Annotated in this window: 52 protein-coding genes (1 of these 52 cut by a window edge); 28 read left to right on the forward strand and 24 right to left on the reverse strand. The window is 43.9% G+C overall.

Annotation, left to right across the window (positions count from 1 at the left end; all coding sequences use genetic code 11):
- Window positions 1-416 precede the first annotated feature (416 nt).
- The gene (locus tag PLE34_RS01900) at window positions 417-632 is read left to right on the forward strand and encodes a hypothetical protein (protein WP_324553661.1); all 216 of its coding nucleotides are present in this window, start codon (window positions 417-419) and stop codon (window positions 630-632) included.
- A gap of 19 nt (window positions 633-651) precedes the next feature.
- Here the strand turns inward: PLE34_RS01900 and wecB are convergent, their stop codons facing one another.
- Both wecB and nusG read right to left on the reverse strand, forming a co-directional pair.
- Window positions 652-1752, reverse strand: coding sequence for a non-hydrolyzing UDP-N-acetylglucosamine 2-epimerase (gene wecB, locus PLE34_RS01905; RefSeq protein ID WP_324553663.1), 1101 nt, complete (start codon window positions 1750-1752; stop codon window positions 652-654).
- Window positions 1753-1875: 123 nt separating this feature from the next.
- Window positions 1876-2382: a transcription termination/antitermination protein NusG gene (nusG, locus tag PLE34_RS01910; protein WP_324553665.1), complete on the reverse strand. Its 507-nt coding sequence runs from the start codon at window positions 2380-2382 to the stop codon at window positions 1876-1878.
- Between the two features lie 669 nt (window positions 2383-3051).
- Between nusG and PLE34_RS01915 the strand changes: the two genes are divergently transcribed.
- Together PLE34_RS01915 and PLE34_RS01920 are read left to right on the forward strand one after the other, a co-directional pair.
- Window positions 3052-3285 (forward strand): hypothetical protein, encoded by a 234-nt coding sequence (locus PLE34_RS01915; RefSeq protein ID WP_324553667.1) that lies wholly within the window; start codon window positions 3052-3054, stop codon window positions 3283-3285.
- Between the two features lie 241 nt (window positions 3286-3526).
- Window positions 3527-4303 carry an enoyl-CoA hydratase/isomerase family protein gene (locus PLE34_RS01920; protein WP_324553669.1) on the forward strand — a complete coding sequence of 259 codons (777 nt, stop codon included), beginning with the start codon at window positions 3527-3529 and terminating at the stop codon, window positions 4301-4303.
- On the opposite strand, the gene PLE34_RS01925 is transcribed toward PLE34_RS01920, so the two are convergent.
- On the reverse strand, window positions 4290-4694 hold the full coding sequence (locus tag PLE34_RS01925) for a phytoene desaturase family protein (protein WP_324553671.1): 405 nt from the start codon (window positions 4692-4694) through the stop codon (window positions 4290-4292). The two genes, PLE34_RS01920 and PLE34_RS01925, sit on opposite strands and share 14 nt — an antisense overlap.
- A gap of 49 nt (window positions 4695-4743) precedes the next feature.
- Here PLE34_RS01925 and fumC point away from each other — a divergent pair, with 49 nt between their 5' ends.
- Window positions 4744-6150: a class II fumarate hydratase gene (gene fumC / locus PLE34_RS01930; protein ID WP_324553673.1), complete on the forward strand. Its 1407-nt coding sequence runs from the start codon at window positions 4744-4746 to the stop codon at window positions 6148-6150.
- A gap of 687 nt (window positions 6151-6837) precedes the next feature.
- Here fumC and PLE34_RS01935 read toward each other — a convergent pair.
- Window positions 6838-7698, reverse strand: a complete 861-nt coding sequence (locus PLE34_RS01935) for a hypothetical protein (RefSeq protein ID WP_324553675.1) — start codon at window positions 7696-7698, stop codon at window positions 6838-6840.
- Between the two features lie 24 nt (window positions 7699-7722).
- A complete protein-coding gene (locus PLE34_RS01940) occupies window positions 7723-8400 on the reverse strand; it encodes a lipoprotein signal peptidase (protein ID WP_324553677.1) in 678 nt (225 codons plus the stop codon).
- 199 nt (window positions 8401-8599) lie between these two features.
- Between PLE34_RS01940 and PLE34_RS01945 the strand changes: the two genes are divergently transcribed.
- The 3 genes from PLE34_RS01945 to PLE34_RS01955 all read left to right on the forward strand — a co-directional run bounded on the left by PLE34_RS01945 (window position 8600) and on the right by PLE34_RS01955 (window position 11472).
- The gene (locus PLE34_RS01945) at window positions 8600-8944 is read left to right on the forward strand and encodes a hypothetical protein (protein WP_324553679.1); all 345 of its coding nucleotides are present in this window, start codon (window positions 8600-8602) and stop codon (window positions 8942-8944) included.
- A gap of 241 nt (window positions 8945-9185) precedes the next feature.
- Window positions 9186-10784: a SulP family inorganic anion transporter gene (locus PLE34_RS01950; RefSeq protein WP_324553681.1), complete on the forward strand. Its 1599-nt coding sequence runs from the start codon at window positions 9186-9188 to the stop codon at window positions 10782-10784.
- A 49-nt stretch (window positions 10785-10833) separates the two neighbouring features.
- Entirely contained in the window at window positions 10834-11472 is a 639-nt protein-coding gene (locus tag PLE34_RS01955; protein WP_324553683.1) for a carbonic anhydrase, read from the forward strand.
- A 428-nt stretch (window positions 11473-11900) separates the two neighbouring features.
- Here the strand turns inward: PLE34_RS01955 and PLE34_RS01960 are convergent, their stop codons facing one another.
- From PLE34_RS01960 to uvrA, 4 genes are all read right to left on the reverse strand, one after another.
- Window positions 11901-13361, reverse strand: a complete 1461-nt coding sequence (locus PLE34_RS01960; protein ID WP_324553685.1) for a M20/M25/M40 family metallo-hydrolase — start codon at window positions 13359-13361, stop codon at window positions 11901-11903.
- 52 nt (window positions 13362-13413) lie between these two features.
- Window positions 13414-14610, reverse strand: coding sequence for an ABC transporter substrate-binding protein (locus PLE34_RS01965; protein WP_324553687.1), 1197 nt, complete (start codon window positions 14608-14610; stop codon window positions 13414-13416).
- Between the two features lie 25 nt (window positions 14611-14635).
- Window positions 14636-16171, reverse strand: a complete 1536-nt coding sequence (guaA, locus tag PLE34_RS01970) for a glutamine-hydrolyzing GMP synthase (RefSeq protein WP_324553689.1) — start codon at window positions 16169-16171, stop codon at window positions 14636-14638.
- A 210-nt stretch (window positions 16172-16381) separates the two neighbouring features.
- Window positions 16382-19219 carry an excinuclease ABC subunit UvrA gene (gene uvrA / locus PLE34_RS01975; RefSeq protein WP_324553691.1) on the reverse strand — a complete coding sequence of 946 codons (2838 nt, stop codon included), beginning with the start codon at window positions 19217-19219 and terminating at the stop codon, window positions 16382-16384.
- A 319-nt stretch (window positions 19220-19538) separates the two neighbouring features.
- Here uvrA and PLE34_RS01980 point away from each other — a divergent pair, with 319 nt between their 5' ends.
- Window positions 19539-20120 carry an RNA polymerase sigma factor gene (locus PLE34_RS01980; RefSeq protein WP_324553693.1) on the forward strand — a complete coding sequence of 194 codons (582 nt, stop codon included), beginning with the start codon at window positions 19539-19541 and terminating at the stop codon, window positions 20118-20120.
- A 90-nt stretch (window positions 20121-20210) separates the two neighbouring features.
- Here the strand turns inward: PLE34_RS01980 and PLE34_RS01985 are convergent, their stop codons facing one another.
- Together PLE34_RS01985 and purQ are read right to left on the reverse strand one after the other, a co-directional pair.
- On the reverse strand, window positions 20211-20672 hold the full coding sequence (locus tag PLE34_RS01985; protein ID WP_324553695.1) for a protein-disulfide reductase DsbD domain-containing protein: 462 nt from the start codon (window positions 20670-20672) through the stop codon (window positions 20211-20213).
- Between the two features lie 71 nt (window positions 20673-20743).
- Window positions 20744-21424, reverse strand: a complete 681-nt coding sequence (purQ, locus tag PLE34_RS01990; protein WP_324553697.1) for a phosphoribosylformylglycinamidine synthase subunit PurQ — start codon at window positions 21422-21424, stop codon at window positions 20744-20746.
- 226 nt (window positions 21425-21650) lie between these two features.
- On the opposite strand from purQ, the gene murQ reads away from it, so the two are divergent.
- The 6 genes from murQ to PLE34_RS02020 all read left to right on the forward strand — a co-directional run bounded on the left by murQ (window position 21651) and on the right by PLE34_RS02020 (window position 31099).
- The gene (gene murQ, locus PLE34_RS01995) at window positions 21651-22457 is read left to right on the forward strand and encodes an N-acetylmuramic acid 6-phosphate etherase (RefSeq protein ID WP_324553699.1); all 807 of its coding nucleotides are present in this window, start codon (window positions 21651-21653) and stop codon (window positions 22455-22457) included.
- Window positions 22458-22763: 306 nt separating this feature from the next.
- Window positions 22764-26192, forward strand: coding sequence for a SusC/RagA family TonB-linked outer membrane protein (locus PLE34_RS02000; protein WP_324553701.1), 3429 nt, complete (start codon window positions 22764-22766; stop codon window positions 26190-26192).
- 11 nt (window positions 26193-26203) lie between these two features.
- Entirely contained in the window at window positions 26204-28039 is a 1836-nt protein-coding gene (locus PLE34_RS02005) for a RagB/SusD family nutrient uptake outer membrane protein (RefSeq protein ID WP_324553703.1), read from the forward strand.
- Between the two features lie 165 nt (window positions 28040-28204).
- Entirely contained in the window at window positions 28205-29152 is a 948-nt protein-coding gene (locus PLE34_RS02010; RefSeq protein WP_324553705.1) for an ROK family protein, read from the forward strand.
- Window positions 29153-30313 carry an MFS transporter gene (locus tag PLE34_RS02015; RefSeq protein WP_324553707.1) on the forward strand — a complete coding sequence of 387 codons (1161 nt, stop codon included), beginning with the start codon at window positions 29153-29155 and terminating at the stop codon, window positions 30311-30313.
- Window positions 30314-30337: 24 nt separating this feature from the next.
- On the forward strand, window positions 30338-31099 hold the full coding sequence (locus PLE34_RS02020; protein WP_324553709.1) for a sugar isomerase domain-containing protein: 762 nt from the start codon (window positions 30338-30340) through the stop codon (window positions 31097-31099).
- Window positions 31100-31234: 135 nt separating this feature from the next.
- On the opposite strand, the gene PLE34_RS02025 is transcribed toward PLE34_RS02020, so the two are convergent.
- From PLE34_RS02025 to PLE34_RS02035, 3 genes are all read right to left on the reverse strand, one after another.
- A complete protein-coding gene (locus tag PLE34_RS02025; protein ID WP_324553711.1) occupies window positions 31235-32683 on the reverse strand; it encodes a Gfo/Idh/MocA family protein in 1449 nt (482 codons plus the stop codon).
- Between the two features lie 107 nt (window positions 32684-32790).
- Window positions 32791-33786, reverse strand: a complete 996-nt coding sequence (locus PLE34_RS02030) for a hypothetical protein (protein WP_324553713.1) — start codon at window positions 33784-33786, stop codon at window positions 32791-32793.
- 12 nt (window positions 33787-33798) lie between these two features.
- Window positions 33799-35328: a hypothetical protein gene (locus tag PLE34_RS02035; RefSeq protein WP_324553715.1), complete on the reverse strand. Its 1530-nt coding sequence runs from the start codon at window positions 35326-35328 to the stop codon at window positions 33799-33801.
- A gap of 231 nt (window positions 35329-35559) precedes the next feature.
- On the opposite strand from PLE34_RS02035, the gene PLE34_RS02040 reads away from it, so the two are divergent.
- The 3 genes from PLE34_RS02040 to PLE34_RS02050 all read left to right on the forward strand — a co-directional run bounded on the left by PLE34_RS02040 (window position 35560) and on the right by PLE34_RS02050 (window position 39637).
- Window positions 35560-37521 (forward strand): KUP/HAK/KT family potassium transporter, encoded by a 1962-nt coding sequence (locus tag PLE34_RS02040; protein ID WP_324553811.1) that lies wholly within the window; start codon window positions 35560-35562, stop codon window positions 37519-37521.
- Window positions 37522-37909: 388 nt separating this feature from the next.
- Entirely contained in the window at window positions 37910-38698 is a 789-nt protein-coding gene (locus PLE34_RS02045) for an alpha/beta hydrolase (RefSeq protein ID WP_324553717.1), read from the forward strand.
- Between the two features lie 105 nt (window positions 38699-38803).
- Window positions 38804-39637 carry an alpha/beta hydrolase gene (locus PLE34_RS02050; protein WP_324553719.1) on the forward strand — a complete coding sequence of 278 codons (834 nt, stop codon included), beginning with the start codon at window positions 38804-38806 and terminating at the stop codon, window positions 39635-39637.
- 13 nt (window positions 39638-39650) lie between these two features.
- On the opposite strand, the gene PLE34_RS02055 is transcribed toward PLE34_RS02050, so the two are convergent.
- Together PLE34_RS02055 and PLE34_RS02060 are read right to left on the reverse strand one after the other, a co-directional pair.
- Complete coding sequence (locus tag PLE34_RS02055) at window positions 39651-40586, reverse strand: hydrogen peroxide-inducible genes activator (RefSeq protein WP_324553721.1); 936 nt, start codon at window positions 40584-40586, stop codon at window positions 39651-39653.
- 313 nt (window positions 40587-40899) lie between these two features.
- Window positions 40900-41112 carry a hypothetical protein gene (locus tag PLE34_RS02060; RefSeq protein ID WP_324553723.1) on the reverse strand — a complete coding sequence of 71 codons (213 nt, stop codon included), beginning with the start codon at window positions 41110-41112 and terminating at the stop codon, window positions 40900-40902.
- Between the two features lie 157 nt (window positions 41113-41269).
- Here PLE34_RS02060 and kbl point away from each other — a divergent pair, with 157 nt between their 5' ends.
- From kbl to PLE34_RS02080, 4 genes are all read left to right on the forward strand, one after another.
- Window positions 41270-42475: a glycine C-acetyltransferase gene (kbl, locus tag PLE34_RS02065; RefSeq protein WP_324553725.1), complete on the forward strand. Its 1206-nt coding sequence runs from the start codon at window positions 41270-41272 to the stop codon at window positions 42473-42475.
- Window positions 42476-42527: 52 nt separating this feature from the next.
- Window positions 42528-43346 carry a class D beta-lactamase gene (blaOXA, locus tag PLE34_RS02070; RefSeq protein WP_324553727.1) on the forward strand — a complete coding sequence of 273 codons (819 nt, stop codon included), beginning with the start codon at window positions 42528-42530 and terminating at the stop codon, window positions 43344-43346.
- Window positions 43347-43518: 172 nt separating this feature from the next.
- The gene (locus PLE34_RS02075; RefSeq protein ID WP_324553729.1) at window positions 43519-44514 is read left to right on the forward strand and encodes a VWA domain-containing protein; all 996 of its coding nucleotides are present in this window, start codon (window positions 43519-43521) and stop codon (window positions 44512-44514) included.
- 1 nt (window position 44515) lies between these two features.
- A complete protein-coding gene (locus PLE34_RS02080) occupies window positions 44516-45130 on the forward strand; it encodes a tetratricopeptide repeat protein (protein ID WP_324553731.1) in 615 nt (204 codons plus the stop codon).
- A gap of 42 nt (window positions 45131-45172) precedes the next feature.
- Here PLE34_RS02080 and PLE34_RS02085 read toward each other — a convergent pair whose 3' ends face one another.
- From PLE34_RS02085 to PLE34_RS02095, 3 genes are all read right to left on the reverse strand, one after another.
- Window positions 45173-46105, reverse strand: a complete 933-nt coding sequence (locus PLE34_RS02085) for an EamA family transporter (RefSeq protein ID WP_324553733.1) — start codon at window positions 46103-46105, stop codon at window positions 45173-45175.
- A gap of 171 nt (window positions 46106-46276) precedes the next feature.
- Window positions 46277-47089, reverse strand: coding sequence for a hypothetical protein (locus PLE34_RS02090; RefSeq protein WP_324553735.1), 813 nt, complete (start codon window positions 47087-47089; stop codon window positions 46277-46279).
- Window positions 47090-47426: 337 nt separating this feature from the next.
- Window positions 47427-48137: a DsbA family protein gene (locus tag PLE34_RS02095; protein WP_324553737.1), complete on the reverse strand. Its 711-nt coding sequence runs from the start codon at window positions 48135-48137 to the stop codon at window positions 47427-47429.
- Window positions 48138-48321: 184 nt separating this feature from the next.
- Between PLE34_RS02095 and rbp the strand changes: the two genes are divergently transcribed.
- Window positions 48322-48651, forward strand: coding sequence for an RNA-binding regulator (rbp, locus tag PLE34_RS02100; protein ID WP_324553738.1), 330 nt, complete (start codon window positions 48322-48324; stop codon window positions 48649-48651).
- Window positions 48652-48751: 100 nt separating this feature from the next.
- On the opposite strand, the gene PLE34_RS02105 is transcribed toward rbp, so the two are convergent.
- From PLE34_RS02105 to PLE34_RS02115, 3 genes are all read right to left on the reverse strand, one after another.
- The gene (locus PLE34_RS02105; protein WP_324553740.1) at window positions 48752-50083 is read right to left on the reverse strand and encodes a Gfo/Idh/MocA family protein; all 1332 of its coding nucleotides are present in this window, start codon (window positions 50081-50083) and stop codon (window positions 48752-48754) included.
- A gap of 43 nt (window positions 50084-50126) precedes the next feature.
- A complete protein-coding gene (locus tag PLE34_RS02110; RefSeq protein WP_324553742.1) occupies window positions 50127-50981 on the reverse strand; it encodes a sugar phosphate isomerase/epimerase family protein in 855 nt (284 codons plus the stop codon).
- A gap of 89 nt (window positions 50982-51070) precedes the next feature.
- A complete protein-coding gene (locus tag PLE34_RS02115; protein WP_324553744.1) occupies window positions 51071-51463 on the reverse strand; it encodes a MerC domain-containing protein in 393 nt (130 codons plus the stop codon).
- A gap of 165 nt (window positions 51464-51628) precedes the next feature.
- Here PLE34_RS02115 and PLE34_RS02120 point away from each other — a divergent pair, with 165 nt between their 5' ends.
- The 5 genes from PLE34_RS02120 to PLE34_RS02140 all read left to right on the forward strand — a co-directional run bounded on the left by PLE34_RS02120 (window position 51629) and on the right by PLE34_RS02140 (window position 54740).
- On the forward strand, window positions 51629-52252 hold the full coding sequence (locus tag PLE34_RS02120) for an SCO family protein (protein ID WP_324553746.1): 624 nt from the start codon (window positions 51629-51631) through the stop codon (window positions 52250-52252).
- Between the two features lie 58 nt (window positions 52253-52310).
- A complete protein-coding gene (locus tag PLE34_RS02125) occupies window positions 52311-52727 on the forward strand; it encodes a Fur family transcriptional regulator (RefSeq protein WP_324553748.1) in 417 nt (138 codons plus the stop codon).
- A 17-nt stretch (window positions 52728-52744) separates the two neighbouring features.
- Entirely contained in the window at window positions 52745-53767 is a 1023-nt protein-coding gene (ruvB, locus tag PLE34_RS02130; protein ID WP_324553751.1) for a Holliday junction branch migration DNA helicase RuvB, read from the forward strand.
- Window positions 53768-53945: 178 nt separating this feature from the next.
- A complete protein-coding gene (locus PLE34_RS02135) occupies window positions 53946-54383 on the forward strand; it encodes a response regulator (RefSeq protein ID WP_324553753.1) in 438 nt (145 codons plus the stop codon).
- 63 nt (window positions 54384-54446) lie between these two features.
- On the forward strand, window positions 54447-54740 hold the full coding sequence (locus tag PLE34_RS02140; protein ID WP_324553755.1) for a hypothetical protein: 294 nt from the start codon (window positions 54447-54449) through the stop codon (window positions 54738-54740).
- A gap of 36 nt (window positions 54741-54776) precedes the next feature.
- Here PLE34_RS02140 and PLE34_RS02145 read toward each other — a convergent pair whose 3' ends face one another.
- Both PLE34_RS02145 and rpoN read right to left on the reverse strand, forming a co-directional pair.
- A complete protein-coding gene (locus PLE34_RS02145; RefSeq protein ID WP_324553757.1) occupies window positions 54777-55436 on the reverse strand; it encodes a hypothetical protein in 660 nt (219 codons plus the stop codon).
- Window positions 55433-56917, reverse strand: a complete 1485-nt coding sequence (gene rpoN / locus PLE34_RS02150; protein ID WP_324553759.1) for an RNA polymerase factor sigma-54 — start codon at window positions 56915-56917, stop codon at window positions 55433-55435. The genes PLE34_RS02145 and rpoN overlap by 4 nt, the downstream gene beginning before the upstream one ends.
- A gap of 545 nt (window positions 56918-57462) precedes the next feature.
- Between rpoN and PLE34_RS02155 the strand changes: the two genes are divergently transcribed.
- A protein-coding gene (locus tag PLE34_RS02155; protein ID WP_324553761.1) for a response regulator crosses the window boundary here: on the forward strand, window positions 57463-57671 show its 5' end (the start). Its footprint extends 562 nt past the window's final position; 209 of the gene's 771 nt are visible here — the first part of the coding sequence; the start codon lies at window positions 57463-57465; the stop codon falls past the right edge of the window.

Here is a 57671-nt window from a genome sequence, read left to right on the forward strand (position 1 = left end):
ACTGCTCCGCTTCGCTACATGGGGCTTGCTTCGGCGTGGATAGCTGTTCTAACTTCCGTCATCCGTTCACGCCTCGCAAAGGCGGCCTATTTTATAAACGTCATTGCGAGACCCAAAACTAATTTAATGATGCATACTATATTTAAGGGGCGAAGCAATCCCCTGATCCGGAGGCTGATAATTTTTATAAATTAGGACTACTGCTCCGCTTCGCTTCAATGGCTTGTCTACCGCATGTAGGCGGCTCTACCTGCCGGCAGACAGGCTTCGGCGTGGATAGTTATTCAAAGTTCTGGCATTCGTTTACGCCAAAGACGGGCCTTTTATTATATCCTGCTCACTAACCCATTGCTCAGCCGGTATTTTTCGCCGGATTCGGGGCAACTGGCAAGGCCGGCTTCATTAAAAAGCAGCTTATGCCCATATGCGCTCATCCACCCGGTTTGCCGGGCGGGATTACCGGTTACCAGCGCGTAAGGCAAAACAGCGCGGATAACTACAGCGCCTACACCTACAAAAGCATATGGGCCAATTTCATTTCCGCAAGCAATGGTGGCGATGGCGCCAATAGTGACCCCTTTTCTTACTATGGTCTGGCGGTACTGATCCTTCCGGGGTATAGCGCTTCTTAATGCATGCGGCTTTATGCGTTTATAGGATGTCTGCCAATATTTTTACAATGCGGCCTGATGAGTTTCCATCCCACAAACAAGGTATTTCACCGGTTTTGTACTGCCCGTTGCGGATGGTGGTTATAAACCCTGCAATGCTTGCCGCATCAAAGGGCACCAGGGTGTTGGTGCCTGAAGTGCAGGTAACCGGCCGTTCCGTATTGGGGCGCAGCGTTAAGCAGGGCTTTTGAATAAAAGTGGTTTCCTCCTGTATACCACCGCTGTCTGTTATTACAAACCCGGCGGAAGCAATAAGCTTTTGAAATGAAAAATAATCTAAAGGAGGAGTGGTGATAATATTTTTATTGGCGGTGAACAGGTCTATTAATCCAAAATCAGACAGGTTTTTCAGCGTTCGCGGATGAATGGGAAACACCAGCTTATAATGCCCGGTTATATTTTCTATAATGGAAAGCAGCTGGGTTAAGCCGGCCTTATTATCCACGGTAGCCGGCCGGTGCATGGTCATGAGGGCAAAAGGCTGTTCTGTAATGCCCAGTTCACCGGTTATGGTGCATTGATCTATTTTGTTTTTGAAGGCCACCAGGGTATCAATCATAGTATTGCCCACAAAAAATATGTTGTCTTTTGGTTTGCCTTCTTTAGCCAGGTTATCCATCCCGCTTTGTTCCGTAACAAAAAAGTAATCGCTGATCTCGTCTGTGAGGATTCTGTTGATTTCTTCGGGCATCGTTCTGTCGAAGCTTCTGAGTCCACTTTCCAAATGGGCAACCGGGATGTTTAATTTATAGCCCGCAAGCGCAGCTGCCAGCGTAGAATTTACATCTCCTACCACCATCAGCAGGTTGGGAACGCCGTTTTCCCCAACTAACTTTTCGAGGCGGAGCATAATTTCCGCTGTCTGGCTGTTGGGAGAACCGGGGGGGATGTTCAGGAAATAGTCGGGAACAAGCTCAAACTGGTCAAAAAACACATCTGCCATTTTCGCATCATAATGCTGGCCCGTATGTATAATTTTGATCTGAATATTTTTATATGCTTCGGCTGCTTTTTTAAACTGGGTAACTTTTATAAAATTGGGGCGGGTTCCTACTACAATGTATACCTGTTTTACAGTCATTTTAAAGGGTTAATGTGGTTTTGGTTTTGAAGGATTAAAGTTTGAGATTGCATTTCGCTTCGGATCTCAGACTTCTATAACCGCAGTTTGTTACGCGATGAGAGTAATGTATGCTTTGCCTTTTTATATCGGCCTTATTTCATTACTGCTCAGTTTGGCTGTCAGCCTGAAGCCAAGACTTTCTAATACTACCTGCACTTTGTTTTTATCTGACCGGATCACAATGCCCTCCTTATCCATAAGTACGCCGCTCATGATTTTTACCCGCTGGTTGGGGGTAAATACCACGGATTCAACCTCAACATGCTCATATTCATTCAGGAACCGCCTGATGGTATGGATCTCATCCTCTTTTATAATGGCGGGTTTGCCGTTCCAGTACACAAAGTTCACCACCCCGCTAACCATTCTTACTTTTGTCATTTCATTTTCTTCCACCTGCACAAAAACATACGATTTAAACAGGGGCTCATGCACAATTTTGTAGCGGTCGCTCCACTTTTTTCTTACCTTATTCAAAGGGCAGTACGCCGTTATTTCCTGTTCCTGTAACAGGGCATATACCTTTTTTTCCCACCTGGGCCTGGTATATACGGCGTACCATTTTTTATTTTTAGTGTTGTTGTTCATGATTAGTTAATGGTGGAAAAGACAAGACTGATAGGTATGGTTATTGTTTTTGATTTATCGTTGCCGGGCGAAGAGGTATCAGGTGAGTTTATGGTTTTTAGTTTGTGGCTGCATTTGTCTTCGGATTTAGAACTTTCTGCTTCGGACCTGAACGTTGTTACGAGACCTTAAACTGACCTGAATGATGCGTAATATTTTTTAAAGGGCCTCCCCATTTCCCATAGCTTCGCCACCTCAGTCACAAATTCATTTTTTGTAACCGGCAAATGGGTTCCTGTTCATAGCCGCCACCTGAGCATATATCGTACCGGATTGAATGCCGTACGCGAAACCGGGTGCGCCGTTGGATCGGTGCAGGAACTTCAACAGATTCAGTGGCTTATGCAAAGCCTCCTGAAAATTTCTTTCCGCAAATATAGATGTAAAAAGTAATTCGGGTATCAGGTATCAGGTGTGAGCACAGGTGAGAACTGCTAACGATGGGATGAATGTTGCGCGGTGAGACAATTCCCGGATTTCAGATTTGAATATTCCATTCGAATTTTATCAGCCATGGCAGACAGGCCTGCATGCCGTCTGTCCGTTAGGCCGGGCTGGCAGCTTCCTGCATTTTCTTTAACATCTTAGTATGGGTAAGAAATGAGAAAAATATTAACTTCGTTCCCTGTAATGAAATATATTTTATACATACTTCTTGGTTATGTGCTTTACCGTTTTATTACGGGCTTTTTGTTTCCTGTTTTCAGAACGGGTAAACAAATAAAAAAGCAGTTCGATGAAATGCAGCAGCGCATGCAGGATAATAATATGCAACAGCCGTCTGCCGGCTCGCCTTCCCCGCAGCAACAGTCTGCCCGCAAATCACCCGTAGGAGAATACATAGATTTTGAAGAAGTGAAGTAGTGCTATGTCAAACGTGAAGGGTGAGCGGTGTGAATGGTGAGCAGTGAATGCACTATTAACTATTGTCAGTTCACTTCCTTCCACCTTTGTTTTCTCCCTTTTCACGATAATATACAGACATGATTTGCCTGACTTTACAGTAGTTTCCCGGTAGTATATTTTGCTGATACCTGATACCGCATTGCCAATAAAGCATCCTACCTTTACCTGCCTAAAATTGATAGACCGTTAAATAAATTTTATGCAAACGTTATCCCTGTCTTTTCACAACCATACACTTATCATCACCATCAACCGCCCCGACAAGCTGAATGCGCTCAACAAAACAGTGATACAAGAGTTGAGTGGGGCAATGGACGACGTATACAATAATGCGGAAATAAGATCTGTGATCATTACCGGTAGCGGCCCCAAAGCTTTTGTTGCGGGGGCAGATATTAGTGAATTTGCCGCGCTTGATACCAAAGGGGGAAAAGTAATGGCCGAAAAAGGCCAAATACAGGTGTTTAATAAAATAGAACATTGTTCCAAACCGGTTATAGCTGCCGTAAATGGTTTTGCATTAGGCGGCGGCTGTGAGCTGGCTATGGCTTGTCATTTCCGCATTGCCAGCGATAATGCCAAATTCGGCCAGCCCGAAGTTAACCTGGGGTTGATCCCGGGCTATGGAGGTACCCAGCGGCTAACACAACTCATCGGTAAAGGAAGGGCTATGGAATTACTGATGACCGGTAGTATGATTGACGCCGGCACTGCCCTGCAATATGGATTGGTGAATTATGTGGTTCCGCAGGAAGATCTGATGAATAAAACCTTATCGGTCGCCGAACTTATCAATACCAAAGCGCCATTGGCAGTAGCAGGATGCATAAAAGCGGCCAACGCCGTTTTTGATGAACACAAAAATGGCTACGAACTGGAAATAAATATTTTCGGGGAGCTGTTTGATACCGCCGATGCGAAAGAAGGCGCTGCCGCTTTCCTCGAAAAAAGGCAGCCGGTATTTAAGGGGCTTTAATATTGAATATATCTTTTAATGCACGTCTTGCCGCATGATAGCCACACATGCCATGTACCCCTCCGCCCGGTGGGGTAGAAGACGAGCAGATGTACATACCTTTTGCTGAAGTGCGGTAAGGCGAAAGACGCAATGCAGGCCGGGTAAACAACTGACCAATATCTTTTACAGAGCCATTGGGCACATGGCAATAGGCCCATGCGGTATGCTTTCCTTCCGGCGCCCTGGAAGGATCGAATAAACTTTGTTGGGCTAACAATACAAAAGGCTTACCGGGATGATTGCCAATAATTTCCGGGAATGATTTTCCAGGGTATGATACCACTAAAATAACGCAGCCCTGCCAATAAACCCGTAAACCTGTAATTTTGCAGCGTTCGGAAGAACGCATCCGCTTCGTAACTGATTTTATAATTTCCCTAAAATAGCAGCATACTACTATGGATTACAGGATAGAAAAAGACACAATGGGAGAAGTAAAAGTTCCCGCTCATGCGTACTATGGCGCACAAACACAAAGAAGCATTGATAATTTCAAGATCGCCCGGGATATTAACCGCATGCCGAAGGAAATCATTACTGCATTCGCGTATCTTAAAAAAGCGGCGGCTGTTACCAACTTTGAAGCAGGGATTCTGCCACAGGAAAAAGCAATGCTTATCGGTAAGGTGTGTGACGAAATATTAGCCGGCAAATTAGATGAATATTTCCCCCTGGTGGTATGGCAAACCGGCAGTGGCACGCAAAGTAATATGAATGTTAACGAGGTAATTGCCTACCGCGGGCATGTATTGAATGGCGGCAAGCTGGATAACAGGGAAAAGTTTTTACATCCTAATGATGATGTCAACAAATCACAGTCAAGCAACGATACCTTTCCAACCGCAATGCATATTGCAGCATATAAGATCCTTGCAGAGCTTACCATTCCGGGAATACAAAAGCTGAGAGATACGCTGGCAGCTAAAAGCAAAGCGTTTATGCAGGTGGTAAAAATAGGACGCACACATTTTATGGATGCCACCCCATTAACCCTTGGACAGGAGTTCAGCGGTTATGTGTCGCAATTAGATCATGGGCTAAAAGCCATTAAAAACACCTTACCTCATTTAAGTGAACTTGCCCTGGGCGGTACCGCAGTGGGTACAGGGATCAATACGCCAAAAGACTATGCCGGAAACGTAGCCCAACATATTGCGGCTTTAACCGGACTGCCTTTTATAACTGCGGAAAATAAGTTTGAAGCATTGGCCGCGCATGACGCAATCGTAGAATCGCACGGCGCTTTAAAAACAATTGCGGTGAGCCTGATGAAAATAGCGAATGATATCCGTATGCTTTCTTCAGGGCCACGGAGCGGGATAGGCGAAATTTTCATCCCCGATAATGAGCCGGGTTCCTCCATTATGCCCGGTAAGGTTAACCCTACCCAATGCGAAGCTTTAACCATGATAGCGGCACAGGTAATGGGCAATGATGTGGCCATTAATATTGGCGGAGCAACGGGGCATTTTGAATTAAATGTTTTTAAGCCGGTTATGATCTATAATTTTTTACACAGCGCCAGGCTGATCGGCGACGGATGTGTAAGCTTTAATGACCGGTGCGCCACAGGCATTGAACCCATTGAAGCGAATATAAAAGCGCATGTAAACAATTCCCTGATGCTGGTAACGGCATTAAACACAAAAATCGGTTATTATAAAGCCGCCGAAATTGCTCAAAAAGCGCATAAGGAAGGCACTACCTTAAAAGCCATGGCGGTTAAGCTGGGGTATGTTACACCCGAACAATTTGATGAATGGGTACAACCCGCTAACATGGTGGGGGAAATCAACCAGGGATAGGCAGAAGTTTGGAATGGATTGTGAAGCTATAGCAGTTACATGGCGCAGGTTACAAGTTTTGCTGAAAGCTGATAGCTTTCCGCTATAGCAAGAAGGCATCTCACCACACGGGAGATGCCTTTTGCTTAAACCAACTACAACATGAGAAAAAAGACGGTGCTAAATATTTTTTGAAACAGTTAGTATTTCTAAAACGGACATTAGATAAGATTAGTATTTACACCCGGAAATAATACATGCAAATTATAATTGCATGGTATGCCGTTATTGTATTTGAAGCGGTAATTCAACAGAAAAATTAAATTACCATTTGATAAACTCTGCCGCCGGCAGTAGAAATTACCTGCAAGATTAACATAATGAAGCATTTAACCAGGCTGAATTTTTTTTATTAAAATGCAAGAAAAAAACAGCAAAAATATTTTGATCTGTGCTCCGTTTAAGTATCTCAGGTATGACAATCACAAACGGATTTATATTCTTATTCCCTAACCCATCATCACCTGCAGGATTTTGTAAAACCTGCGCCTTAATTGTACCCTATGGCTGTGCTAATTCCACGGCCGCTTAATCCATACCCATAACAAAGCCTGCCGATTGATTTCACAACCTGGCGGCAACTTTGTAACAAAAAAGCCCTCCTGTTCAGGAGGGTTTTTTTGTAAAAGTACAATCCGGTAATCCTTATTATTTACATTGATATTCAAACTTTGTGAGTCCGTCTACTAAAGGTAAGCCGTCTACAATATCGCCCGAAGCATATAATTCAGTAACATAATCGTCAGAAGAAAATTTATAATTTTTATATTCCGTATTGTAGGCCTGTATTTCATTGCCATCGGCATCATATATCTTAACTGCGATTTTTTCCAGGAGATTTTTTGACTTCTTCCCCATATTTACTGAAAATATGTAAAGTGCCAGTTCATGCGCATCGGGAAAAAAGTATAAAAAATTTTTCACCGTTTTAGCATCATTATAGCTGAGCTCCGCGCTTAATGCCAATCTTTTGTCGCCGGTAGCCTCATTTACTTCCAACCCAACAAGGTTGCCATTTATCCAGTCATATTTGTATGTAAAAAATGGAACGTCAGGACTGTATGCGGGCAGAAACCATTGCTTGCTGTGCAACTGTCCGTCTGCATCGTATGCATACGTATACTTATAGCGTTCAGAGCTTGTATCCAGCGGGTTTTCCAGGGTATGAAACTCCTTTACCCGCCCGGAACCATCCAGTACAAAAAATTCGTTTTTATTAACCCTCATGGTGTCATTGCTATAGGTAAAATCTGCATGATAGCTTACTGTTCCGGAAGTGCTGTCATACCATTCTGTTTTATGGGCAAGGTTATTAACACCGGTGGTAATATGAAAGGAACCGTATCCCCGGCCTGAAGCCGAATCGTAGGGTGTAACCGTAACAATAGAACAATCATTACCCAGGGGGGGAGGGCCGCCGGTTGCATTTTCGTGACTAAACTCTTTTTTGCAGGATGTAAAAAGAGCGCAAAGCACCACAATGGAGCATACTAATTGGAGTATCCGCATATCAATTATTCAGCGTACAGGTATTTACGATACCTGCACTTCATCATTTACGGTAGTGTTGGTCTCTACCGTTGGGTGCTGCTCCTTCTTTTTCTGCTCAAAAAAGCGTTTCTGAAATAACAGGATCGTTATAACGCCAATGGAAATGGAAGCATCGGCAATATTAAAAACGGGTCTGAAGAACTCAAAGTCTTCTCCTCCCCAAAAAGGCACCCATTGCGGGAAATGCGCATCGGTAATAATGGGAAAATATAACATGTCTACTACCCGTCCATGTAAGAAGCCGGCATAGCCTTTTTCAGGAAAAATTGCCGATACATACGGATTAAATATATCCCCGCTGTTCTCAAATATCAGTCCGTAAAACATGCTGTCTATCAGGTTGCCAATGGCGCCGGCATAAATTAAGGTTGCGCAAATGATAAAACCCTTGTGATAGCCTTCTTTAATGATATGCCGGATATAATAAGTACCGAATACCACGGCAAAAAGTCTGAATAAAGTAAGAATAATCTTGCCCCATTCTCCCCCCAGTTTCCAGCCATAAGCCATGCCTTCGTTTTCAATAAAATGGAGCCGGAACCATGAACCGAGAATGAGTTTCTCCTCACCGAGGTAAAAATTGGTTTTTATCCAAATCTTAAAACCCTGATCAATAATAAGTATTGCTAATGTGAGAAAAATAACAGATTTGAATTTCACTATCTACAGTTTAAGCGCAAACCTACAGGAAAAAGCTGATTTTCCGACACTTCAAACCATCCCACCAGGGCTAACTATCCCTGCAATAAAACGGCTCTCCTAAAACAAAACAGATTTATACCACACTATGATACCAAACCGTTAACATTTTTTAAATATTAGTATAGTTTTAATCATTTCAATTATCTTTGACGGGTACATGCCAGCAAACAAAACATATAAGATAAAGCATCATATATCGGCGGTTCTTATGATCTTTACGCTATTGTGGCTTACCGTGAGTGCTCCGCTTATCCTGGACTTTCAGCAACAGCTAAACAGCAAATCATCCGGCGTTGTTAATCAAACAGCAGAAGAAAATACAAATCCATTTTCCGGCCTCAATGAAGAAAAATGCAGTTCGAATACTTTTTCAGAATATTTACATGAAGCATTAACGCTTTCTGAATTCAATACGCCCGGTCTTGAACACAGCAACCACGCTGGTTCGGTTATATATATCGCTTATTACGGAGAACTGATCTCCCCTCCTCCGGAAGCATAATCTCCTTATTTCATTTCTACCATTCTATAACCATTACAGCTTGTCTTTAACTGCCGCATTATTGTATAATGCAAGCCATTAAATGATAAGCACGCTGGTTTTATTTTGTTGTATTAATCCCGGGCTTAACCCGGCGCCAACTCATGTTGTGCAGGTGGGATACCTGCACTTAAAACAAAACTATTTGTTGCAGAGCGGGGAAAACCCTGCTCCGATTTCTGTTATTTAATTGTTATAAATTATGAAAGATCATTTTACAAGATATGTAAGAAGCATTCCGGGTGATTTTGGTGCTTCCATCGTAGTGTTTTTAGTGGCCTTGCCGCTTTGCCTCGGAATTGCCTTAGGCTCCAATGCCCCACTATTCAGTGGCATTATTGCGGGTATAGTTGGCGGCATTATTATAGGTACGCTCAGCGGTTCGCAGTTAAGTGTGAGTGGTCCTGCAGCCGGACTTACAGCTATTGTGGCCGGAGCCATTGTGATGCTTCCTTCATTTGAAGCATTTCTGCTGTCGGTAGTTATTTGCGGTGTTTTTCAATTAATATTGGGGTATGCCAAATCCGGCGTTATAGGAGATTATATTCCTAAAAGCGTGATAAAAGGTATGCTGGCGGCTATCGGAATTATTCTAATTCTGAAGCAGATACCGCATCTTATCGGATACAACCGGGATTTTGAAGGCGATCAGGCTTTTTTACAGCCTAACGGTGAAAATACCTTTACGGGAATCTGGCATTCGCTGAATGCTATAACACCCGTGGCCATATTCATTGGCGTAGTTTGCCTGGCGTTCCAGTTTTTGTGGGGCACACTGGTAGCAAAAAAAGGCGGCTGGATGAAGCTGATTCCCGCTCCATTGCTGGTAGTATTGCTGGGCGTAGGTATTAATGAGTTTATAAAGTGGCAAAGCGTGGCGTATACTCTCGGGCAGGAACAAATGGTTAATATTCCTGTTGCTGCTTCGGCGAAGGAGTTTTTCTCTTTTTTTACTTTCCCCGACTGGGGTAATATATCCAACAAGCAGGTATGGATCTCCGGAGTTACGCTGGCTTTGATAGCCAGTCTTGAAACGTTGCTGGGTATAGAAGCTACAGACAATCTTGATCCACAAAAAAGAATAACGCCTGCCAACAGGGAATTAAAGGCACAGGGCGTGGGTAATATCGTATCCGGACTGATAGGCGGTTTACCGTTAACCAGCGTTATTGTTCGTTCTTCGGCTAATGTATATGCCGGCGCCAAAACAAAAATGTCTGCTATCTATCATGGGTTTTTTATTTTGCTCAGCGTGGCTTTTATACCAAGGATATTAGGCCTCATCCCTTTGCCGGCACTGGCAGCTATTCTTATTTACACGGGTTATAAATTGGCCGGACCATCCCTCTTCAAATCTTTCTATCGTAAAGGTTGGGACCAGTTTTTACCATTTGTGGCTACTATTACTATTATTTTATTTACCGACCTGCTCGTGGGTGTGCTCGCAGGCTTAGCCATAGGGTTGTTTTTCTCTGCCCGCAGCAATTTTAAAACAGCAGTATTTATTGTAAACGATAATAATAATTATCTTATCCGCTTGCGGAAAGATGTCTCCATTTTAAATAAGAGAGGTATAAAAAGCAGGCTGGATGCTGTTCCTGAACATTCAAGCGTATTAATTGATGCAACCCGTGCCGATTTTATTGACAGGGATATTGTAGAAATGATAGACAATTTCACCCGGGAGTCGCATAAAAAAAATATTAAGGTGGAATTTAAAACCAATGCTGTTAAAGATTATGGGTTTGATGCTGAACTTTTGAACCAGCCCCAAAACAAAAGAACGGCAATAACAGTATAACAATATGCCGGGCAATCCTTTTACATTATTAACCTTAAAAAAAACTACAGTGAAATCGCACGAAAAATTATTACTCGAAAATAAAGCGTGGGCAAGCGAGAAAATAGCAATGGATCCTGATTATTTCCAAAGGTTGTCTGAAGTGCAAACGCCGGAATTTTTATGGATAGGCTGCAGCGACAGCCGGGTGCCTGCCAATGAAATTACAGGCACCCAGCCAGGCGAGATATTTGTACATCGCAATATTGCCAACATGGTTATTCATACGGATATCAACCTGCTGAGCGTGCTGGATTACGCGGTGAATTTTTTAAAAGTAAAACATATAGTGGTTTGTGGCCATTATGGTTGCGGCGGGGTTAAAGCGGCTATCACTAATAACGATTACAAAGCATTATTAAATATGTGGCTCCGCGGTCTTAAGGATGTGTACCGCCACAACAGGGAGGCGTTAGATGCTATTGAAGACATGGATGCCAGGAGCGACAGGCTGGCGGAGCTCAATGTAATGGAACAGGTAGTAAGGTTATCGGAAACAACCATCATTCAAAACGCGTGGAAAGAACAGGAGGCCCCTGATCTTCACGGATGGGTATACGGATTGAAAGACGGATTGCTGAATCCTGTTATGGAATTAAAAGCCGGCAGCAGGGTTGATCCGATATTCAGGTATGACAATTTAAAATAACGTAAGCTCTGGATCTTATTGAATCACACAGGAGAAACACCGGAACATAGATTTCATTGACATTAAAACACGATATGGGTTTTTCTTTGTGTGCCAGGAGGTGTTTCCTGTGTTTGTTATCTTCAACACATAGGTACAATAGGGTCATAGGAAAACAGAGGGTATATTAACAACTATGTACGTCTATGCTTCTATGTGGTAAATATTCAGAAAAAGAACAATTACAAACTGATTTTCGTTTCCGAACATCCAAAATTCACGTTAAAATAGTAACGAAGGGGTTGTCTCAAAAGTAATATTTTGCCACGAAGTCGTTAACCTGCCTGTGATAGGTAGAGGCACGAAGAAAATAAAATGGGCAGATCAGGACTTTGCGTCTTAGTGGCATATCTTCTATACCGGCTCTTTTGAGACAGCCTCTTTTTTATTTAATCTTTCCACCGCCATTCGCCTGAGATCTGTAAAGCATCTTTAAGGTTGCTTTTCAATAATGCCTCTTTTAACTCTTCGTCTGTTAAACGTTTGGCCTTTAACGCAGGTGCGTCTGCCAGTCCATACAGCAACATGGCGCTGAAACGTATGGTATTTTTCATTTCCTGCTCATTCACGAGGTCAAAAACATCACAATCGGCATGATAGCAGTTCAGGGCCTCCCGGCTGAGGCTACCCGCTACACTGCCGGCAGGAATTCCCCGGAGCATAAAAGGTTGATGGTCGCTGTGCAGGCCGAAGCCTGACCGGAATGTATTGGAAAACGAAGTGTCAATGGTTTTTGCTATGCTGCCGATGGCCCGGAAAAGCGGTTCATCCTCGCTGGTAGTGGCTGAATATCCTTTGGGATTATTCGACATGTCGAGGTTGAGCATATATTTGATCTGTTCCGCGGCGCCTTCCTGCAGTACATTTTTTACATACGCTTTTGAACCGAGCAGTCCCTGCTCTTCTCCCATAAACAAAACAAATTCTACTGTACGTTCGGGTTGCAGGTTCAATGCTTTAAAAGTACGGGCAATATCTATTACCGAAAAGGCGCCAATACCATTGTCAATAGCGCCTGTAGCCAGGTCCCAGCTATCCAGGTGCCCGCCGATCACAATTTTTTCAGCGGGGTTTACTTTACCCCTGATCGTGGCAATTATATTCCGGGCTTTTATTTTACCTGCAAAATTGGTCATTGCAATGCTGGCAGTGACAGGTGTTGCCTGCAGTTGCTTTTTTAATTGCATGCCATCTTCATTGCTTATGCAAATCGCCGGGATGCTGATTAGCTTACCGGTTACTGATGCGGTGCCCGTAAGTAAAATATTCCCCGGCGCGGAATTAAAGAAAATGATCCCTTTGGCCCCATAGCGGATAGCCAAAGCTGTTTTTTCCGACCGGTGCAAATTTCGTAACCCGCCTGCTGATCCCGGCAGTATACCCAGTGAAACCAAAACAATTTTATCTTTCGCTGCGCCGGGATGATTGAGGTAATCTTCCTCCAACCCATTACCCATATCGGCTATGCTGCCTGAAATAGCTGCTTCTACAGGAGAATGTGCCAGCGAAACTGCCTTGTAGTTTTTATTATTGATGATAACAGACAGCGTACCCCTGCTCCAGCTTTCCGCTTCAAAGGGAGCATATTGCACAGCTAATCCATACGATTTTAAAAGTTCGTAAGCATAGGTTTCGGCCCTGTTCCCCTGGGCAGAGCCGGTAAGCCGGTGCCCGATATTTTGGGTAACCGTTTGCAGGTTAGTATAGGCGGTGGAATGTTGCAGCACTTCATCATTTATATCTTTGAAAACGGCAGTCCACTCCCCACGGGATTGCGCACCAATGCTATTGCTAAAAAAAAGAAAAATAACTGCTGAAGTAATAAAACGTATGGTATTCAATATAGTCATTGTATTTTAAACGCGTATATGCTCAGAAACAGCCATTGTCAAATATGCGCAGTTAGTTTACTTTCGACACCGTACCGTTGAGCCGCATTAATATATAGATGCGCTTGTTTTCATAATAATCAGGCGTTGTACTATTCCTGCCCAGGTGGATAGGCTTAAAATCAAAACCGGTAAGTACCCGGTAGTTCGTATCGGAAAGGTTATCCTGTAAACGGCTATCCTGGTATTGATCAAGTAAATGCGCAAACAGGTACATCACTTCATAACCACGGAATGCCATTTCCGAAGGGTAGGTGTAGGTAGCCTGTGCGTACTGCTGTGAAAAATGGGCTACCCATGCATCTGTTTGTCCCGGATCAAAAAAGGCCGAAGAATAAATGACGGAAACAGTTTTCAACTCGGGAACGCCCAGTTCGCGAAATCCTTCCCAGGTAGGCATACCCACCAGCGTAATTTTATAAGTGGCGGACAGCGGGGAAACGGATGAGATGAGCATTTTACTGAAGCTTTCATCGAGGCTGCCGCAAATAATAACGTTTTCCCTTTCTTTATCTAATGCGGCTGCTATATTTTCGGTAGTAACCCCTGTATTCAATGTAACCTCGCGGATATTCAATACAGGGCCGGAAGAAGATGCGTTAAGTGATTTAAACACTCCCGTTACCCTGTCGTCGGCCGCATTCTTCCTGCGGAACATGATAATATTGTTAGTGCCGTGATTACGCAAAACATAATTATACAGCGCCTGTAAATGCGTATTTAGCCTGGAGTTTACGATAATCACATACGGGTTTCCGCTGATGCCGCCGTCATTGGGGTAGGTTGCGGAAACAAAAGGGATTTGTTTTTCCTTAGCCACAGTGGCAAGATCGAGGTATTCGCTGCCACTAACGGCGCCAATCAAAAGATCAACGCTATCCAGCACGCCGCTGTCTGCAAGCTTATAAACAGAGGTTTTACTTTTGGTATCGTACACCTGAACCTGTAATTGCAAGCCTTCTTTATCTAATGAATCTAATGCGAAAGCCGTTCCCTGGTAAAAGTCCAGGCCCGTGCTCATATAGCGTGGAATGGTTTTCCCCAACCTGTAGTTACCTGCTGCATTAAAAGCCGAATCAAGATACAGCGGTGCGAAAACAGCAATGCGGGGCACTTTTATTACAGGATGCATTGTTGCGCTATCCTGGGCGGCCATACGGTTTGCCAGGCACAGTAAAATATTCAAAAAAATAAATCCGGCTTTAGTCATGCGTATACCTTTACCATAAGACGTATCATTCCCACTCTATAGTTGCAGGCGGTTTGCTGCTGATATCGTACACTACCCGGTTGATGCCTCTTACATTATTTATAATTTCATTTGAGATATGTGCAAGAAATTCATAAGGCAGATGCGCCCAGTCTGCCGTCATACCATCTACAGAAGTAACCGCTCTTAATGCAACGGTATACTCATAGGTTCTTTCATCACCCATAACACCCACGCTTTTTACCGGAAGCAAAATAGCCCCCGCCTGCCATACCTTATCATACAAATCAAAAGATCGCAAAGCTTTAACATATAACGCGTCGGCTTCCTGCAGCAAACGTACTTTTTCCTGCGTTATATCTCCCAGTATGCGAATGGCCAACCCGGGGCCGGGGAAGGGGTGACGGAAGAGCATGGCCAGGGGAAGCCCCAGTTCGAGCCCAACTTTTCTTACTTCATCTTTGAAAAGGTAACGCAGCGGCTCTACCAACTCAAGATGCATTTTTTCGGGCAGTCCTCCTACATTGTGGTGCGACTTAATGGTAACAGACGGTCCATGCACCGATACGCTTTCAATAACATCAGGATATATAGTGCCCTGACCCAGTAATCCTATATTTTCAATTTGATGCGCTTCTTCGTCAAATATTTCAATAAAAGTTTTGCCTATGATCTTCCTTTTTTCTTCAGGATTTGTTTTGCCGGCCAGATTGCTGTAAAAACGGTCACGGGCATCCACACCTCTGACATTCAGCCCAATTTCGTTATAGGTTTTCAAAACCTGTTCAAACTCGTCTTTTCTTAATACACCGTTGTCTACAAAAATGCCAAACAGCCTGTCGCCAATGGCCTGATGTATCAATGTGGCGGCAACTGTTGAGTCAACGCCCCCGCTCAATGCCATAATTACCCTGCGGTTACCGATCTGCTTTTTCAGGTTTTCTATGGTATCGCTTACAAAATGCGCCGGCGTCCAGTCCTGGGTGCACCCGCATATTTCCACCAGAAAATTCCGGATCAGTTGTTTGCCATAGGTGGAATGATATACTTCGGGATGAAATTGCAGCCCGTAAATAATATGAGCATCACTGCCATTTTTTTTGAAAGCGGCTACAGGTATAGTATCTGTTGTTCCCAGCAGCTCAAAGCCGGCAGGGGTTTCTAATATGGAATCGCCATGGCTCATCCATACCTGCGATGCTACAGGCACATCCGTCCACAGCACATCCTCCTGTGTAACTTTTAACAGGGCCCGGCCGTATTCCCTTTTTTCCGACTTTTCAACTTTACCACCAAATGTTTTGGCGGTAAGCTGCGCACCATAGCAAATGCCAAGTACCGGCACTTTTTTACTGATGGCTTCAATATCCACTAAAGGCGCGTTGCTGTCGTTTACCGAAAAAGGAGAGCCTGATAAAATAACGGCCTTTAATCCGGGTGTATAGCTGATGGGCTTATTAAAGGGAGTAATTTCACAATACACGCTGGCTTCACGTACAGCCCGCGCTATAAGCTGGGTATACTGGGAACCGAAGTCAAGAATAATTATCTTTTCTGTCATTTGGATGCGAAGGTAATAAAATGCTGTTATTGCGGTTATACGTTATTGCGGCTATACAACGTCTGCAGACTTTGTATCATTTATGTTCTTACGGGACTAAGTCCCGCAAAAGCCTGCTTAAGCAAAAACCGGTTTTGTTTAAGCCTGGGTGGAACATAGCTGTGCGAAGTCCGGAGACTTCGCACAGCGGCTTTGTGCACAGCGGCTTTGTTATAAAAACTTTGCAGTATAGCTTTCCTTTACTTTTGTCAGATCAGCCGGTGTGCCTGCAAAAACAAGGCTGCCACCGGCATCGCCCGCTTCCGGACCGAGATCAATTACCCAATCGGCGTTTCTTATTACATCGGTATTGTGTTCGATCACCCATATAGAATGTCCCTGCTCTATTAATGCACGAAAGGAACTAAGCAATTTGTTGATATCGTGAAAATGCAGGCCCGTGGTAGGTTCATCAAAAATGAACAGGATATGCCCCTGCGATCTGCCTTTTCCCAGAAAGGAAGCCAACTTTACGCGCTGCGCTTCACCGCCGGAAAGCGTATCGCTCGATTGTCCGAGCTTTACATATCCCAGCCCCACATCGGCAAGCGGTTTTAATTTTGTAATAATGTCTTTCTGCTCCTTAAAAAACTGAAGGGCTTCATCTACGCTCATTTCCAATACATCAAAAATATTTTTCTCTTTATAGGTCACCGCCAGTACTTCTTCTTTAAACCTTTTCCCGTTGCAAACTTCACAGGTAAGATGCACATCGGCCAAAAACTGCATTTCAACCACCTGTTCGCCTTCTCCTTTGCAGGCATCACAGCGGCCGCCTTCCACGTTAAAAGAAAAATGTTTTGGCTGAAAGCCGTTTATTTTACTCAGCGGTTGTTTGGCGTACAGATCCCTTATCTCATCGTAGGCCTTAATATAGGTTACCGGGTTACTGCGAGATGATTTTCCAATAGGATTCTGGTCTACCAGCTCTACCTGCGTAATATGATCCACATCGCCGGTAATGACCTTATGCAAACCCACTTTTTCTGTGAACTCCCCTTTTATTTTTTTTAAAGCGGGATATACAATTTGTTTTACTAAGGTGGTTTTTCCGCTACCGCTTACGCCGCTTACCACGCATAAAACATTCAATGGAAATTCAACAGTAATGTTCTTCAGGTTATGCTGGCGGGCGCCTTCCACTGTTACCGACCGTTTCCATTTGCGAACCGTTGCGGGGGATTCAATTTTTAGTTCGCCTTTGAGGTATTTCCCGGTAAGACTTTCTTTGTTACGGATGATAGCGTCATAATCGCCTTCCGCGATCACTTCACCACCCAGATGACTGGCCAGGGGGCCCATATCAATGATGTGATCTGCTTCGCGCATCATCATCTCGTCATGCTCCACCACCACCACGGTATTACCCAGGTCCCTTAATTCTTTTAATACTTTTATCAGCCGTGCCGTATCTCTCGAATGCAATCCAATAGAAGGCTCATCAAGTATATACAAAGAGCTGGTGAGGTTGCTGCCCAGGCTCCTGGTGAGCTGAATGCGCTGGCTTTCTCCGCCGCTAATGCTGTTGGCCAGGCGGTTCAGGCTCAGGTAACCCAGTCCTACGTCGAGCAACACCTGCAAACGTTGCTCAATTTCAATAAGCACGCGCTTTGCAACCTGCCGGTCATAATCACTGAGCCGCAGTGCATCAAACCATTGTTTCAGGTCTTTTACCTGCAGTTCGCACAATTCTCCAATGTGTTTTCCATCAACCTTTACATATAAGGCTTCTTTCCGCAACCGGTAACCCTTACATTCCGGGCAGGTGGTTCTTCCGCGGTAGCGGGATAGCAATACCCGGTATTGTACCTTATATAAGTTCTGCTCTACTTCTTTGAAGAAGTCGTTAATGCCTTTTGCATGGGCATTACCATTCCATAGCTCATCATATTGCTGCGGGGTAAGATCAATAACAGGCTTATGTACGGGAAAGTTAAAATATTTGGCGCCCCGTATGAACTGATCTTTCCAGCGGCTGAGCTTCTCGCCTTTCCACGGCGCCACAGCGCCTTCGTACAGGCTTAACCGCGGGTCGGGTATTACCAGTCCCGCATCAATACCCAGCACCTGCGAAAAGCCTTCGCATACGGGGCATGCGCCGTAAGGATTATTAAACGAAAAAAGATTGGGCACAGGCTCTTCGAATGTAATGCCGTCCTTTTCAAACCTGTTAGAATAGGGCAGCTGTTTTGCACCATTCACTTCAAGCATCATTTCTCCTTCTCCTTCAAAAAAAGCAGTGCCAACGGAGTCGGCCAAACGATGCATATCGTCTTCATCAAAGGGCTTTACCACTATGCGGTCAATCAAAATGTACATACGGTCTGCGGAAGAGTTTTTGATAAACCGCTTTTTTAACTCTGTATCCTTTTGTTCAAGCGTATCCTCAATACGCAATATTTCGCCTCCGGAAGATCCCGGGATAACATATAATCTCGAAAATCCTTTTTGCAGCAGTATATTCAATTCTTCCCTGGTATCTCTTTTACCCTGCAGCCTGAACGGGGCAAGTATTAGTATCTTATCGCCGGTATTATGTGTGTTAATGGCTTCCACCACATCCTTCACGTCATCTTTCCTCACTTCCTCCCCGCTTACCGGTGAAATGGTTTTACCAATACGGGCAAACAGCAGGCGCAGGTAATCATATATCTCTGTCATACTGCCCACGGTGGAGCGCGGTGTACGGGTAACTACTTTTTGTTCGATGGCTATGGCAGGACACAAGCCCTTAATAAAGTCCACATCCGGCTTATTCATCCTGTTCAAAAACTGGCGGGCGTATGCGCTGAGGCTTTCTGCATAGCGGCGCTGCCCTTCCGCAAACAGGGTATCAATAGTAAGCGACGATTTACCGGATCCGGAAACACCTGTTACTACCACCAGCTTATTACGGGGGATCTCAACCGTTATGTTTTTTAAATTATGTACTCTTGCGCCTTTAATTAAAATATTATTATTACTGCGCTGTACCAGTGGCTTTTTCTTTTTTCCTGATGTAGCTATCATAAAAGTGCTGTAAAATTAATACTAAATTGTTTAGCTTAAACAATGTGTCAATAAATAAACTGCGCTTGAGAAATGGTATTATTGTTTCCAAGGCGGAGTATTTAATATTTTGCTGTTTATCGAAGATTTTCAAATGTTAATCGAAATTTATTTAACGAAAATTTGGTTATATGAAAAAAAGCAATACTTTAGCAGTCCCAATATCGTACGAAAGAAACTAGAATTTAAAACATTACCGCCTATTTGGTATTAACTTCTACTTCTCTTGTTATGCTATTGGGGATATCAAAATCCCAACCATTAAAAACCGTAGAAGTTTATGAAATCCCTAACCAATTTGCCTGACCAGCAATTGATTCACCTCTTTATGAGTGGTGACGCGTCCGCACTTGAAAATCTTATCGTCCGCCACAAGGACAAGATTTACACTTCCATTTTTCTTCTTGTTAAGGACAAGTACCTGGCCGAAGACATTTTCCAGGATGTTTTTATCAGGGTTATTGACACCATCCGTAGTGGCCGTTACACGGAAGAAGGAAAGTTCCTGCCCTGGGCTATGCGTATTGCCCACAATCTTTGTGTAGATCATTTTCGCAAGGTTAAGCGTACCCCCGCTATTAAAACCGGCGATGACCGCGACATTTTTGAAGTGATCAATTTTTCGGAAGATGGTGTTGACCGCCTCATGATGCAGCGTCAAAGTCATGGCCGTGTTCGCGAAATGCTTGACCGCCTTCCTGAAGACCAGCGTGAAGTGATCATTTTAAGACATTACGCCGAATTAAGTTTCAAAGAAATTGCTACGTTAACCGATTGCAGTATCAATACCGCTCTGGGCCGTATGCGCTATGGTTTAATTAACCTGCGGAAAATGATGCAGGAAAAACAAATTGCCTTATAACACATCTACTCAAATAAAAAGGGGGCTGTATATTTTATACAACCCCTTTTTTATTTCCTGACCCTTTACCCTGAATATTTTTTAGCAGCTTTACCCGCCGATATTTACTTTAAACGGAACTTCTGCAGGCGGTAAACACTCCTTATCATCACATACCATAAATTCCACGGTTCCGCCCACATGGGTTTTAATCTTCTTTTTTAATTTCACCACCTGCACAAACTCTACTTTATTTTCATAGTAGTTCACATCGCCGCCCCATACTTCTTCGTGCTTTTTGATCATTTTACCCATTTCCTTAACCTTACCATTGATACTAATAAGCGGATTGCGCGTAAACGTGAATAAAGTAGGTACCGGCCCTTCTACACCAACATCCTGTGCATACATATGATACCTGCCGTTGATGTCGGCCGTAAAACGGATTTCATAGGTATCATCTGCTATCTTTTTAGAAGCAAAGATCCAGTTCACCATCTTGGCAGATCCGCTTTGCGCGAAAAGCGTATTTACGGAAAACAAAACGGCTATAAACAGTATAATTTTTCGCATAATATGAAAAGATTTAAAACGCGGATACGCTGCAAATCTCATATAAATAGACTTAAATATTTCCCAAAAGATTAACCAGCCGGAACAGCGCTTTCGGCCAACAATAAATCCCGCAGCACTTTTCTACCGTCGGTATTGCCAAGCGCCACATTGCATGCCCTTTCAGGATGCGGCATCATTCCAAAAACATTACGGGCAGCATTGGTAATGCCTGCTATATGACGCAGGCTGCCGTTTGGATTGGCAGAAGCGGTTATTTCGCCCGATGCATTGCAATACCTGTAAATAACCTGGTTATTGCTTTCCAGCAGGTCCAGCGTTTTTTCATCTGCATAATACCTGCCTTCTCCGTGCGCCAACGGAATTTTTAACGGAACCCCGTCTTCTCCTTTTATGTATACATTTTTGCAAACGAATTTCATGTTTTCATTACGCAATAAAACGCCGGGCAATAAACCGGCTTCGCATAATATTTGAAAGCCGTTACAAACGCCTAATACCTTTCCGCCTTTTTGAGCAAAAGCAATTACGCTTTGCATCATAGGACTGAACCGTGCAATGGCGCCGCATCGCAAATAATCCCCGAAAGAGAAGCCCCCGGGTAAAACAATACAATCTGTTGTGTCAAAAGCAGACAGGTCTTCATCTTTATGCCAAAGCTCTGTTACTTCATAACCGAGATCTTCCCGCAGCGCATAAATCATATCGCTGTCGCAATTGGAGCCGGGAAAAACAACTACGCCGAATTTCATAACTGATTATTGTATGCAGCAAAGGTACGCTGTTGAAAGGATATGGCAAACCGGGCTAAAACCACCGGCTATACCTGCTGGAATGCGTTTTTTAAAGTAAATATTTACGTTTTATTGCATTATTTTTTGATTATTTGCCATTTTTATATAGTTTAACACTTGTATTGTGCAGCTTTGTGCAATTTTATAAGAGAATAAGGTATGTCAATCTAAATCATATTACAGGATGCTTACAACTGAAATGCCCTCACGCTTCGACGGATTAGAAAAGATGTCGGTAAAGGAAATACTGGAGGGCATAAACAGCGAGGACCAGACTGTTCCCCTGGCAGTAGCAAAAGCAATGGCTCAGATAGAAGCACTGGTAACTGCTATTGTAAAAAGGATGAAAAAGGGAGGACGTCTTTTTTACATTGGCGCTGGTACCAGCGGCCGACTGGGTATTTTGGATGCATCTGAATGTCCGCCAACGTTTGGCGTTCCCGAAGACTGGGTTATTGGCATTATGGCCGGCGGTGATGGCGCCATAAGAAAAGCGGTAGAGTTTGCCGAAGATAACCGGCAGAAGGGGCTTGACGACCTGCAGGCATACGCCATTGATAAATTAGATACGGTAATAGGCATTGCCGCCTCAGGCACCACACCTTATGTAATTGGCGGAGTAGAAGGCGCACGCAAGCTGGGATTGCTTACAGGTTGCATTACCTGCAACCTGAACACCCCGCTGGGAATGGCAGCGCAATATCCTGTTGAGGTTGTTGCCGGTCCGGAATTTGTAACAGGCAGTACCCGCATGAAGGCTGGAACTGCTCAAAAGCTTGTGCTCAATATGATCTCCACAGCTATAATGATTCAATTAGGCAGGGTAAAAGGCAATAAAATGGTGGACATGAAACTCAGTAATAATAAACTCATAGCCAGAGGGGTAAATATTGTAATGAAAGAACTGAACGTTGATCATAAAACAGCAAAACAGCTTATTTCAAAAAATAAAAATGTAAGAAAAGCCATAGAAAACAGGAAACAACGCTGAAAAGCATTTTTTTGCAGCTTTAAAATAAAAATTTGCATTTATTTTCTATTTTTTGCGTTTTATTGCAATTTTATTTTTATCTTGTTCATTCAATAGCTATGCTCTATAAGCCCGCCTGTTCCCGGAAAGATGGTTTACAACCGGGCTTTAGTTCATAGAAGAAACAATAGTTTATTTATCCTCCGTACCCGAACAAAAATTGCCATTATTGACTTTTAAAAATATACTGGAATATACTGGTTGGAAAACCAGTTGAATAACAAATAGCAGGTAGAGCTTCTTAATTTTTAAACCAAAACGATTGCTATGATCAAAATTCAGCGCTTTTTACTCCTAACCGGCATTTTACTTTGCCACCTGTTGCTGCAGGCACAGGAAAAGACCATAACCGGCCGCGTTGTATCTAAAAATGAAAAAGAGCCACTCCCCGGCGTTTCCGTAACCAATATTGCTAGCAACAGCAATACGATCACCGATGAAAACGGGAACTTCCGCATTGCTGCACAAGCCGGACAAAGATTAAGTTTTTCCTTCGTAGGCTTTAAAACCGCTTTTCTTACAGTATCCGCCAGTGGCAATACGCTCGGTGTTGAGCTGGAAAATGCAGATAATGTACTGGATGATGTAGTAGTGGTAGGATATGGCACGCAAAAAAGGGGAAACCTTACCGGCGCAGTTGCCACTATTGATGTACAGAAATCTGTACAGAACAGGCCCGTAGCAGATGTAGGCAGAGCTATGCAGGGCGGGGCAGCGGGATTAAGCGTTACAGTTCCCAGCGGTGAAATAGGCTCTGATCCTATTATCAAGATCCGTGGCCAGATGGGTTCTTTCCAGGGCGGCTCTTCTCCGCTAATATTGCTCGACAACGTTGAAATACCCAGCATACAACTGGTAAACCCTAATGATATTGCCAATATAACCATTTTAAAAGACGCGGCAGCAGCTTCTATTTATGGTTCAAAAGCATCTTTCGGGGTAATATTGATTACTACAAAAAAAGGTGCTGCAGGCGGCAAACCCCAGGTGAGCTATACAAATAACTTTTCCTGGCAAAATGTATGGAAAGACCTGGAAATGGCGCGTGTAAACGGATTGAAATATACTGTTGACGCTGCAGAACGGGTAGGAACTTTTACGCCAACAGGCGCTTTCTATTACGTAGACAGGGCAAGCTACGACAAGGCAGTTGCATGGGATGATAATTATGGTAGTACAATAGGAAAAGATGATCCCACGGTTTTTGGAAGAGATTGGTTTGTGCAGGGCTCTAATCAGAAAATGGGTGTGCGCACATACGACCCTTACGATTATATGATAAAAGAATGGGCCCCTACGCAGCAGCACAATCTTTCATTCGGGCTTACCACAGGTAAAACTTCTTATAACCTGGGCCTGGGACTGCTGGATCAGAGCGGTATGATAAAGCCGGCTAAAAAAGACCAGTTTACAAGATACAATGCTTCACTTAAAATATCCAGCGAGATCAATAAATACCTGACCGTTCGTGGCGGAGCGTTATACTCGCAAAGAAATAAAGAATATCCTTATGTAACCAATTCTACCACTGCCGACCCATGGTTGTACCTGTATCGCTGGGGACCTTTATACCCGTTTGGCAATGATGAGAACGGCGATCCCATCCGCAGCCCCGTGAGTGAAATGGCAGCAGCCAATACCGCTAATATTCTCCAGAATTATACAAATATAAGTCTTGGCGCTACCGTAAATATATTAAGCAACTGGAAGGTAGATTTTGACTATACCAACACCAACGAAGAGGAGCTGTGGAAGCGGCCCGGAACCAGGTATACTGCCCGTAACTCATGGGTTGCACCAAAGGCCAGAGTTGATGCAGGTGGTAACCCGCTGTATGTAAATGATGCCGGGCAGGTAGTGTCATCTACCGACCCCGGTGCTATCCCTGCTTATGATTTGTCTTATGACATGTATACTTCGTACGGTGCTAACCCCGATCATTTTGCCCGCACTGCCACAAACTTTTCGAGCAATACCATCAATGCGTACACAACGTATAATCTTGACCTGGGCACTGACCACAGGCTCAAATTTATTGCCGGTATTAACCGTGTTACGGCTACTACTGAATGGCAATCTTCGCAAATCACTAATCTTTCAGATATTATCAACCCACAGTTCAGATTTGGAACCGGAACCCAAACGATTGATGGTAATAAAGCATGGGAGTCTCAGTTAGGCTATTTTGGTCGTATCAACTATGCCTTTAAAGAAAAATACCTTTTGGAGGGCAATTTGCGTTATGATGGTTCCTCAAAATTTCCAACAGATCTGAAGTGGCGTTGGTTCCCCTCCTTTTCGGCAGGTTGGATAGCCAGCGAAGAAACATTTATGCAATGGAGCCGTCCGGTATTAAGTTTTCTTAAGTTCCGCGGCTCATGGGGTTCTATCGGAGATCAAAGCGTTCCAAATAATCTGTATATAGCCATCATGCCCAGCGGGCAATCTACATGGATCGGCGGCAACGGGGCAAGGGTAAATTATGTTGGCTCTCCGGCCGCTGTTGCTGCAAGTATACGCTGGCAGGATATTCTAACTACCAACTTTGGAGTAGATGCCGGATTTTTAGACGGCAGGCTGAATGTTAATTTTGACATCTTCCAGAGAAATACCAATAACATGATCGTGCCGGCAGAAGGTATTCCTTTAACGTTTGGCACAGGTGCGCCACAGAGTAACTACGGTTCTTTGAAAACCAAAGGCTGGGATCTCGGACTGTCTTTCAACCACAGGTTTGAAAACGGAATGGGCATAAACATCAGTGGTAATCTTTCTGATTCTAAAACCACTTTAACAGCCTATGGCTCGGGCACACAGGTTACAGGAAATTATAACGGCAAAGTTTTAGGCGAAATATGGGGATATCGTACAGACAGGTTGTACCAGGAAGATGATTTTATGCTTGACGGATCGGGCAATCCTGTGTTGATCACATTGACAAATGCAGAAACTGCCCTGTATGCAGGAAGACAGGTTTACCAGTTAAACCCCGGAGCAGATGGGAAGAAACCTGTTTACCAGGCATTTTTACAAAATTCTGCCAACTTCAGGTTTGGTCCCGGCGATGTGAAGTTTAAAGATGTGAATGGCGACGGAGAGCTCAACAATGGTAAAGGTACGCTGGAAGATCACGGCGACCTGGAGGTAATTGGTAACTCCAATCCTCGGTATGAGTATGGCTTTAGAATAGGAGCGGATTACAGGGGTTTTGACATCAGCGTGTTTTTTCAGGGTGTAGGCAGCCGTAAGATCTGGGGGCAGGGCTTTTTAAGCATCCCCGGCTTCCAGTCTTCAGATGGCGCCATGCCGGAAGCTATAGCAGGCAATTACTGGACACCGGAAACGCCGGATGCATTTTACCCGGCAGCTTATAATAATGCCGGAAGCAATACCGCCAATAATATGCAGGTGCAGGACAGGTACCTGATGAATATGGCCTATATGCGTTTAAAAAATTTAACAGTCGGCTATTCCCTGCCCAAACCCCTGCTCGATAAGGCACATATAACAACCTTAAGAGTATATATAGCGCTGGAGAACTTTATAACCTGGGATCATTTAAAAGGATTACCTATTGATCCTGAAAGTATAAGCGGCTATTCCATGTGGAATACTTCCAATTATAATTCGGGTCGCACAGGTACGGGTGTGCCGGCTTTTAAAAGCTTTTCCGCTGGTCTTCAATTGAACTTTTAAACTTGATTATAATGAAGAAAATAAAATTAATATATAATCTGGCGGCAATTATTTTATTGGCAAGTTGTAATAAAAATATACTCGACCGCCCACCTTTAACCAGCTATGTTGACGGGCAATACTGGCGAAATGAAGATGATATCCGCATGTATACCAATAGCTATTATTCCTATTATTTCAGTGGATACAATACGTCGTTTACCGCCGATTATACACCGGTAAGAGGATATACATTTTCAGACGATCTTACAGGTAAAAACGTACAGTCTAACTTTGAAAGCAGTGTACCCACATCAAGAGGATCTACTGCCGAAGGCGCTGAGTGGTTGCAAACATATGCCGGCCCAACATGGAATTTTGCATGGGTAAGAAAATCAAATATTCTACTTGAACGCCTTGAATCTAAAGTTAAACCTAACATTTCGGAAGATGCTTACAAACACTGGACAGCGGTTGCCCGTTTTTTCAGGGGATTTGAGTACAGCAGATTGGTAAGTGTTTTCGGTGCAGTTCCTTATTTTGACAAGGTGGTACCTGATGATGATTTACCTGCCTTATACAAAGACAGGGACGACCGCGGAATAGTGATGGATAATGTATATGAGGATTTCAAATACGTGCTGACCAATATGCGTGAAAATGACGGGGCACAATTTTTAAACAAGTACATAGCAGCCGCATTTATTTCAAGGTTAATGTTATTTGAAGGCACTTATCAGCATTATCACGGATTAGATGCCGCAAGAGCCAAAAAATACCTCGAGTTTGCGGTAGAAGCCGCTGAGATAGTGATGAACAGCAGTAAGTATAATTTTGGAAGGGATTTCAAATCATTGTTTTCTTCAGAAAGCCTGGCAGGCCATCCTGAGGTGTTGTTATACAGAGTATATGATGCGGCATTAACAGTAACCCATTGTATAGGCTCCTATCAAAATGGCACCGAGGTGGTAGGTGTGGATGCTAACCTTGTGCTGGTTAAATCATTTATCGCCAATGATGGAAAAGTATGGCAAAACTCAGGTGTGCCTGATGCTGAAAGCTTTACAATTGCCGATCTGGTAAAAACAAGAGACCCCCGCTTTGAAGCCTCATTTGTTGATAAAGCGCTTACGTCATCCGCTACGCTTTTGTATGGCTTTAAGTTTGCATCAAGAGACGCGATAACTTATATAGGCAAAACCTATCCTGCCGCGTGGGGAAGCAATACCAATACAAGTGATGCGCCTGTTATGCGACTGGCAGAAGTGGTATTAAACTGGATAGAGGCAAAAGCGGTATTGGCAGAATACCTTGGCGGCAGCCCTGTTACCCAGGAGGATATTGACAAATCCATTAATGCCATTCGCCTGCGACCGCTTGATGCAGCGGCTGCCGACAAAGGTGTGCAACAAACAGCACCATTGATGTTAAGTGCATTGCCCAATGATCCTGACAAAGATGCGGATGTGCCATCTTTACTATGGGAAATACGCAGAGAAAGAAGAATGGAGTTTGTGTTTGAAAATACAAGGCTTTTAGATTTGAAAAGGTGGAAAAAGCTAAGCAATATGGACTTCAGCACCAATCCGGATTATTTCCTTGGCCCGTGGGTAAATGTGCAGGCCGAAGCTCCGGCTTATTTAACGGCCACCTATGTTGGCAGAACAAAAGTTAAGCTGCTGGATGGCACAGTGATTACTTATGATGGTAGTAACGCTGCTTCGTTAGTAGGCTTCTGGATGGTGGATAATGCGCAAAACAGAAATCCTTTTACAGACAAATCTTACCTGGCGCCTGTAGGGCAGTCTCAGATTATTCAATATGAGGAAAAAGGATTCAAACTTACTCAAACGCCCGGCTGGCAATAACCTGTTCAGAGATTTGTTTCAATAGTTCTGATAAGGAGGCTGTATCAAAAGCATGATACAGCCTCCTACTTTAATTCCATTTCTGCCAACATTTAATTTAACTTACATACTCCAAAAATATCCGCCCTTTAATGCTTTTACTGATCATTAAAAACTGTATTTACTATGGCTGTACTGGGCATTGACCTGGGTGGAACAAAATTATTAGCAGGCGTTTTTTCGGAAAGCGGTGAATTATTGCATAAAGAGAAAGCAGACCTTGAAAACAGGAAGGGTGCGGAAGTGGGCGCATTCATCACTCAAAAGATAAACATACTGCAATCTGAATGGCAGCAAAAAGGTAACGGCATATTGGCTACTGGTGTAGCCGTACCAGGTATCAGTAATCCGGCAAACGGTACCGTGTGGGCGCCCAATATACCCGGCTGGGAAGCGTACCCGCTTTTAAATGAATTGCAGCAAAATTGTAAAGACACCAGTATAATTATTGACAACGACCGGTCATGCAGCCTCCTGGGAGAAATATGGAAAGGAAATGCACGCCAATGCAACAACGTTATCTTTCTTACTGTAGGTACAGGAATAGGCGCGGGCATTATGGCTAATGGAAATATCATACACGGAGCTCAGGGCATATCCGGAGCTATTGGCTGGATGGCATTAAGCACCCCTTTTCGCGATGCATATACATCGTGCGGTTGCTTTGAGCAACATGCGTCTGGGGAAGGCATTGCCAAGTCGGCCCGCGAATTGCTACAGTCAGAAAAAATTACAACCAGCCTGCTAAACCGCGTTCCACTGAAAGATATTAAAGCCCGTCATGTATTTAACGCTTACAGCGATGGCGATCCTGCCGCTATAAGCGTAATAAAACAATGCATCCAATACTGGGGAATGGCAGTAGCCAACCTGGTAAGTTTATTCAACCCCGAAAAAATAATTTTTGGCGGAGGTGTGTTTGGCCCCGCATTGCAGTTCCTGCCCGACATTATGGAGGAAGCCTGTCGTTGGGCGCAACCTGTTAGCATTAAGCAAACGCGGTTTGAGCCTTCTGCGCTGGGAGATGAAGCCTGCTTATATGGCGCTGCATATTTAGCCTTAAAAAATAAATAAATGACAACTCCCGCAGCATATAATAAAACAACGCTTTTCATTGCTGCATGCTGCGGCTTATTGCTTTTTGGTATTGCACTGCTTACGCTGGGCAGTGTATCGCAGGGGCTGCAGCAAAATTTCAAATTAGATAAGCTGGAGGCAGGAACCCTGTTTGCCATTCTTCCCGCCGGTTTGCTTACAGGCTCGCTTTTTTTTGGACCGGTATGCGACAGGTACGGGTATAAGGTTTTGCTTGTTACCGCCTGTATATTACTGGCAACAGGTTTTACAGGCATCGCTTATTCGCCATCCACCGGCTGGCTTCAGTTCTCCATCTTTATTTTTGGATTGGCCGGCGGCATCATCAATGGCGCTACCAATGCCGTAGTGGCCGATATCAGCGGCGAATACAAAGGCGCCAATCTCAGCCTGCTGGGTGTATCCTTTGGAGTAGGCGCGCTGGGTCTGCCTTTTGTGCTGGGCATACTGAAACAACATTACACCTATCCTTTCATTCTTTCGGGGGCGGCTGTTATTGCGCTGCTCGTTGCATTGTTTTACCTGCTTATCCGGTTCCCGTTGCCCAAAATAACCCGGGGTGTGCCTTTGAAAAAAAGTTTCGGGTTATTAAAAGACATGGTGCTGCTGCTGATTGCTTTTTATCTTTTTTGCCAAAGCAGCCTGGAAGCCATTGTAAACAACTGGACAACTACTTTTCTGATTGAGCGAAAAAACCTTTCAGACAGTAATGCCTTGTACGCCCTTTCGGCCTGTATTGCCGGCATGACGCTGATGCGCCTGTTAACGGGAACCATATTTAGAGAAATAACCGCTAAAAAGATCTTATTGTTTTCTTTTGGTTTGTTCCTATGCGGGATCGTTTTGCTGCAAACCACTGCCTCCTTTTTTACAGCGCTTTCTGGGTTATTATTGCTGGGAGCCGGTATTGCGGGTGGCTTCCCCATTATGCTGGGGTTAGTTGGCAGCCGTTATGCCGCTTTGTCGGGCACCGCGTTTAGCCTGGTATTGGTGATCGCAATTACCGGAAATATACTGGTTAACTACCTGATGGGCATAGTGGCGGAAACATATGGCATACAACATTTTATTACTTTGCTGTATGTAGAGCTTGGCGTAATGGTATTGCTTTTCATTTCCATCTTTAAAAAAATAAAATAAATTTTCACTTTAAAATTTCATCACATGTTAGCATTAGAATGGCTGAAAAACGCCAGGGATATTATGACCCAAATTGAAACAACACAATTAGAAAATATAAAAAAGGCGGCTGCCATAATGGCCGACAGCATTGAATGCGGCCGGTGGGTGCATACATTTGGCTGCGGTCATGCCACTTTGCCTATTGAAGAGATGTATCCGCGTATTGGCGGGTTTGTGGGCTTTCACCCAATTGTGGAGCTGCCCCTTACTTTTTTTACCAACATTACCGGGCAAATGGGTGTACACCAGTTTGTGTTTTTAGAAAGGGTAGAAGGCTATGGAACAGAGATCATGAAAGGGCATACGTTTGATAAGCGCGATACCATGTGGCTGTTTTCGCATTCGGGCATCAATAATGTAAATATTGATGTGGCCTTAGAAGCCAAAAAGCAAGGTATGAAGGTTATTGCGTTTGGCTCGGCGGCCGAGGCCAGGGGAAAGCAAACCCGCCATTCGAGCGGTAAAAATATTTTTGAAATTGCCGACCTGGTAGTTGATACCTGTGCACCTGCCGGCGATGCCAGTGTGCCGCTAAAAAATCACCAGGATAAAATAGGGCCTGTTTCCACCATGGCTTTTGTAACCTGTGTGTGGATGACCGTTACTACTGTGGCCGAGATCCTGGCTGAAAGAGGCGTAAAATTGCATATCCATCCTTCACATAACGTACCCGGCGATACCACAGCCAAACAAAGACTTGAAGAAGCATTGGCTGAATACAAAAAAAGAGTGGCTGGTGTATAGCTATAATTCGGGTTTTAAATGTGGGTAAGTCTTTCAGCGCGCTTTAGAACCAGGGTACAAACAGGTTAAGCCTGAAAGTATATACTTCAGGCTTGTACCATCTTAAAAAAGCAGGGTAAACGGGTATTTATTTATTTATAAGGTAAGATCCCAGCCTTCCCGGTATTCGCGTTTTACAAACTGGTTGGCCAGGTCGTAATTGGTTACCTTCATATTGGCTGCGTCCCACAACAGTTTTTTGCGACCATTATACTTATCGGCGGTACGCCTGCCCGTGGGATTATCCCTGAGCATCCAGCTACGGATAGCCACATTTCCAATCAGTATGCTTTCGGTAAACGGACCGGCATATTCGAAAGGCGAACTGGTTTGCGCATTCCCATACCCGGCAATACAGGCGTTTACCCATTGCAGGTAGTGATCCTCATCCGGAACCCTGGCAATGGTTTCGGGGATATGAAGCAATGCATTTTCTTTAAGCGGCAGCAGTCTCGGGTTGGCGCCATAACAGTCGCACAACAGTTTCCCTTTGCTGCCAATAAACAATACGCCGCCATCAGAATTACCAAATGCCTCGCCCGGCAATAGCTCTTCGGGAACTTCCGGCATTACGCCACCATCATACCAGCTTACTTTAATATCGCCCTTCCCGTCTTTACGGGGATAGTTTAAATGAATATTAGTGGAAAAAGGTGTCCAGTCGGGATTGTGGTCATTCTCTTTCAGGATAAAAGTCCAGGTGCCCGCTACGCTGCATTCTACCGAAGTAGGATAATCAATAGGCAATATGCGGAAAACGGGGTCTAAGATATGGCAGGCCATATCGCCCAAAGCGCCTGTGCCATAGGGCCACCAGCCTCTCCAGTTCCAGGGTAAATAGTTGGGCTTATAATCTACCTTGGGAGCGGTGCCCAGCCAGAGATCAAAGTCGAGCTCTTTCGGAATTTTATAAGTGCCCGGATCGGGTATAGCCTGCGGCCATACGGGACGGTTAGTCCAGGCCAGCACCTTATCTACGTGCCCGATGATGCCGGTATCGTATATCTCCTGCATCCTCCGTACGCCATTACCCGATCCGCCCTGGTTACCCATCTGGGTAATCACTTTATATTTTTTTGCCGCCTGCGCCAGTATGCGGGCCTCATAAATATCGTGCGTTAAAGGTTTTTGCGTGTATACGTGCTTACCCAGATGCATAGCCGCCAAAGTGGCAACTGCATGGGTGTGATCGGGCGTGGAGACAGAACAGGCATCTATATTGTTCTTTTCTTTTGCCAGCATCTCCCTGAAGTCTTTATAATATTTGGCTTTGGGAAAGTTTTTTCTTGATTCCACTGCCTGGCGGTCATCCACATCTACCAGGGCAACAATATTTACATTGGGGCTTTTGGCAAATGCAGAAAGATCGCTCTTTCCTTTACCGCCTGCTCCTATACCCGCTATGTTTAACTTATCACTCGGCGCTATATATCCTTTGCCCAGTACATGGCGGGGCACAATAAAAAAGCCAGCTGCGGCAATGGAGCTGTTCCTGATGAACTTTCTTCTGGAAGCATGTGTAAAGGGTTTACGTTTTTCGCTCATGATATTGCTTTACAGGATGTAAAAATAAAGACTCCCAACACGGTTGGTGCAGGCTCTGGAAAAGAGCATACAAAGCGGATATCATACTCAAAGTAGCGCAACTATCGTTATACCCGGAATACACTTACCCATATATTTAATGCCAGGATAAAAGCCACCATTAGCCAATGCAGCGTTACGGGCAGCCATTTTTTGGGGGCATAAAAAAAAGTATAGCCATGGAAAGCGGCAAAAGGGAGGGCACATAATATCCAGTATTCAAATGTGGAAGTAAAATTAATGAACGGAATAAGTATGGTTATGAGCAGGTAGAAAAGCATAAGGCTCCAGCTTTTGCGCACCTGTATCAGCATACGTAAAATATTGCCCTGTATATAAAAGCCGCTGATCAAAAAAGGAATAATAAGCAGCATGATGGCGCCCAGGGCCCATGCATCCTGCTGAAATTTTGGAAGGCTCACAGAAACAGATGGCAGGTAGGTAAGCGGGTTCCATGTATTGCCCAGGAAAAGAAAGGCGAACAAAAAATAATAAGGGGTCAGCAGCCCGAGTATCGCCACCAGCCATTCGCTCAAATGAAAAGGTCTTAATGTAATTAAAGCAAAAAATATAAGCAGGGAAAAGCCGATAGCCGGAAAATACAGGAAAGAAGCCAATCCCACCACCATGCCGGCATTAAATACCTGGGTTTTGGGCCGGGGGTGATTAAACAGCCTGCTCAGCATAGCCCATACCCAAACCAGTAAGCTGTTAATGATGAGTGCGGATGATAGCTGCCACCATTCCGGGAAAAGAGAGGCAATAAGCATATACGCCATGGCCGGCAGGTAATTGGGTTTGGGCAGCAGCTTTTCATTATTGATGAGATTATTAAAAGTAATAGCCTGTGTTAAGGTAAGCACCAGCACAATAAAAGGATATATAACAGGCACAAATTGCCCGGCAGGCAAAAGAAAATTCAAAAGCTTAAGATATAAAAAGCCGTCTGTTGCCTGTGGCAGCGGGATATGAGGATATACAAAAGAATGCCATTTCAGTACAAAAGCATATGCCAGCAATAAAAGGATATTAACCGGGTTGTTGGTTTTAAAAGCGCCTGTCACAGGAATGTTTATTTAAAAATCAATTTTCGCAAAGCAAATATAATTCCTGTACATACATGGCATCACTACCTGCCTGGCGCCTACCTGCTTGCCATATTTGGGCAAAAATTCGAAATCTTTGTTTAAATTTTTCAGTGTTGGCGAACGGTTCACAGCGCCATTAGGCGTTACACTTTGCTCCGACAATAATCTTACCCGGCGTTCGAGCTGGTTATATAAAAAGCTGATCTCACTTCCGGTATTGTATACCATGTACGACAAAGCATCGGAAGAGTTATCATCGAACTGGCTTTTATGTAATATATTACTCCATTCCATACTGGCATTGGGATCAAAAGAAAACAACGCAATATTCTCACTGTAGTATCGTGTGCTGGAGCCGTAATTCCATCTGTTCCAGGGATTGCCATACATTCCGTAAGGGCTCCAGTAGCTGTTATATGACGAATAGGGATACATGCTGTAAGGACTATACAGGTAATCGTAGCGGTTCCAGTTATTGCCGCGGGAAGAAGTAAAGAAAAGCTCGGCTGCAATCAAAAAGCCACCGTCTTTTTTAGGCAGAACCTGCCGTATGAAATAATCGTTAAAGGCCGTTTTGGCCGATGTATTCTCCGACCTGGCATCTTCCTTTAACTCATCATTGAATATATTATAATTTTCAGCCTTTACCCTGTTTTCTGTTTTGTCCCATACGGCTATATATATTCCCTCCACATTCCCTCTTCGTTGTTTGTAATACAAAGAACTGATCAAATAGTTTTTGTTGATGTTATCTGCTTTGATTTTAACCTCATCTAAGAAATTATCGGTAAGCGGTATATTATTAATGCGAAAGGTATCCAGCATCGCCGGCTTTATCATCAGATCCATTTGCGAAATATTATCCCTGCTGCCATTCCTGCTGCAGCGCGTAAAAACAAAATCACCTTCATTGTCTACTATAAAATCGCTGAATACAGCATCTTTCCTGGGCATGGTTACAGGCAACCGGCTTTTTTTCCTGAACTCCATCTTATCATTATAAAGGAGCGTGGTAAAAAAATAGTTTCTTTCGTTGCGCTTATTGATTTTAAACACCATGATATGCTGCTTGTCTTCGCTGTATATGGTGGAATAGATCTTGTTGTCGCTTGTGCCGCCAATTTGGGTAGTATCAATTTCCACGGGGCCTATGAGCTTTTGCCCGGCAGCATCCATTTTTACCACATTACAATACACGATATTTCTTTTCTGGTATTGATAGATCATGTAAAAAAAATCGGGATAGGGAACGAAGTCTACATTAATAAGTTTATCCGGCAAAAAATCAAGGTTTATTTTATCCTTTAATTTCATTTCACCATCAAATATGGACAAATCGTTTTTTGACCTGTAGTTTTTATAGATCACTATGTTGCTGCCTACTTTGCCAATGATCTCGAAATTTACCTGGCGGTAATCATCCCGTCCCGGATCGGAATAATGAATACGCTGGGCCAAAGCCCAAATGGGCAGGGCCAGCATTACAAAAGCTGATATGATTATTTTATTGCGCCCCATTTTATATCAATTTTGTTCTTAAATATACGCATCCGCTTGCAAATTAGATGGTTTTTAGCGATTGCATGCTACCTGCCCGTTTTTTTAACCAAACATATAAAAATAGTATTTTTTGATAGTGCGGTACTGTCTGCATAAAATGGCGCCTAACTTTCTGTGTACGATTGTAATTTAGCCTATACCTTTGACGTTTGTTTCGAAGATTACAATAACTTAACCCGTATTTCAGCCGTGGGCAAACATACCAATAAAGCTACCGCCGCCGGTCTGGTTATTGCGCTGGGAATTATTTATGGCGACATCGGAACCTCTCCCCTGTATGTATTCAATGCCATTATCAGTGGCAGAGCCATTACGGAAGACCTCATCATTGGCAGCCTTTCCTGTATCATCTGGACGATTACGTTGCAAACCACTATCAAGTACGTAATACTGGTATTGCAGGCAGATAATAAAGGTGAGGGCGGAATATTTGCCCTGTACGCGCTGGTACGCCGACGAAAAAAGTGGCTGGTGCTGCCTGCCATGATTGGCGGGGCCGCCCTGCTGGCAGATGGTATGATCACCCCTCCTATTACCATTACCTCCGCCATTGAAGGATTACAAAAAGTTCCGGCCTTTCATGATGTCAGTCAGTATATTATCTACATCGTTATATTTATTTTATCGGCTTTCTTTTTTATGCAGCAATTCGGTACTGCATCCATAGGTAAATTTTTTGGGCCGGTAATGAGCGTATGGTTTACCATGCTGGCGGTGCTGGGGCTGTGGCATCTTTTTGATGATCTTACTATTTTAAAAGCGTTCAACCCCTGGTATGCCGTTAAGCTCTTAAGCTCTAACCCGGGCGCATTGTGGATTTTAGGCGCCGTTTTTTTATGTACCACCGGCGCAGAAGCCCTATACAGCGACCTGGGTCATTGCGGGAGGGAAAACATACGCATCTCGTGGATTTTCGTTAAAAGCTGCCTGCTGCTCAACTATCTTGGGCAGGGAGCCAGCTTATTAAAGAACCACCCGGATGTTCCGGCGGCTATTCATTCCTCTATTAATCCCTTTTTTGACCTGATGCCCGACTGGTTTATCATTCCCGGCGTTATTATAGCAACCGTTGCGGCTATCATAGCCAGCCAGGCCATGATATCGGGTTCGTTTACCCTTATAGGTGAGGCTATACGCCTTAATTTGTGGCCCCGGTTAAAAATCCGCTACCCGTCTGAAGAAAAGGGGCAGTTGTTTATTCCATGGCTCAATGCCATGATGTTTATTGGCTGCACGGGAGTGGTACTGTATTTTCAAACTTCTTCCCGTATGGAAGCGGCTTATGGGTTGGCCATTATCATTACCATGCTTATGACCACCATATTGTTCGCAAATTACTTAGTGAGCCACCGGGTAAAATCTGCATGGATATGGTTGTTCCTGATAGGATATGCCATTATTGAAGGAGGTTATTTATTTGCCCTGTTGCAAAAATTTACCCACGGAGGTTATATTACGGTAGTTATTGGCGGACTCATGTTCCTGATCATGTATATATGGTTCAGGAGCCGGAAGATCAAGAACCGTTATGTGGAATTTGTGCGGTTAGAAGACTATATACCCATGCTGCAGGAGCTCAGCAACGACACTTCTGTTACCAAATATGCCACACACCTGGTATATCTTACCAGCGCCAACAACCCCAAAGAGATAGAGCATAAGATCATCTACTCCATTTTAAACAGGAAACCGAAGCGGGCCGACATTTACTGGTTCGTGCATGTAGATACGTTAGACAATCCCTATACCTGTGAATACGAAGTGCAGACGATTATACCCAACGAGGTGATCCGTGTTGAGTTCCGGCTGGGCTTTCGTGTTGAACCCCGCATTAATCTCATGTTCAGGAAAGTAGTGGAAGACATGGTGGCCAACAAGGAAGTAAATATAACCAGCCGCTATGAAAGCCTGCAACGCAATAATGTGGTGGGCGATTTTCAGTTTATTGTAATGGAAAAATTCCTGAGTATGGACAATGAGCTGCCCTTCTGGGAAACGCTTATCATGCGGGGCTACTTTTGGATAAAAGAAGTAAGCCTGTCGGAAGAAAGGGGATTCGGATTAGACGCCAGCTATGTAACCGTTGAGAAATTCCCGCTTATCGTAGCGCCCTTAACCAACCTGAACTTAATAAGGATACACAGCGACTGAGCTGTTGAAACGCAGGCATGGATGTATTTCAAGTCCGAACAGGCGGGCGTGAAACCCTTACCAGTATGCAAAGGAAGAACCGGAGCTGAATAAAAGTGAAAATTTTTCTTCCCGACGGGGTCTTCACAGTCAGGCAACTGTGTGAAGCGTGAGACCCCGGCGAATCGTTCAGCACCAGGGTCTCATGGCTAACCCACAACGGCTGGTGATGAAAACCCCGGCGCGAATCAATGGCATCACAACCCTATACCTTACTCCTTATACCCTACACCCAAAGCTGATTCTTTTGTCCAACCTTAATTTAGCAAGCGTACATAACGATTAACCTTCAACTGCCGTTGTTGCTGTTATTCCTTTCCGTAATTTCATGCAATAAACGCCTGTTGTATTGCCTGCCACCTTTTTATATATTATTAGCGGAATTATCGCATTAACCATTTTGCTTTATTTTGTGCAGGACCGGTTTATTTTCAAGCCTGAAAGGCTGCCTGCTGATTTTAAGTTTCATTATGATGCCCCTTTTGAGGAACTGTTTTTTGATATAGAACCGGGGGTAAGCATTAATGGTCTCCATTTTTATGTAAAAGATCCCTTCGGACTTATTCTTTATTTTCATGGTAACAGCAGAAGCATTAAAGGATGGGCCAAATATGCGAGGGATTTTTATAGATACCAGTATGATGTGGTGCTGGTAGATTACCGCGGGTTTGGTAAAAGTACAGGTAAGCGCAGCGAAGCTAAAATGCTCAGCGATATGCAATTTGTTTATAGCCGGCTCACGCAGCAGTACCCCGAGAATCACATCCTCGTATACGGACGGAGCTTAGGCAGCGGCTTTGCCGCAAAAATTGCTTCCGAAAACAAACCCCGCTACCTGATCTTGGATGCGCCTTTCTATAATTTTCAAAAAGTAGTGGAAAGGTTTTTACCTGTTCTTCCCGTTAAGTATGTATTGCGGTATCGCCTGCGAACCGACAAATGGATCAAACGCGTGAACTGCCATACCTACATTATTCACGGCACAAAAGACAGGCTTATACCCATACGCCACAGCGAAAAGCTGCAACAGCTCAACCCGCATAAAATCACTTTGATCCGCATTACGGGCGGCGGTCATAATAATTTACCTTCGTTTACCGAATATCACAATTTCATCAGGGATATTCTGAAATATTAGTGCTGTGTTAAACGTGAACTGTAAGAAGATAAATATTTCTTTCACCTTTATCGGCTCACTTTTCACAAAAACATACAGACATAATTTGTTTAACTTAACATTAGTATGGTGAGCAGGCTGCAATTACACAAAAAGAGGAAATGGTTACAATGGCTGAACATTGCCCTGGTTATATACCTGCTGGGAGGTATCTCCCTGTATCTGTTGCAGGATCGCCTTTTATTTCACCCCGAGGCCGTGCAGCGCAACAAAGCTTATGGCTTTGCTGCCGGTAACAGGGAAATTAATGTGGCTGCAGATAAAGAAAGCAATATGAACATCGTACAATTCCTTACCCGGGACAGCGTGCCCAGGGGCGTAGTATTGTATTTCCATGGCAACCGTAAAAATATTAGCTGGTATGCCGCCTACGCCTCCGGTTTTACTGCAAACGGATACGAAGTATGGATGATAGATTATCCCGGTTTTGGTAAAAGCACCGGCCGGCTCACCGAACAAAAATTGTACAACGATGCGGCACAACTGTATATTATGGCACGTTCCGCATTTCCTGCAGATCGTATTGTTATATACGGAAAATCACTGGGAACGGGCGTGGCTGCATGGTTAGCCGCCAAAAGAAGCTGTAAGGAGCTTATACTGGAAACACCTTATTACAGCATGACATCGCTGGTGCAGCATTATGTGCCCATATATCCTGTAAGCACGCTGCTTAAATATAAATTACCGGTGCATACCTATCTCAACCTGGTTAACGCGCCGGTCATTGTTTTCCATGGCACTGCAGACAGGGTAATTCCATACAGCAATGCGCGCCGGCTAACAACAGCTATGCATCCAAAAGACCGGTTCATTACCATTGAAAATGCCGGGCATAATAACCTCAATGATTACCCGCAGTTTCATGCCGCCTTAGACAGCATATTACAAAACAGGTAACCCGGGCATGCCTTTAAATGGCTATGATATTTGAACTCTTGTTTTTCCTGATCTTTTCCGGAACAGCCAGCAGAATGGATTCACGCAGCGCATCTATAAGCCGCTTCTTTACAAAATCGCGCTGTACTACCAGGCTTACCTCGCGTACAGGAACAGGGTTTTTAAATTTGCGGATGAGCTGCAATTGCTTTGCCGGCATATTCAATGTAGCCAATTCGGGCATAATGGTAATGCCATCATTGATATCCACCATACGCCTGAGGGTTTCTATGCTCCCGGTTTCATAATCAAAATGGCTGCCCGTAAGGCTTTGCTTTCTTAATTCACAAAGATTTTCGATCTGTGATCTGAAGCAATGCCCCTCTTCCAGAAGCCATAATTTATTGGGATCAATATCCTGCGCCAGCACATAATTTTTTTGGTAAAGCGCATTTTTTTTAGATACGTATACGAGCATCTCTTCATAAAAAAGCACATGCTCCTTAATTCCTTTTTGCTGGAGCGGCGTTACCAGTATCCCTGCATCTATCGTTCCCTCTTTCAGTAAATGGATAATGCTGTCTGTAGTTATTTCACTTATAACCAACTTTACTTTCGCGTGCTGCTGGGCAAACTGCTGAATGAACAAAGGCAATAAATAGGGCGCCAGGGTAGGAATAATACCGATGCGCAGCTCGCCTGTAAGTGTACCCTTTTTGTACTCAATCAGTTCCCGGAGCGCATCTCTTTGCGTAAGAATGTTCCTGGCCTGGCCTATTACTTCCATACCCATGGCAGTGGGCATAACCGGCTGTTTGCTGCGGTCGAAAATAACAATCCCCAATTCTTCCTCGAGCTTTTGAACCTGCATGCTTAACGTGGGCTGTGTAACATGACAATGGTCTGCGGCTAAGGTAAAGTGCCGGAAGGTATCTAAAGCTGCTATATATTCCAGTTGAGTAAAGGTCATTGCTGATCAATTTAATTGATCAAAGTAAGTAAAATAATCAATTTAAACAATGAAAGCGTTTGAGCTTGGGAGTTTGGAGTTTGTGGTTTGGAAGTTTATCGTTGTCTGGCGCCCGAATATGATTGCCACAAATCCGAAGGAGTGTTAGCGATCACCATGAGCCATGGACATCACAAAGAAAAAGTAATTTACCCTGTTGTTAGCAATTCTCCTCCTGATTGCTCTATAGCTGGCAGCCGACACCTGAAAAAAAGACCCGGCATTAGAAAACGCCGGGCATCTTGTGTAGATTTTCTCTATACCCTTTATCTATTTAGTAATGCAAAATTAAGAAATGCCTTGTTAAGGATTCCAGAAAAGGAATATCCGATTGCAATATTTTTTCTTTACCCGTCTCTTCGATGGGCGAACAGGCCATATCATTTTTCATTGCCCTTTTGTAGGTATGCGTTGCATAAGTGAATACTAAAGCAATGCCTGCCAGCAGAACAAGTATAAAAATGATTTTATTTTGATTCTTTTTCATCTCTAAAGCGTTACGAAATTAATTTCAAATAATGTATATCCAAAACGTTAGATGTTAATTAGTGTTAAAGTGTGAATAAAACGATTGGTGCGGTAAAATGTTACATTCCCTGTTATTTTTTAAAAAGCACGTAGGTTTGCAGCTTAAACAACGGCACATGAATGAAAAACTCACCGAACGCATCCGGGTGGAGCTGGAAGATATCCGTCAAAACGGTCTTTATAAAGCAGAACGCATTATAGAAAGTCCGCAGGGAGCCGATATAACGGTGTCTGTTCCCGGGGGAACCGGCATAAAAAAGGTTGTTAATTTTTGCGCCAATAATTATCTCGGGCTATCATCGCATCCCAAGGTTATTGAAGCCGCAAAAAAGTATATTGATGAGAGAGGATATGGCTTAAGCAGCGTTCGTTTCATTTGTGGCACACAGGATATACATAAAGAACTGGAACAAAAACTTTCCTATTTCCTGGGAACAGAAGACACCATTTTGTATGCCGCGGCTTTTGATGCTAACGGGGGGGTATTTGAGCCGTTGTTTAATGACCAGGATGCGATCATATCCGACGCATTGAATCATGCTTCCATTATTGACGGCATAAGACTTTGTAAAGCGCAACGCTTCCGGTACGATCACAACAACATGCACGATCTGGAAGATAAACTAAAAGAAGCGCAGCCGGCCAGAAACCGCATCATTGTAACCGACGGCTCTTTTAGCATGGACGGTACCATTGCCCAATTAGATACCATTTGCGCCCTTGCGGAAAAATACGATGCGGCAGTAATGACAGATGAGTGTCATTCTACAGGCTTCCTCGGCAAAACCGGCAGGGGTACCCATGAATACCGGGGCGTAATGGGTAAGATAGATATCATTACCGGCACCCTGGGAAAAGCGCTGGGCGGCGCATCCGGAGGCTTTACCAGTGGCCGCAAAGCCATTGTTGATATGCTGCGGCAACGCTCACGGCCTTATCTTTTTTCCAATACGCTGGCACCGAGTATCGTAGGCGGTTCCATTGCCGTGCTGGATATGCTTAGTGAAACCACCGCATTAAGAGATAAGTTAGAATGGAATACCGCCTATTTTCGCAGGAAAATGACATCGGCCGGTTTTGATATTAAGCCGGGCGACCATCCTATCGTTCCTATTATGCTGTACGATGCGGTACTGGCGCAAACCATGGCATCACAGCTACTGGAAGAAGGCATTTATGTAACCGGCTTTTTCTTCCCCGTTGTGCCTAAAGATACGGCACGCATACGGGTGCAGATAAGCGCTGCGCATGAGCAGCACCATTTAGATAAGGCAATAGCCGCTTTTATCAAAACAGGCAAAGCGCTTGGTGTACTTCACTAAAGCGTTTGCTTTGTGCATGCGTTATTTACTATTAAAAACCTATACTGTTATAATGAAAATAAAATATCCGTCATTTTGTGCTTTAGCCATCGCCGCTTTTTTTATCGCTTCCTGTTCTATGAACAATGTGAAGCAGGATAATTCGTTCAAAAAATATTTTGATGAAAATAACGTGGAAGGCAGCTTTGCCCTGTTTGATAATGGCAGAGGAAAATTCGTGATATACAATCTTAAAAGAGATACGACCCGAATATTACCCGCCTCCACGTTTAAAATCGTAAACGCTCTGATCGCGCTGCAAACAGGCGTAATAACTACCGACAGCAGCATCATTAAATGGGACGGGATACAAAGAGACGTAAGCAACTGGAACCAGGACCTGAGCCTGGCTCAGGCGTTCCGGTACTCTGCTGTTCCCCATTTCCAGGAAATAGCCCGGAACATTGGCAGGGATACCATGCAGAAATGGATAGACAGCCTGAAGTATGGCAACATGAAGCTTGGCCCGGCCATAGATTCCTTCTGGCTCGACAATTCGCTGCAGATATCCCCTGATGAAGAGCTGGGATTGGTTAAAAAGCTCTACTTCGATCAGCTCCCTTTCAGGAAAGGGGTGCAGCAGGCAGTAAGAAATATGATGCTGCAGGAAGATAACAGCAACTATACCATAAGCTATAAAACCGGGTGGGGATATAACACTGAAAACCACGCCGTGGGATGGGTGGTAGGATGGATAGAGGAAAACAGGCATCCGTATTTTTTTGTGCTGAACTTTGAAACAGCGGATCCCAAAGCAGACATTCCGGCCATACGCCAGAATATCCTGAACAGCATACTTAAACAGGAAGGGTTTTTTGAAGGAAAGATGTAGAAGGGGGAGAAGTGGGGAGTGAGGAGTGGTAAGAGGTAAGAGGGGTGAAACGTGAGGAGCGGGAATGGGTGAAAGGCGAGAAGAAAATTTATCGTTTCACGGTTATCGTTTATCGAAGAGGGAAGCGGAAAGTGCCGGATACCTGCTGCTTAAAAGTAATTAATTTTTTCTATTGATACGTTTTGAACATAGCGAACATCTGTTATTGCTGCTGCTGATCCCGGTATTGATATTGCTGTTCAGGGCAGTGCTGCGCTGGAAAAAAACCACAGTAAAAAAAATTGGTGATGAAGCGCTCGTGATGCAACTCATCCGGGGCTTTTCTCCCAAAAAATACAGAGCCCGCTTTGTTATCGTACTGCTGTCTTTCGGTTGCCTTATCATTGCCGCCGCTAACCTGCAATCTGCCACCCAGGCAGAAAAAATAAACCGGCAGGGCATAGACGTTATGATCGCCTTAGACGTGAGCAGGAGCATGCTTGCCGCGGATATTAAGCCCAGCCGCTTAGAAAGGTCTAAACAGTTTATCAGCAAACTGATGAACAGACTGGAAAACGACAGGGTGGGGCTGGTAATTTTTGCGGGAAGAGCTTATATGCAAATGCCGCTTACCTCCGATCATACGGCTGCAGGATTGTATGTGAGCAATGCCGGGCCGGACGCTGTGCCTACGCAGGGCACAGTAATTGCTGATGCATTAAGAACAGCTAACAGCGGGTTTAATGCAAAAGATAAAAAGTATAAGGCAGTTGTATTGATAACAGATGGTGAAGACCATGATGAGCAAGCCCTTAAAACAGCAAAACAATTAGCCGGAAACGGGGTGGTAATACATACCATTGGGGTAGGCTCTACCCAGGGATCGCCTATATTAAACCCTATTACAGGCGAAAGCAGGCGCGACCTGCATGGCAATATCGTTATATCGCGGCTTAATGAGCAGGAGCTTACGGATATTGCCCATGCGGCAAATGGTATATACCAGCAATTAAATGATATAGAAACAGTGACAGACAAAATAACAGCGCAGTTTGCAGGTATGGAGCAGAAAACGATCCAGGATAACCGGCTGCTCAATTACCGCAGCTTTTTTCAATGGTTCCTGGCGCTGGCATTTGCCGGGCTTGCAGGTGAGCTGTTTATAAGTGAAAAAAAGAAAATACGATAGTATGCGGACCATCCTTTTATATATAATGCTTTTGTTGGGTGCTCCGGCTTTTTCACAAAACATAAACCGTTTAATTGGAAAAGGTAATGAAGCTTACCGCCTGCAGCAATATGATAAAGCTGTGGCGGCTTACAAAGAAGCGCTGAAAGCAGATCCCCGCAACAGCGTTGCTGCATTCAATATGGGTAATGCGCTCTTTAAAAATGAATCGTATGAAGAAGCGGCAGGCACTTTTGATAAAGCAGCTAAGCTTACGGATGATAAAAGGTTACAATCGCAGTTGCTTTACAATAAAGGGGTAGCGTTAACCCGGCAAAAAGCACTGGAGGAAAGCATTGCGGCTTATAAACAAACCTTGCGCCTTAACTCCTCCGATACGCTTGCCCGTGAAAACCTGCAGAGAGCATTAAACGAAAAAAAGCAACAACAGCAGCAACAGGAAAATGAAAGCAGGAAGAAAGAACAAAAAGAGGATCAGCCCAAACCTCAACCCAATAAGCTCAATAAGCAACAGGTAGAACAACTGCTTAAAGCATTGGAAGAGCAGGAAAGAAAGCTGCACGACAGGATGATGAAAAAGGCCCCTGTTCCCGGCCAGCCTGAAAAAGACTGGTAATGGCATGCCTCCGGCGGTATTTAAATAAGGCATGTCATATATCTACTGTTGTTTACGGGACTTAGCCAGGTTCACCAGCAGTACACCCGCCAGTATAACACCAAGTCCGGCAATTTGCAAAGCCGATATCTTTTCAGCACCCAGAAACACGCCCAGCAATACCGCTACAACAGGATTTACATATGCATGCGTGCTTACCTGCGTAGCCGGGCGAACTTTGAGCAGCCATACATAAGCGCTGTACCCAAGTAAAGAACCCATCGTAATAAGATACAAAACAGCCAGCCATGCCGAAGTTGAAACTTCGTGCCAGTTAAAATCATTCCAGTCGCCGCGTATACCTCCCGCAATGGCATAGGCCAAACCAGCGCCCAGCATTTGCCAGCCAGAATTGAGGGCGCCGCTGAAGGTTGTAGTTTTATATTTGGAATACAGCGATCCGGCTACCCAGGACACAGAACCGATAACCAGCACGCCTATAGAAACAGTTTCCCATTGATTGCCATTGCCTGATAAAGCCTCACTCATATTTTCTTTGAACAGGAAAAGGATACCTGCAAAACCCGTTATCAAACCGGCGATAATACCGGCGCTGGTAAAATTTGCGCGCCACTTACTGTAGTCGAGCAGTACGAACCAGACAGGAGTAGATGCAAGAAATACAGCCACTACTGAACTTGCTAAAAACTGCTCCGACCATGCTACTGCCCCGTTGCCGATAAAAAGTAAAAGGAACCCGATAAAAAAAGCGAACAGGATATCTTTCCATACAAACAGTTTTTCGCCGTTCATCAAACACCAGCCTGTCATAAGCAGTCCGGCGGTTAGAAAGCGGAAAGTTCCCATCACCGTTACCGGCATGTCCTGTATGGCCATGTGAATAAAAAAGTAGGTGGATCCCCATACGATATAGATAACAGCAAAAGCTGCAATTACTTTTGCAGCAGCAATTTTCGGTGCACTGCGCTCTTCCATTCTCGCTTGTCTTTTATTTATGTATACTAACGGTTCCTTTGTATCCCCGGGCAGGCATTGAAATGTTCCTGTTTCACAATACCGGAACTCCTTTAGAGCGGCAAACCTATAGGAAAATTGCGACTATTGATACTACAGGAAGTACAAAAGCGGGCGCATCACCTTAAAAAACTATTTGTATTCCAGCACAAATTCATTGCCGTTTTCATTCATTAGTTCCGGGTAACCCAAATTGTTATACACATAGGTAGTGTTGGAAGTAATGCTTAGTCCTGAAGTGGAAGGAGGATAGCTATTATAATTAACTGTAGTGGTGGCTGTTATATTATTTCCGTTTACAGAGAAGGGAATATTTTCTATGCTGTGGTAAACATTCCTGTAGGGATTTTTTTTGTTATCATGCTGGTAACTACACTTCAACGTAAGTACAGGCTCGGGGTCAAACTGCCTTTGATTGTATTCTTCACTTAATATGATGTTGCTGCCTTCATAAGTGTAAGTAGTATATCCAAACAGTGCCCCGTCTGCCGAATACCGGGTTTGTTTAACAGGACGACCCGCAGCATCATAGGAAAAAACCGTAAAGGAACGCAATTCGTAATCGTCGTTTATTTTCAGATAGTGGTTACTTTGTATAATACGGTTGCCGCTATATTCAAACACGGAACGGCTGTTGACGTACTGGCTGGCAAAGCTGCTGCTGGAAACATCCATCTGGTCATCTTTTTGAACCAGCCTGCCATCCTGGTATTGATACCCGGTTTTAGCGCTAACTAATCCTGCCCCATAATCCTTATAGCTGATGCGGGTTTTGATGTTCCCGCTTTCATTATATATGTTTTCATTTTGTACAATATCTCCCCCGTTCGTTTTCGCTTTTACAAACACCAGCTTTGGCCCCGATGTATCGTGCCGGGTTACCGTGTCTTTTTTACAGCCGGCAAAGCACAGCGCAAAAAACAGAATATATAACTGATTCTTCATAAACAGCCTTATTAAATAGCTAAATACATTTGCCTTAACCTTTGAACTGACATCGTAATAAACTATAACGTTGCACCTTTTGGATAAACATTCCTGTGTTATTGGCATGAATGAAGGTATAGGGTATGAGGCATGAGGTATAGGGCAGACAAAAACTACTAACGATAGAATGAATACTCCTTCTATGCTCCTATAGCTGAAAGCTAATGGTTGACAACCGGCTCCTTCGGATTTCGGATTTTCCTTTTCGGATTTGAGATTTACTATTTGAATTTTATCCGCCCCGGCGGACAGGCCTGCCTGCCGGTAGGCAAATTTGGTTCTTGTGATTTGGTTCTTAGTGCTTTTCTTCGGGCTTCGGATCCCCCGCTTCCCTCAAAACATTTTCTACACTGTTTTTCAATGTGTTATAATCCGTATACCCTTTGGCTATGGCATAGAACCGGTTACCGGCTACCTGCAAAAACACGGCGGGAAAACCGGTTACCTTAAGCTGTTTGCATAGCGCGAACTCATGGTACGCCTTTTCACGGTATTCCACGCTGTGCAGCTTTTTATAAAATAATTCAGGGGATATAGGATAATTGCTCAGCAAATGACGGTACGCTTCATCATCGCACAGATCCCTGCCCTCAAAATGTAAGGCATACTGAAGGGCGGATGCGAAGGGAACGGCAAGGTGGGGATGCTCATCTTTGATCACACATAAAGCAATAGCGGGTTTTTCAGAATGGGGAAACCAGTCGCTGTCTTCCGGGTTATTGATATGCCATAAATAATCCCTGCCGAATGATATGCCGGTATGGTCTTCAACCATTTTGTATGATTGCCTGATATAATCTGCTATTACACCAATATGCCGCGGCTTTTCCGGAAGGATCATACCACCCGACAATACTTCAAAATCAATAGCATTACGGTATTGCACCTCCAGTTTTTGCATTACCGGGCTAAAGCCATAACACCACCCGCAGTAGGCATCATAACAATAAATGATCAGGGGCTTCATTGTCCTTTTTACGGCAAAAGTAGCCTGTGCTTCCGGCACTTTATTTTTTTAAAAATAATTATTGTTACATGAAAACTAATCCCTACCTTTGCGCCTCAAATTTGAGTTTGTACAGTTCCGGTAATGAAATGATTCAATCTGCTACGCATCTTCTGCTAATAGTTCAGTCGTCCTTACTTCCCTGTTTTCTCAGATTTACATTTGTAAAACTTAATCACTTAGTATGAACATTTATGTTTCCAATTTAAGTTTCAACGTCGTAGACGAGGACTTAAAAGCTTTTTTTGAAGAATACGGAGAAGTATCTTCTGCCAGGGTTATAACCGATAAATTTACCGGTCGCAGCCGTGGATTTGGATTTGTTGAAATGCCTAATGACGAGGAAGCGCAGAAGGCTATTACCGAATTAGACAAAGGCGTTGTTGAAGGCAGGCCGATCACTGTTACAGAAGCTAAACCCCGTGAAGAACGCAGCAATAGCGGCGGCAACGGCGGTGGCGGTAACAGGCGTTCATTTGCCGGCAGCAACCGCGGTGGCGGTGGTCGCTACTAAAATACGGTCTTTCTCAACTGTTTAATATAACAGCAGGAAAGTATTGCTTTAAAAGGAGAACAACCTATTGTGTTACAATCATTGTTCTCCTTTTGTTATTTTATATTCGGGGTATTTTATATCCGTTGTTATAGGCTTTTGCCAGGTATGCTTTATTTACCGCATCGTCTGTAAATTTTCCCGCGGCTTTATCCCAGGCCAGGCGCTTACCGCTTCTGAAGGCAATATTCCCCATTTGGGCTACAATAGCTACATCGGCGCCTATTTGTATGGGAGCTGTCAGCTCCTCCATTTTCCCGGAACGTATTACAGACATAAAGTTTTGCATATGCTTGTCGAGCCCGCTCTCCGAAGGCTTCACATGGGGTTTGCTTACTTTGTTTTTTGCATTCTTTTCTTCCATTACCTCCCAGCCTCCCCTGTCGAGCACCAACGTGCCATTGTTACCTACAAATGCAATACCATGATCGCGTCCATACTGGCCGTTATCAATACCCATGGCATGGTCCCAAACCATATTAAAATTTTCAAATTCATATAAGGTGGTAAGGGTATCAGGTGTTTCTTCCGCCAGTTCCGGATAGGCAAACCTGCCACCCAGCGCCATAACCGTTTTAGGCACATCGGCCTTCATACCAAAAAGCGCATAATCTATAAGATGTACGCCCCAATCGGTCATGAGCCCGCCGGCATAGTCCCAGAACCACCGGAAATTAAAATGAAACCGGCTTGCATTAAATGGTTTTTGAGGTGCAGGGCCCAGCCATCCGGCATAATCAACACCTGCGGGAGGCGCGCTGTTGGGTTGTACAATATCGGGCTTCATCCATCCCTGGTAGCACCACACTTTAGCCGTTCGTATATTGCCTAACTGCCCGGAATGCACAAATTCAATAGCATCCCTGAAATGCTGCTGGCTTCTTTGCCATTGGCCAACCTGCACTACCCTGTTGTGCTTTTTTTGCGCGGCCACCATTACGTTACACTCCACAATGGAGTTACCAATAGGCTTTTCCACATACACATGCTTGCCTGCCTGGCAGGCTTCCACCATTTGTAAACAATGCCAGTGATCGGGCGTGCCAATAATTACGGCATCAATATCCTTATTTTCTAACAGCTTACGGTAATCTCCGTATATTTTTACTTTAGCCGCATCTATATTAAGGGCAGCCAGCTCTTTTACCCGCTTATCGAGCACATTTCTATCTACGTCGCATAATGCCACTAACTGCACACCCGGCACTTTTAATGCGGCTTTTGTATCCGCCCAGCCCATTCCGTTAATGCCTATTGCGCCAATATTGATCTGGTCGCTGGCCGACAGCCGGTTTTTGTGAAAAGCAAATACATTAGGGGAGAGAGCTGATAATATCAATCCGCCGGCTGCCATACGGGAGCCGTCTGTTAAAAATTTTCTTCTGCTTGACATACTTGTTGGTTTATAAGAAAAGTTGATTAACAAATGATGCAGCTTATCGGCCAGCAAGGTTCTTGCTGATGTATTGATAACTCTTTTCAATACTTTCTATAGGAGGCCCGGGGCACACATCCTGCTCCACAAAATAATGCTGCATGCCCGATGCTTTTGCGTGGGCGAATATTTTCTTAAAGTCTATAACCCCGTTACCCACTTCCGTAAAAAATCTTTTCGGGGTATTGTCCATATCCTTTACATGCCAGAGCGGGAAGCGGCCGGGATGCTGCTGAAACATTTCAACAGGATCTTTGCCCGCAAAGCTCGCCCAATACAGGTCAAGCTCAAACTTTACCAGTTTCGGATCGGTTTCCTTTAACAGCACATCAAAGCCGTGCCGGCCACCCATGTCTGTAAACTCAAAATCGTGATTATGATAGCCGAATTGTATGCCGGCTTTTTGGCATGCCTCCGCAGCAACATTAAACCGGGCGGCAATTTTTTTATAATCATCTATTGATTTCCTTTCTGTATCCAGCAGGTAGGCTACTACCATATATTTTTGCCCGGCTACTACCGCATCTTCTACTGCTTTTTGCCAGTTACCGGAAAGTCCGGCCAGCATATAATGGCTGCTGGGATGTGTGAGCCCGTTAGATTTTAATAATGCGGCGAAATCCTTTGGTGTCATACCAAAATACTTTCCTGCCTGGTAACCGAAAGATTCAACCTCTTTATATCCTATAGCGGCCACGCTTTCGATAACGGCTTTAGGATCTTTCGCTATATCTCCGCGCAGCGTATACAACTGTAGTCCTATACGCTTATTTACTTTTAGAAGAGAGGAAGGCGTTACAAAGGCGGCAGCAGAAAATAAAGCAGACTGTTTGATAAATGTTCTCCGGGTAGTCATGGCAAGACTGGTTTAAGGAATGAAATTAAGGAAAAAATCAAGACCCCGTTAAAAAAGCCACCTGCCTGTTAGTCCGTGCTGCATTACAATCAGCCGTGATTACAATCCCCGGCGTGACAATGGTTTGCTTTGCGGCATAAGCTATAGTTCATGTAATGAGCGGTAATGATCAGTATAACGGCCGGCACCAGCAACAGCACATGATAATCATGAAACAATTCCTTTAGCAGGAGAAAGGATATCCCTGCACTGAAAAAAACTGCCGGTAAAGTTTTATGGTGATGCTTTTTATAGCCGTGATATAAAGCATACATGCCAACTACGAAGGCCAATCCTATCATACCATATTCGAAAAAATAATTATGAATGATATTAATGCCGAAAACGGGTAAACTGGTAAGCAGCAAAGGCAGGATAGCGCAATGAATGGCGCAGGCTAAAGAAGCGGTAATACCAAGGGCATCATAATTGATCCGGAACATACAGGTAATTAAATTGGCGGCAAATATATAAAAATTATGCAACTTTGTTGCATTTAAATAACAGGTCAAAAAAATTTCTTTGAGGCTGTGTACCGGACCTGTTATTTTAAGGCAGGAACATACGGCTTACAGTTGTAACTTTGCATGGAAAAAAATGATTATTGTATGAAGCGGAAAACGTGGCTGTATATTGGCTTTTTTGTATTGCTTTTTGGCGCATTCTATGCGTTTTTATATGCTACAATAGATTCTTCCAAATCGCGCCTGCCTGTTTTAAATATAGTAAAACACTTTTCGTTTGAAAGGCAGGACGGGCAGCAGATAAGCGAAAAGGACGTGGCAGGCAGGGTGTACGCCGCGGAATTCTTTTTTACAACCTGTGAAGGCATTTGTCCGAAAATGAACAGGAATATGAAAAAAGTATTTGAGCAGTTCAAAAACGAAAATGATTTTCTTATCCTTTCACATACGGTTGACCCCGAAACAGATAATACAGCCAGGTTAAAAACGTATGCCGATTCACTGGGAGCAGATATAAAAAGCTGGTGGTTTTTAACAGGAAGTAAAGACAGCTTATATAAAACTGCCAGGGAAAGTTATATTTTAGACGACCCTAAGAATAATGCTACCAATATTGACGAGCAGTTTATTCATACGCAGTTTTTCGCATTGGTTGATAAGAACGGTCAGGTAAGAGGGATATATGACGGGTTGAAGAAGGATGAAATTGAAAAGCTGATCACCGATATAAAAGACCTGTTAAAGGAAAAGACCCTGCAACCCGCATAAATACAACTAAGGCCGGCTGCGCATTATTTTTATGATCTTCTTATAAAGCAGAACAGCTATGGAACCGCAAATCGTAGATTTATTAAAGAAGAACCAGTTGAGCATAACAGACAGCAGGAGAAAAATACTGGAACTTTTTTTACAAAGCGACAGCGCGCTGGCGCATCATGATATAGAATCGAAAACGGAAGAAAAGTACGACAGGGTAACGGTATACCGTACCCTGCAAACCTTTATGGAAAAGGGCATTATACACACCATCCCCACTCCCGATAATTCCATAAAATATGCTTTGTGTAAAGACAACTGTGAGCAGGGGCATCACCACGATGATCATGTACATTTTATGTGCATTAGTTGCGGCACTACTACCTGCCTCGAAGACGTGCAGGTTCCGGATATTAAATTACCCCGGGGATATAAAACCCGTCAAACAGAGGTTGTGGTAAGCGGCTTTTGCAAAGCCTGCAGTTGAACAATTGAAACGGAAATATGCAAAACCCTAATTTAAATACAGATAAAGCGGCATTGAGTACAGTTGAAAAAGAATTTGAGAATAATATACGCCCTAATGAAATTGCAGATTTTAGCGGACAGGAAAAGGTCATTGATAATATCAAAATTTTTATCAAAGCGGCTAAAATAAGAGGAGAAGCCTTAGATCATATTCTTTTTCATGGCCCGCCGGGGCTGGGCAAAACAACCCTGAGCCGCATAGTAGCCAACGAACTGGGGGTGCACATTAAAGAAACTTCGGGCCCGGTAATTGAAAAGCCCGCGGATCTTGCCGGATTGCTTACCAATCTTCAGCCCAATGATGTATTATTCATAGATGAAATACACCGCCTGAGCAACGTGGTGGAAGAATACCTGTATGCTGCCATGGAAGATTACCGGATTGACATCCTGATAGACACCGGCCCCAATGCCCGCAGTATACAGATCAACCTCAACCCTTTTACTTTAATTGGCGCTACCACCCGGAGCGGCTTACTTACCGCACCATTGCTTTCCCGCTTCGCTATTAAATCCAGGCTTGAGTATTATGATGCTGCCATATTAACAAAAATCATTTGTCGGTCGGCCGGAATATTGCAGGTAACCATATCGGACGCAGCGGCAAAAGAAATTGCCGGGCGAAGCAGGGGCACACCGCGTATTGCCAATGGCTTATTGCGCCGGGCAAGAGATTTTGCACAGGTGCTGAATGACGGCATTATAGATGAAGGCATAACGCTGCATGCGCTAAAAGCCTTAAACGTTGACGCTTACGGCCTTGATGAAATGGATAACCGGATTCTTTCTACCATTATTGAAAAATTTAAAGGCGGGCCTGTGGGCATTACCACTATCGCTACCGCCGTAGGCGAAGAGCAGGGTACATTAGAAGAAGTATATGAACCTTTTTTAATTCAGCAGGGGTTCATCATGCGCACTTCAAGGGGCAGGGAGGCAACACCAAAAGCTTACGAACACCTGGGGAAAAGTTTTCCGGGTAAAAACCTCTTGTTTTAGCTCCGCTTTAATAAACATCCGCCATCCGGTTATGGTAAGGTTCGTCAACAATTTTAGGAGTATTATTACTTCATCATTAAATAAACGTCATCCTGCCGCGTTAGTGTAAATGGTATAACATTTGCAAGAGAAGGGAATCCTTAAGCCTTTATTGCAGGGTATCATTTTAATAAAAAATATGGATAATAAAGCGTTTATGTATCTTAAGGACGAAAGGGCAGAAGGAAATAATGAACAGGGAATAGCGGTTCCATTGGCAATGGTAGTTGAAAATGACCCCGATACCATGCTGCTGATCTCTGTATTGTTAAGGAATAGCGGGTATAACGTAATAGAAGCCTCCAATGGCGAGAAAGCGCTGGCATTGCTGCATACTAATAATCCTGCAATCATTTTCATGGATGTGCAGATGCCGGTTATGGATGGCTATACCGCTACGCGGCGCATCCGGGAGATGGCTGATCCCTATCGTTCTATTCCTATTATCGGGCTGGTAGCAGGTACCGGCAGTGCTGAATATAAAAAATGCAGGGCGGCAGGCATGAATGATTATATTTCAAAGCCTTTTCGCCTGGAAGAGATCCTGGGAAAATTAAATCTTCCCCCGGCAGCATAGTTTTTTTACTTGCAACCTTTTCCTGTAATAATCGTCAATAATATGTTCCGTTTTAGCAGCGCAATGAACACAGCACAAAAACAACCGGCTTTATTGATTTGCCTTGTAATGGATTTACTCGGCTACGCCAGCTATGCTCTGCCCTTTTTAGGTGAGTTTGGCGATGTGATTTGGGCTCCTGTATCAGGGTTAATTTTTTACAGGTTATTTGGCGGATGGAAAGGAGCGATGGGCGGTATTTTTAATTTTATAGAAGAACTCTTACCCGGTCTTGATTTTATCCCCAGCTTTACCGTAATGTGGATCATAAAATTTGTTCGCAAACAGCAGCAAGCTAAGTCAATCCAACCCATATAAAGCTACGGCGCTTCAATTTGTTTGAAGCGCTATTTTTTATCCAAAATACCAGGCGGCTATCCATTGACTTGCAAAGCCTGCCATCAGCCCCAGCACAATATCTCCAGTCCGGTGATCGGAAACGATAAGACGTGATGTGCAGATGAGCCCTGCCAGAAAAACAGCAACAGCCAGGGGAACATTCACAAGGCCCGGAGAAGTGAACAGCAGTACGGTAAACAGGCCTATTAAGCCGCCTGCTCCTGTTGCGTGCATGCTTATTTTAAAAAAGATATTGGCAACAAAATCAATGATTACCGCAATAAAAATACCAAGGCTCATTTGGGCCATAATTACCGGGATACCCGGCTTGTTCTTAAAAACATAAAAGGTCCAGAAGAAAAAGATCATGCTGATCGCATACAGTATTATCCTTTCTTTCTGGGTTTTAAGATATACCGATTGAACGAACCCCAGCCCCCTGCATAAAAGCACAGCCATTAAAGGAAAAAAAACACTATTGATAAGATAAATAAAAAGAGTTTGTGTTTTTCCTGATGTACTTACCCCCATAAAATATTCAGGGTTAAAATAAATAAGGTACAGGGCCATGTATAAACCCACAAGCAGGGGATGTAAAAGCCAGGAAAAGAACTGGGCCAATATCTTTACTACAGGTAATACAAGAGCAGTACCTGGCGCGGGGTAACTATTCATAATTGTTTTCTTAAGCGTGCTACCGGAATATTCAGTTGTTCGCGGTATTTGGCCACCGTTCTGCGGGCAATGTTATATCCTTTTTGCTGCAGCAATTCGGTAAGCCGTTCATCGCTGAGCGGTTTTTTCTTACTTTCCCCTTCTACCATATCACTCAATATCTTTTTTACTTCACGGGTAGACACTTCCTCACCGCTATCCGTACTCAATGATTCACTGAAAAAGAACTTAAGGCGGTAGGTTCCAAATTCGGTTTGTACAAATTTACTGTTGGCCACGCGGCTTACCGTAGAAATATCAAGCGCTGTACGCTCCGCGATATCTTTCAATATCATGGGTTTCAGCGTTGTTTCGTCTCCTGTCAGGAAAAATTCATACTGGTAATCCATGATAGCGTGCATGGTGGTATACAGGGTATTCTGCCTTTGCTTAATGGCGTCAATAAACCACTTGGCTGCATCAATCTTTTGTTTAATAAAAATAACGGCCTCTTTCTGGCGCCTGTCTTTTTTGCTTCCCCGGTCATATTCTTTAAGCATATCCCTGTATCCTTCGCTGATACGAAGGTCGGGTGCGTTTTTGGAGTTAAGCGTAAGCTCCAGCTTATTGTTATTGTTAAGAATGAAGAAGTCGGGTATAACATAGCTTTCGCCTATATTGGTGTTCCCCACATTGCCGCCTGGCTTTGGGTTGAGGCGTATGATCTGGTTAATAGCGGCCTTCAGGTCTTCATCTGTAAGATTTAAACCTTTCTGTATTTTTTCATAATGCTTTTTCGTAAACTCATCGAAGTAGTCAGACAGGATGCTGATGGTAATATCCACTTCACGGCCTTCTTCTTTTTTACGTTCCAGTTGCAGCAGCAGGCACTGTCTTAAATCCCGGGCGCAGATCCCTGCAGGATCAAACTTTTGTATCTGCTTTACCAGCGAGCCTATTTCTTCTTCAGTAGCCAAAACATTTTGACGGAAAGCCAAATCATCGGCAATAGCGCCAAAATCTCTCCGCAGGTATCCATCGTCATCTATGCTACCTACAATGTGCTCCGCAATTTTACGCTCCCTCTCATCCAAATGCAGCATGCGTAACTGCTCCAGCAGGGATTCGTGAAAAGTGCTTTCAATTTTAAAGGGAAGGGTTTGCTTTTCATCAACTTCCGGGTAGTTTTCATCCTTTAACCTGTAATCGGCTACGTCATCATCCTCCCCTACATATTCACTGATATCTATATTATCATATTCATCTTCACTACCTTCCGCTTCAAAATCATCCTCTGCATCGCCCTCAAATTCATCAACAAGTTCTCCATCGGTAGCGTCCTGGTCGTCTTCTGTTGCTTCAAGGGCCGGGTTCTCTTCCATCTCCTCTTTAATTCTTTCTTCTAAGTTGGCCGTAGGAACCTGCAGCAATTTCATAAGCTGAATTTGCTGGGGAGAAAGCTTCTGTAACAGTTTCTGTTGTAAACTCTGACTCAGGGCCATAATGGAAATATAATCATTGAAAAAACCGGTAAATTAAATTTCAGGAGGCGGCGCCTCCACAAAAATCAGGCCGTAAATTTAAGTACAAAACTTATTAACATCCCCGGAAGTTGGCTTTTTTATTGGGATGTTAACAATTCTTTTCCCCGGCGTTCCTTTTGCTCTTTTCAAACCCGCGTCATTATTATAAATGAAAATGCACAGGATCGCGGTTGGAATTGCTTTTCAGCTAAAGAGGGGAGCGGGGCCGGAACGCAAGCCGCAGGATACAGGAGAAAAAAAGTAAAAAAATAATTCAGCAAAAGAAAAAATCTGCTGGCCGTTTTAATGGCATTACTTATACGACTGTTTGTTTCCTGTAACACTAAATCCTTTTATCTTTCGTTTAAACTTTACAGGGATCATTTGTAATACTGTTTTTAAACAACCTTATTCCTGATTCCATTTTGCTTTGAACAAAATATTACATTAGCATAGAAAATTAATATGGTTAAGGCCGGTGTGCATTAACGAATAGGTAAGCCCGGTGTGTAAATAACAAACTTATGAGCCTGAGGCCGCTTGCAAATATTAGTATCCTGCTGGTAGAAGATAATGAAATGAACACGCTCCTGGCTTCAGCCATTATACAGGGAACAGGCGCCAATGTTACAGAGGCAGACAATGGCATGGACGCTATTCAACTTTTACGGAACCGCTCATTTGATCTTGTATTAATGGACCTGCACCTGCCTGTGATGGATGGCTTTGAAAC

The organism is Agriterribacter sp. (assembly GCF_035445465.1).
GTDB lineage: Bacteria > Bacteroidota > Bacteroidia > Chitinophagales > Chitinophagaceae > Agriterribacter.

Bases quoted from the DNA above. Each gene is read 5' to 3' on its own strand.
- PLE34_RS01900 (WP_324553661.1), top strand. From the start codon at position 417: ATGCCCATATGCGCTCATCCACCCGGTTTGCCGGGCGGGATTACCGGT.
- wecB (WP_324553663.1), bottom strand. From the start codon at position 1,752: ATGACTGTAAAACAGGTATACATTGTAGTAGGAACCCGCCCCAATTTT.
- nusG (WP_324553665.1), bottom strand. From the start codon at position 2,382: ATGAACAACAACACTAAAAATAAAAAATGGTACGCCGTATATACCAGG.
- PLE34_RS01915 (WP_324553667.1), top strand. From the start codon at position 3,052: ATGAAATATATTTTATACATACTTCTTGGTTATGTGCTTTACCGTTTT.
- PLE34_RS01920 (WP_324553669.1), top strand. From the start codon at position 3,527: ATGCAAACGTTATCCCTGTCTTTTCACAACCATACACTTATCATCACC.
- PLE34_RS01925 (WP_324553671.1), bottom strand. From the start codon at position 4,694: ATGCGTTCTTCCGAACGCTGCAAAATTACAGGTTTACGGGTTTATTGG.
- fumC (WP_324553673.1), top strand. From the start codon at position 4,744: ATGGATTACAGGATAGAAAAAGACACAATGGGAGAAGTAAAAGTTCCC.
- PLE34_RS01935 (WP_324553675.1), bottom strand. From the start codon at position 7,698: ATGCGGATACTCCAATTAGTATGCTCCATTGTGGTGCTTTGCGCTCTT.
- PLE34_RS01945 (WP_324553679.1), top strand. From the start codon at position 8,600: ATGCCAGCAAACAAAACATATAAGATAAAGCATCATATATCGGCGGTT.
- PLE34_RS01950 (WP_324553681.1), top strand. From the start codon at position 9,186: ATGAAAGATCATTTTACAAGATATGTAAGAAGCATTCCGGGTGATTTT.
- PLE34_RS01960 (WP_324553685.1), bottom strand. From the start codon at position 13,361: ATGACTATATTGAATACCATACGTTTTATTACTTCAGCAGTTATTTTT.
- PLE34_RS01965 (WP_324553687.1), bottom strand. From the start codon at position 14,610: ATGACTAAAGCCGGATTTATTTTTTTGAATATTTTACTGTGCCTGGCA.
- guaA (WP_324553689.1), bottom strand. From the start codon at position 16,171: ATGACAGAAAAGATAATTATTCTTGACTTCGGTTCCCAGTATACCCAG.
- uvrA (WP_324553691.1), bottom strand. From the start codon at position 19,219: ATGATAGCTACATCAGGAAAAAAGAAAAAGCCACTGGTACAGCGCAGT.
- PLE34_RS01980 (WP_324553693.1), top strand. From the start codon at position 19,539: ATGAAATCCCTAACCAATTTGCCTGACCAGCAATTGATTCACCTCTTT.
- PLE34_RS01985 (WP_324553695.1), bottom strand. From the start codon at position 20,672: ATGCGAAAAATTATACTGTTTATAGCCGTTTTGTTTTCCGTAAATACG.
- purQ (WP_324553697.1), bottom strand. From the start codon at position 21,424: ATGAAATTCGGCGTAGTTGTTTTTCCCGGCTCCAATTGCGACAGCGAT.
- murQ (WP_324553699.1), top strand. From the start codon at position 21,651: ATGCTTACAACTGAAATGCCCTCACGCTTCGACGGATTAGAAAAGATG.
- PLE34_RS02000 (WP_324553701.1), top strand. From the start codon at position 22,764: ATGATCAAAATTCAGCGCTTTTTACTCCTAACCGGCATTTTACTTTGC.
- PLE34_RS02005 (WP_324553703.1), top strand. From the start codon at position 26,204: ATGAAGAAAATAAAATTAATATATAATCTGGCGGCAATTATTTTATTG.
- PLE34_RS02010 (WP_324553705.1), top strand. From the start codon at position 28,205: ATGGCTGTACTGGGCATTGACCTGGGTGGAACAAAATTATTAGCAGGC.
- PLE34_RS02015 (WP_324553707.1), top strand. From the start codon at position 29,153: ATGACAACTCCCGCAGCATATAATAAAACAACGCTTTTCATTGCTGCA.
- PLE34_RS02020 (WP_324553709.1), top strand. From the start codon at position 30,338: ATGTTAGCATTAGAATGGCTGAAAAACGCCAGGGATATTATGACCCAA.
- PLE34_RS02025 (WP_324553711.1), bottom strand. From the start codon at position 32,683: ATGAGCGAAAAACGTAAACCCTTTACACATGCTTCCAGAAGAAAGTTC.
- PLE34_RS02035 (WP_324553715.1), bottom strand. From the start codon at position 35,328: ATGGGGCGCAATAAAATAATCATATCAGCTTTTGTAATGCTGGCCCTG.
- PLE34_RS02050 (WP_324553719.1), top strand. From the start codon at position 38,804: ATGGTGAGCAGGCTGCAATTACACAAAAAGAGGAAATGGTTACAATGG.
- PLE34_RS02055 (WP_324553721.1), bottom strand. From the start codon at position 40,586: ATGACCTTTACTCAACTGGAATATATAGCAGCTTTAGATACCTTCCGG.
- PLE34_RS02060 (WP_324553723.1), bottom strand. From the start codon at position 41,112: ATGAAAAAGAATCAAAATAAAATCATTTTTATACTTGTTCTGCTGGCA.
- kbl (WP_324553725.1), top strand. From the start codon at position 41,270: ATGAATGAAAAACTCACCGAACGCATCCGGGTGGAGCTGGAAGATATC.
- blaOXA (WP_324553727.1), top strand. From the start codon at position 42,528: ATGAAAATAAAATATCCGTCATTTTGTGCTTTAGCCATCGCCGCTTTT.
- PLE34_RS02080 (WP_324553731.1), top strand. From the start codon at position 44,516: ATGCGGACCATCCTTTTATATATAATGCTTTTGTTGGGTGCTCCGGCT.
- PLE34_RS02085 (WP_324553733.1), bottom strand. From the start codon at position 46,105: ATGGAAGAGCGCAGTGCACCGAAAATTGCTGCTGCAAAAGTAATTGCA.
- PLE34_RS02090 (WP_324553735.1), bottom strand. From the start codon at position 47,089: ATGAAGAATCAGTTATATATTCTGTTTTTTGCGCTGTGCTTTGCCGGC.
- rbp (WP_324553738.1), top strand. From the start codon at position 48,322: ATGAACATTTATGTTTCCAATTTAAGTTTCAACGTCGTAGACGAGGAC.
- PLE34_RS02105 (WP_324553740.1), bottom strand. From the start codon at position 50,083: ATGTCAAGCAGAAGAAAATTTTTAACAGACGGCTCCCGTATGGCAGCC.
- PLE34_RS02110 (WP_324553742.1), bottom strand. From the start codon at position 50,981: ATGACTACCCGGAGAACATTTATCAAACAGTCTGCTTTATTTTCTGCT.
- PLE34_RS02115 (WP_324553744.1), bottom strand. From the start codon at position 51,463: ATGTTCCGGATCAATTATGATGCCCTTGGTATTACCGCTTCTTTAGCC.
- PLE34_RS02120 (WP_324553746.1), top strand. From the start codon at position 51,629: ATGAAGCGGAAAACGTGGCTGTATATTGGCTTTTTTGTATTGCTTTTT.
- PLE34_RS02125 (WP_324553748.1), top strand. From the start codon at position 52,311: ATGGAACCGCAAATCGTAGATTTATTAAAGAAGAACCAGTTGAGCATA.
- ruvB (WP_324553751.1), top strand. From the start codon at position 52,745: ATGCAAAACCCTAATTTAAATACAGATAAAGCGGCATTGAGTACAGTT.
- PLE34_RS02135 (WP_324553753.1), top strand. From the start codon at position 53,946: ATGGATAATAAAGCGTTTATGTATCTTAAGGACGAAAGGGCAGAAGGA.
- PLE34_RS02140 (WP_324553755.1), top strand. From the start codon at position 54,447: ATGAACACAGCACAAAAACAACCGGCTTTATTGATTTGCCTTGTAATG.
- PLE34_RS02145 (WP_324553757.1), bottom strand. From the start codon at position 55,436: ATGAATAGTTACCCCGCGCCAGGTACTGCTCTTGTATTACCTGTAGTA.
- rpoN (WP_324553759.1), bottom strand. From the start codon at position 56,917: ATGGCCCTGAGTCAGAGTTTACAACAGAAACTGTTACAGAAGCTTTCT.